Source organism: Pseudomonas sp. GM80, assembly GCF_000282515.1.
Classification (GTDB): domain Bacteria; phylum Pseudomonadota; class Gammaproteobacteria; order Pseudomonadales; family Pseudomonadaceae; genus Aquipseudomonas.
In genome coordinates, this window is record NZ_AKJD01000063.1 from 113119 (window position 1) to 170537 (window position 57419).

Genomic DNA, 57419 nt, shown 5'->3' on the forward strand with positions numbered 1-57419 from the left:
GCGTGGTTCTGGTTGGCCAATGGCATCAGCGATGGCAACGCCGAACCGTTGCCGTATGTGCCGCTGCTTAACCCGCTGGAGTTGGGCCTGCTGTTCGCGTTGTTCGGCGATTACGTGTGGTCGCGCAGTGCGATTTCGCAATTGTCGATTCGTCAGGACTATGCCGATTACGCCACGCAACTGATCGCCGGGGTTTCGCTGTTCGCTTTCTGCACCGCGTTGGTCACTCGCGCCGCGCACCATTGGGCGGGGATTCCGTTCGAGCTGGATACGCTGCTCGCGTCGATGCTGGTGCAGGCCGGATTATCGATTGTCTGGACGCTGATGGCGCTCGGTTTGATGATCGGCGGGCATCTGCGCCATCGCCGCGAAGTGTGGCTGATTGGCGCAGCGCTGATTGCGCTGGTGGTGGCCAAACTGATTTTTGTCGAACTGAGCAACCGTGGCGGCCTTGCCCGGATCGTCTCGTTTATCGGCGTCGGCGTGTTGCTGCTGGTGGTCGGCTATTTCGCGCCGCTGCCACCCAAACGCGTCGAGGCGGAACCGGCGGCGGACACACCGGCCGCAGACACCGAAGGAGTTTCATCTTGAGTCGCATGCGAAATCTGGGTTGGTTGGTGTTGGGCGTGGTGATGGTGGCCGGCGCCCAGGAAAAGCCGGCGGACTTCGCCACGCAGGTGCCGCTGGCGGTCAGCGGCAACGGCCCGTGGTATCGCCTCGAACTGCCGCTGAGCGTGCAATTGCAGGCACGCCAGACCGATCTCAGCGACCTGCGCGTGTTCAACGCCGCCGGTGAACCACAGGCTTACGCCTTGGCGCGCGAGTCGGCGCAGACCCGCGACGACGGTAAGTTGCACGAGGTGAAATGGTTCCCGCTGTACACCGCCGCTGACGCCAGCGAACGCGCGCCGAACGTGCGCGTGCAATCGACCACCAACGGCACGCTGGTCGAAGTGCAACCGTCCAGCCAGTTGGAGGCGGGTGAAGAAGTGCTGCGCGGCTGGCTGCTCGATGCCAGCGCGATCAAGGCGCCGTTGCAGCAATTGATCCTCGACTGGACCAGCGAACGCGACGGCTTTCAGCGTTTCAGCATCGAAGCCAGCGACGACTTGCAGCACTGGCAGCCGTGGGGCGAAGGGCAGGTGGCGCGGCTGACCTTTTCCGATGAGCGCATCGAGCAGCACGAAGTGACGTTGCCGGGGCAATCGGCGCGTTATGTGCGGTTGCTGTGGGAGTCGCCGAATTCGGCACCGATCCTGACAGCGGCACAGCTGAAAAGCAGTGATCCACGCGATCTACCGCTGCCATTGGTCTGGTCGCAGGCATTGGCCGGCAGCAGCACCAAGGCCGGGGAATACACCTGGCAGTTGCCGATGGGGCTGAACGTTGAGCGTGTGCAGGTGGAACTGAAGCAGCCAAACAGTCTGGCGCCGGTGATATTGGCGGGGCGACGTGAAAGCAGTCTGCCGTGGCAGGAACTGAGCAACGGCTTGCTCTATCGCCTGACGCAGAACGGCCAGGACGTGGTGCAGAACGAATTGCAGCTCTACGGGCAGACCGTGCAGCAGTTGAAGCTGACGGTCGATGAACGCGGCGGTGGTCTGGGCGCGCAGGCGCCGAGCGTGAAATATGCGGTGCGCGCAACGCAGGTGATTTTCCTCGCGCGGGGCGAGGGGCCGTACAGTCTGGCGTTGGGCAATGCGACGGTGAAGACAGCGAATCTGCCGTTGGCGACGCTGATTCCGGATTTCAAGCCGCAGAAGCTGGCGTCGTTGGGCAAGGCGTCGGTGCAGGGTGAAGCGGTTGGTACGCAGACATCGACGGCGACCACAGCGGCGGTGGCGCAGACCAATTGGAAGAAGATCGGGCTGTGGGCAGTGTTGTTGTTGAGTGTGGTGTTTTTGGGGGCTATGGCGTTTAGCTTGTTGCGCAAGCCTCCAACCAACACCTGAGAATGGCTGGCGCTGCGCGCCAATCGCTGGCAAGCCAGCTCCCACAGGTTATTTGGTGTACACAAAATAGATGAACGACCGAAGTCTTTGTGGGAGCTGGCTTGCCAGCGATGACGGCCGATCAATCAACAAAAATCCTCAAACCGCCGCTATCACTCAACCACCATCCGTCCCGAACCGGTCTACGCTAAACCCGCTACCTGAACTCTCCACCGACAATCACGTCTCATGCAGGCAATTACACCCCAACGCACGTTACCGGGCGTCTTCGCTCGCTACGTTTTCAGACTCCCTGTAAACTGCGCGGGTTTTTAGCCCCCCATTCCACCGGAGCCGTCCATGTCCCGCGTTACCCTGAGTCGCTATTTGATTGAGCAGACCCGCAGCAATAACACTCCTGCCGATCTGCGTTTCCTGATCGAAGTGGTGGCGCGTGCCTGCAAGGAGATCAACCACGCCGTGTCCAAAGGCGCCCTGGGTGGTGTTCTGGGCAGCATGGGCACCGAAAACGTGCAAGGCGAAGTGCAGAAGAAGCTCGACGTGATCTCCAACGAGATCCTGCTCGAAGCCAACGAATGGGGCGGTCACCTGGCCGGCATGGCGTCCGAAGAAATGGACAATGCCTACCAGATCCCGGGCAAATACCCGAAAGGCGCGTACCTGCTGGTATTCGACCCACTGGACGGTTCGTCGAACATCGACATCAACGCTCCGGTCGGCACCATCTTCTCGGTACTGCGTTGCCCGAACGAATACCTGAGCCAGAACGAGCCGCTGAACGAGAAAGCGTTCCTGCAGCCAGGCACCCAGCAAGTAGCCGCCGGTTACGCGATCTACGGCCCGCAAACCATGCTGATCCTGACCTTGGGCGACGGCGTCAAAGGTTTCACCCTGGACCGTGAAATGGGCAGCTTCGTGCTGACCCACGAAAACATCACCATTCCTGAATCGACCCAGGAATTCGCCATCAACATGTCCAACCAGCGTCACTGGGAAGCCCCGGTACAGCGCTACGTCGGCGAGTTGCTGGCCGGTGAAGAAGGTCCGCTGAAAAAGAACTACAACATGCGTTGGGTCGCGGCGATGGTTGCCGACGTACACCGCATCCTGACCCGTGGCGGTCTGTTCATGTACCCGCGCGACAGCCGTGAGCCATCCAAGCCAGGCAAACTGCGTCTGATGTACGAAGCCAACCCGATGTCGTTCCTCGTGGAACAGGCGGGCGGCGCGTCCACCGACGGTCATCAGCGCATTCTCGACATCCAGCCGGAAGGCCTGCACCAGCGCGTAGCGGTGTTCCTCGGCTCGAAAGAAGAAGTCGCACGCGCGACGGCCTACCACAAGGAATAAACCATGACCGCGCCCTGGCAGCCGTTGCTCGATTGGTGGTTCGGACATGCCGAATCACCGGACGAGATATCGGCTGACAAGGGCAAGTTGTGGTTCGGTAAGCGAGACAGCCAAGACCTCGAAGCGCAGACGCGTTTCGGGGTCTTTGTCGATCAGGCCCTGGCCGGCGAATTGACCGAGTGGACGCAACGTCCCGAAGGTTGGCTGGCGCTGGTGTTACTGCTCGATCAACTGCCGCGAATGATCTATCGCGACACCCCCAAAGCATTTTCCGGTGATCTGCGCGCGCAGAAACTCGTCGCCCAAGGCATTGCCGCAGATTTTGATCGGCAGTTGAAACCGATCCAGCGAGTGTTCATTTATCTGGTGTTCGAACACTGCGAAAACCTCGCGGTGCAGAATGAGGCGGTTTCCCGGTTTATCGAACTGGTGGCTGAACAGCCGGAAGCGCAGCGGGCGGTGTTTGCCGATAATCTGGATTATGCCGAGCGGCATCAGAAAGTGATTGCGCGGTTTGGCCGGTTTCCGCATCGCAATGCGGTGTTGGGGCGGGAGTCTACGGCGGAGGAGTTGGTGTTTCTTTCCGAACCGGGTTCGCGGTTCTGATCCCAAAAAAGATCGCAGCCTACGGCAGCTCCTACAGTGAACTCGATCTATGTAGGAGCTGCCGCAGGCTGCGATCTTTTGATCCTTAAATGCGGAAACTACCGACCAATTGCTTCAGACGCGCCGCCTGCTGCTCCAGATCCGAGCATGCGCGCAACGTTGCCTGCAAGTTCTCCACACCTTCCTGATTCAGCGTGTTGATCTCGTTGATATCGACATTGATCGACTCGACCACTGCCGTCTGCTCTTCAGTCGCAGTTGCCACCGACTGGTTCATCCCGTCAATCTCGCCGATACGCTGAGTCACGCTGCCCAGACGCTCGCCGGCCTGGTTGGCGATGCCGACGCTGCTTTCGCTCTCGCGTTGGCTCTCGGTCATGATGCTGACCGCCTGACGCGCGCCGACTTGCAGCTCTTCGATCATCTTCTGCACTTGCTGCGCCGAATCCTGGGTGCGGTGCGCCAGATTACGCACTTCATCGGCAACCACGGCAAAACCACGACCGGCCTCACCGGCACGCGCCGCTTCGATCGCGGCGTTGAGCGCGAGCAAATTGGTCTGCTGGGAAATGCTGGTGATCACTTCGAGAATCTGGCCGATGTTCACCGTGTTGGCGTTCAGGGTTTCGATGTTGCCGCACGAATCGCTGATCTTCGCCGACAGCTGCTGCATGGCCTGAATGGTTTTATCCACTACTTGCTGACCGTCGACCGCGAGGCTGCGCGCATCGCTCGAATGCTGCGAGGCGAGTGCGGCGTTCTGGGCGATTTCCTGCGCGGCGGCGCCGAGCTGGTTGATCGCGGCAGCGACGCTGTTGGTACGGCTGGATTGCTGGTCGGAGTTGTACATCGACGAGTTCGATGCCGCGACCACGCGCAGGGCGACTTCGTTGACCTGGCCGGTGGCCGAGGACACTTCGCGAATCGAGGTGTGAATACGTTCGACGAAACGGTTGAACGAGGTGCCCAGCGCGCCGAATTCATCGTTGCCGTGAATCACCAGGCGTTTGGTCAGGTCGCCTTCACCTTCGGCGATGTCGTGCATGGCGCGGCCCATGGTCAGCAGCGGTTGCATCAACACGCGGATGAGCATGCCGAGCAGGGCGATGATGATCACCACCGCGATGATCATCGCGATCAGCGCCGAGGTGCGGAATTCGCTGAGCATGGCGAACGCGGTGTCTTTGTCCAGCACCAGCGCCACGTACCAGTCGGCCGACGGCACGCCGTTGACGCGGGTGAAGGAGATCAACTGAGTCTTGCCGTCGAACTCGACTTCTTTCAGGCCCGGGCTGACTTTCGGCGCACCGTTCGGGTAGGCCTCGGCGAGGGTTTTGAGTACCAGTTTGCTGTCCGGGTGGATCAGGATCTTGCCATCGGCACTGACGATGAAGGCATGGCCATGGCCGCCGAAGTTCAGCGAGTTGATGATCGCGCTGACGCTGGTCAGGTCGATGTCGGCACCGGCGACGCCGAGCATCTGGCCCTGACGTTGTACCGGAGTGGCGACGGTGATCACCAGTTTGCCCGAGGAGGCGGCGATGTACGGTTCGGTGACGATGGTCTGTTGCGCGCTGTTGGCGGCTTTGTACCAGCCGCGTGCGCGTGGATCGTAATCCGGTGCGCGGTTGCCGGCCGGTACCGAGAACATCACGCCGTCGGCACCGCCGAAATAGCTGAGCTGGAAATTGCCGGTGTAGGCGGGCAGGTCGATGATGCGCTTCAGGCTGGCCGGGGCATTGCCGTCGACAGCCACTTGCTGCGACAGCGATTGCAGCAATTGAATGCGGCTTTCCAGCCAGGTCTGGATGTTGCTGGTGGTCAGGCTGCCCAGTTCCTGCATCGACGCTTCGGTGCTGCTGCTCAGGGCTTCGCGCTGCCGATAGTCGTTGAAGAAAATGAAACAGGCGAACGCAACGGCCACCACAAGTGCGGCCGCCAACAAGATCTTGTGGCTGAATTTCATGTTTCTGGTCATCGAATGAGCTACCGCGAAGGGGCTGGTCAAGAAAGGGCGGCAATTTGCCACACTCGGGGGCTTTGCGCTGCTCTTATTTCGACCGCGGCGCGCCAAAGATTAGGCGTCTTTTGCGAAATGCGACGAAATGCTCAATAGCCCTACAAAGTGTCTGATTTATCGGCAAAAGCCGGACGGGCGGGCTAATAAATAGCCGTCCGGCCACGGAACCAGATGAGGGTTTTCTCTTCTAAGCTTCTGGTTGGCACCATGCCATCCCCCCTCGTTCCAGGAGTTACACCATGTCGTTGCGATCTATCGCCCTTCTGACGTTTTGCGTGCTGTTGGCCGCATGCAGCAAGGTCAATCAGGAAAACTACTCGAAGCTCTCGGCCGGCATGGCCAAGGCCGAAGTCGAGACACTGCTCGGCAAACCGACTGATTGCTCGGGCGCGCTCGGCATGTCCAGTTGCACCTGGGGCGACAAGAACAGCTTTATCAGCGTGCAGTACGCCGGTGACAAAGTGCTGATGTTTTCCGGCCAAGGCCTGAAGTAAACCGGGGCTTCGCGCCCACGGAGAAGAAAAATGAAGCGGTTATTGCTGATCCTTTTTGCCGGCCTGGTACTGGCCGGCTGCGCCACTTCCGGCGTCGACCCGTTGGCGCCGAAAACCGTCAACAGCGTCAATCTCAAGCGCTATCAGGGCACATGGTACGAGCTGGCGCGTTTGCCGATGTACTTCCAGCGCAATTGCGCGCAATCCGAAGCCCATTACACCCTCAAGCCTGACGGCAATGTCGCGGTGCTCAATCGCTGCCTGACCCCGCAATGGCAGTGGGAAGAAGTGAAGGGCACGGCGTCTCCACAGGTGCCGGGCAAGACCGACAAGCTCTGGGTCGAATTCGATACCTGGTTCTCACGCCTGATTCCGGGTGTGGCGAAAGGCGAATACTGGGTGCTGTACGTCAGCGATGACTACAAGACCGCCATCGTCGGCGACCCGAGTCGCAAGTACATGTGGCTGTTGTCGCGCACGCCGACCGTCAACGGTGTGGTGCGCGAGGAGCTGCTGAGCAAGGCGCGTCAGCAGGGCTATGACACCACGCGACTGATCTGGCGAGCGTCGGATCGGCAGATGGCCAAGACTTCGAATTAAGAGCGAAAAGATCGCAGCCTCCGGCAGCTCCTACATGGGAAAGTGTTCACCCTGTAGGAGCTGCCGAAGGCTGCGATCTTTTGCTTTTCTAGCCCAGGAGGTCGCGCAGAACCTGGGTGAAGGCGCGTGCACTTTCTTCTTCGCCAGCATGGCGACCATCGTGCACCACCCACTGGCCATTGACCAGCACATCGCGCACCTGCCGATCGCCACCGGCAAACAACCAGCGATTCAAAATCCCGTCGCCATCGGCCGTCGCCAGATACGGATCGTTACCATCGAGCACAATCCAGTCGGCACGTTTGCCAACCTCCAGCGCACCAATCGGCTGCCCCAACGCCTGCGCACCACCATCCAGCGCCGCGTCATACAACGTGCGCCCGACCATCGGCTGATCCGCGCCATACAAACGGTTACGCCGCTGATCACGCAGACGCTGGCCGTATTCCAGCCAACGCAATTCTTCCACCACACTCAGCGAGACATGGCTGTCGGAACCGATGCCCATGCGCCCGCCCTGCGCGAGGAAATCCACCGCCGGGAAAATTCCGTCGCCCAGGTTGGCTTCAGTGGTCAGGCACAGCCCGGCGATGGCGCGACTCTTGGCCATCAGCGTGACCTCTTCCGGATTGGCGTGAGTGGCATGCACCAGACACCAGCGCTGATCAACTTCGGCATTCTCGTACAGCCATTGCAGCGGACGCCGACCGCTCCAGCTCAGGCAGTCGTCGACTTCTTTCTGCTGTTCGGCGATGTGGATATGAATCGGGCATTGCTTGTCGCTGGCCGCCAGCACTTCGCTGATCTGCTGCGGCGTCACCGCGCGCAACGAGTGGAAGCACAGACCCAGCGATTGCGCCTTTTGCTGCGCCAACATTGGCTGCAAACGTGACTGCAGATTCAGGTAGTTTTCGGTGCTGTTGATGAAGCGGCGCTGACCATCGTTAGGCGTCTGGCCGCCAAATCCGGAGTGGCTGTAAAGCACCGGCAACAGGGTCAAACCGATGCCGCTTTCGCTTGCGGCCTGACTGATGCGCAACGCCAGCTCAGCCGGATCGGCATAAGGCTGGCCATTGCTGTCGTGGTGCACGTAATGAAATTCGGCGACAGAGGTGTAACCGGCCTTGAGCATTTCGATGTACAGCTGACGGGCGATCACGCCGAGCTGATCCGGGCTGATTTTTCCGACGAGCCGATACATCAGATCGCGCCAGGTCCAGAAACTGTCATTCGGATTGCCGGCCACTTCAGCCAGCCCCGCCATCGCCCGCTGGAAAGCATGCGAGTGCAGATTGGGCATCCCCGGCAACAACGGCCCGCTTAGTCGCTCGGCGCCATCTGCGGTGGAATCGGCCTGGATTTGGGTCAGCAGGCCCTCGGCGCTGACCTCAAGACGTACATTGTTGGCCCATCCGTTAGGCAGCAGCGCGCGTTCGGCAAAGAAGGCGGACATGGTTCAGCACCCCATCGTGTGTTATTTGTATATACATATACAGACGTTTGCCTGCCCGGTAAACTCCGGCAAGCTAGCCACTTTCATCCAAAGAACAGGGATCAACCGTGCCGACTCCGCCTCCAGTCTCCCCGTTGGCCGCGAACATGGGCGACAGTCCGGCGCCCTTGTACGCCCGCGTCAAACAGATGATCACCCAGCAGATCGACAGCGGAAACTGGCCGCCGCACTACCGCGTGCCGTCCGAAAGCGAGTTGGTCAATCAACTCGGTTTCAGCCGCATGACCATCAACCGCGCGCTGCGCGAGATGACCGCCGACGGTCTGTTGGTGCGCATGCAAGGCGTCGGCACGTTTGTCGCCGAACCGAAGAGCCAGTCCGCGTTGTTCGAAGTGCACAACATCGCCGACGAAATCGCTTCCCGTGGCCATCGCCACACCTGCCAGGTGATCACCCTCGAAGAAGAGGCCGCCGGTTCCGAGCGCGCGCTGGCGCTGGACATGCGTGAAGGGCAGAAAGTCTTCCACTCGCTGATCGTGCATTACGAAAACGACATTCCGGTGCAAATCGAAGACCGTTTCGTCAACGCGCTGGTCGCCCCGGAATACCTCAAGCAGGACTTCACCCTGCAAACGCCTTACGCCTATCTGAACCAAGTGGCTCCGCTGACCGAGGGCGAGCATGTGGTTGAAGCGATCCTCGCCGAATCCTCCGAGTGCAAGTTGTTGCAGATCGAGAAGGGCGAGCCGTGCTTGTTGATTCGTCGCCGCACGTGGTCGGGGCGGCAGCCGGTGACCGCTGCACGTTTGATTCACCCGGGTTCTCGTCATCGTCTGGAAGGTCGCTTTCATAAATGAGTGAAGTGAAGGTTTTACGCGCTGAGGGTTACCCGCGCATGCCGTGGAAAAACGGCGGCGGCAGCACTGAAGAAATTACCCGTGATGCGGGCGCTGGTCTTGATGGGTTCGGCTGGCGCCTGTCGATTGCCGACATCGCCGAGTCCGGCGGGTTTTCGACGTTCGCCGGTTATCAGCGGGTGATCACCGTATTGCAGGGTGACGGCATGACCCTGTGCGTCGACGGCGACGATACGCGGCCGCTGTTACCGCTCGACCCGTTTGCCTTCAGCGGTGAAAGCCAGGTGTCGTGCACGCTGCTCGGTGGCGCGATTCGCGACTTCAACCTGATCTATGCGCCGCAGCGTTACAGCGCGCGGTTGCAGTGGTTGGACGGTGAGCAGCGATTCTTCAGCTCGGCGGGGACGGTATTGGTGTTCAGTGTCAGTGAGTTGCTGGAAGTGCAGGTCGGTGACACTGCGTCGCAACTCGGTCGCCATGATTGCCTGCAACTGGACGGTAACAGTGGCCTGATCGAAATAGCCACCAATGCCCCTTGCTGCGTAATCGAACTCCTCCAAAACTGACCAAAACCCCCTGTGGCGAGGGGATTTATCCCCGATGGGCTGCGCAGCAGCCCCGCTTCTTCTAATCGAAAAATGGGGCCGCTTCGCGACCCAACGGGGATAAATCCCCTCGCCACAAATGCATTCACACTTCCTGTTTCCATCCTCGCACCAACTTGTTACCGAACGCCCCAGCGTGGCGCAAAACCTCGCTTTCGAAACAATCTCCAACCCCCTCCATCAATACCCTCGAAATATTTCATCCACGCCTGAACCCTTGATTCAGGCGCCCTCCAGCCGCGTCCGCATTTTTTCTTGAACACCCCTCCAAAAAGTTGGCCGCTTGATTGCATATGCTTGTATGTACAAGTAAAGACGTATGCGTATGAGTCGTTCGAGACTCTCCGCAGCGTCCACTGATTCGCTTGTCGCGCAGCGAAGCGCGCAGGCTGCTTGCCCACTGCCAGGGTTGGTTTGAATTGATCGCTGAGGAGTCTCTTTCGTGACTGATAACAAAATGACTAAGTTTCGCGACGTCGAAATCCGTGCCGCCCGCGGCAACAAGCTGACCGCCAAGAGCTGGCTGACCGAAGCGCCGCTGCGCATGCTGATGAACAACCTCGACCCGGAAGTCGCCGAGAACCCGAAAGAACTGGTGGTTTACGGTGGTATCGGTCGCGCCGCGCGTAACTGGGAGTGCTACGACAAAATCGTCGAAAGCCTGACCAACCTGAATGACGACGAGACCCTGCTGGTGCAATCCGGCAAGCCGGTCGGCGTGTTCAAGACCCACAGCAACGCCCCGCGCGTGCTGATCGCCAACTCCAACCTCGTCCCGCACTGGGCGAGCTGGGAGCACTTCAACGAACTCGACGCCAAAGGCCTGGCCATGTACGGCCAGATGACCGCCGGCAGCTGGATCTACATCGGCAGCCAAGGCATCGTTCAAGGCACCTACGAAACCTTCGTTGAAGCCGGTCGCCAGCACTACAACGACAACCTCACCGGCAAGTGGGTATTGACCGCTGGCCTCGGTGGCATGGGCGGCGCGCAACCTCTGGCCGCAACCCTGGCTGGCGCGTGCTCGCTGAACATCGAATGCCAACAAGTGAGCATCGATTTCCGCCTGAAAAGCCGCTACGTCGACGAGCAAGCCAAAGACCTCGACGACGCCCTCGCGCGCATCGACAAATACACCAAAGAAGGCAAAGCGATCTCCATCGCGCTGCTGGGTAACGCCGCAGAAATTCTGCCGGAACTGGTCAAGCGCGGCGTGCGCCCGGACATGGTCACCGACCAGACCAGCGCCCACGACCCGCTCAACGGTTACCTGCCTGCCGGCTGGACTTGGGACGAATACCGCGCCCGCGCCAAGACCGAGCCCGCCGCTGTGATCAAAGCCGCCAAGCAGTCGATGGCCGTGCACGTCAAAGCCATGCTGGAATTCCAGAAACAAGGCATTCCGACCTTCGACTACGGCAACAACATCCGTCAGATGGCACAGGAAGAGGGCGTCGAAAACGCGTTCGACTTCCCGGGTTTCGTACCGGCTTACATCCGTCCGCTGTTCTGCCGTGGCATCGGCCCGTTCCGTTGGGCGGCGCTGTCCGGCGATCCGCAAGACATCTACAAAACCGACGCCAAGGTCAAAGAGCTCATTCCGGACGACGCGCACCTGCACAACTGGCTGGACATGGCCCGCGAGCGCATCAGCTTCCAGGGTCTGCCGGCACGTATCTGCTGGGTCGGCCTGGGCCTGCGCGCCAAGCTCGGTCTGGCCTTCAACGAGATGGTGCGCAGCGGTGAGCTGTCGGCGCCGATCGTCATCGGTCGCGACCACCTCGACTCCGGCTCGGTGGCTAGCCCCAACCGTGAAACCGAATCGATGCAGGACGGCTCCGACGCCGTTTCCGACTGGCCCCTGCTCAACGCTCTGCTCAATACCGCGAGCGGCGCGACCTGGGTTTCCCTGCACCACGGCGGCGGCGTCGGCATGGGCTTTTCGCAGCACTCGGGCATGGTGATTGTCTGCGACGGTACGGACGAAGCGGCCGAGCGCATTGCCCGTGTACTGCACAACGACCCGGCCACTGGCGTTATGCGCCACGCCGATGCCGGTTACCAGATCGCCATCGACTGCGCCAAGGAACAGGGCCTGAACCTGCCGATGATTACCGGCAAATAAATGCAAAAGCCCTGTAGGAGCTGCCGCAGGCTGCGATCTTTTGATGTTGGTTTTTCAAGATCAAAAGATCGCAGCCTGCGGCAGCTCCTACAGAGAATCTAACAATCCACAGAGGTTGAATCATGGCTGTCAACACCGATCGTGCAAGCAACAAACCGTTGATCGAAAGGCGTTCGATCGACTACATCCCGGAAGCGGAAAGACACGGTCGTCTGTTCAGCCAATTCACCCTGTGGATGGGCGCCAACCTGCAAATCACTGCGATTGTCACCGGGGCTTTGGCCGTGGTGCTCGGGGGTGATGTGTTCTGGTCGCTGATCGGTCTGTTGATCGGTCAATTGCTCGGCGGCGGCGTGATGGCGCTGCACGCCGCGCAAGGGCCGAAACTCGGCCTGCCGCAGATGATCTCCAGCCGCGTGCAGTTCGGCGTGTATGGCGCGGCGATTCCCATCGTGTTGGTGTGCCTGATGTACCTGGGTTTCACCGCGACCGGTACCGTGCTTTCCGGCCAGGCGTTGGGCCAACTGTTTAGCGTCAGCGACAGCGTCGGCATCCTGATTTTCGCCAGCGTGATCGTGGTAGTCACGGTGCTCGGTTATCGGGTGATCCACTGGATCGGCCGTGTCGCCAGCGTCATTGGCGTGATCGCTTTCGTCTTCCTGTTCTGGCGTCTGATGAGCCAGACCGACGTCGGCGCACTCCTGCAAATCCGTCATTTCAGTTGGAGCAGCTTCCTGCTCGCGGTGTCGCTCGCGGCCTCCTGGCAGATCGCGTTTGGCCCTTACGTGGCTGACTATTCCCGTTACCTGCCGAGCAATACCTCGGCGGTGAAAACCTTCTTCGCCGCCGGTGCCGGTTCAGTGGTCGGCGCGCAGGTGGCGATGATCCTCGGCGTGTTCGCGGCGGCTTCGGCCAACGGCCAGTTCGCCGGTCACGAAGTTGCCTACATCGTCGGTCTGGGTGGCACCGGTGCCACCGCTGCGCTGCTGTACTTCAGCATCGCATTCGGCAAGGTGACCATCTCGACGCTGAACTCCTACGGCAGCTTCATGTGCATCGCGACCATCATCAGTGGTTTCAAAGGTCACCTGACCGTTACGCGTATGCAGCGTCTGGTGTTCGTGCTGGTGATCGTTGGCGCGGCGACCCTGATCGCGCTGCTCGGTCAGCACTCGTTCCTCGGTGCCTTCAAGTCTTTCATCCTGTTCCTGCTCGCGTTCTTCACCCCGTGGAGCGCGATCAATCTGGTCGACTACTACTGCATCACCCGTGAGCGTTACGACGTACCGGCGCTGGCCGATCCGAACGGTCGCTACGGTCGCTGGAACTTGCTCGGCATCAGCGTCTACGTGTTCGGTGTGCTGGTGCAGTTGCCGTTCATCTCCACCAAGTTCTACACCGGCCCGCTGGTGGCGGCCCTCGGTGATGTGGATATCTCCTGGATCATCGGCCTGGTGCTGCCGGCCGTCGTTTACTACGTGTGCGCAAAAAAATGGCACAGCGCGGTGCCCGATCAACTGATTCTGCCGGTCGAGCAGAACAGCGTTGTACAACCTAAAACAAGCGGGGCCGGTCGCGCTGCGGCGCAGGCCTGATTGGACGTGGACAGGGCTGGATGCCTCTTGACTGCCGTAAGCCAATTCATGATTAGGAGCGTCACAACAATGAAATCGAACAAGACCCTGCTGACCACATTGCTGTCCATGGGCCTGCTGGCCAGTGCCGGCGCGACGCAAGCCGCCGGCTGGTGCGAATCGGGCAAACCGGTGAAATTCGCCGGGCTGAACTGGGAAAGCGGCATGCTCCTGACCGACGTCCTGCAAGTGTTGCTGGAGAAAGGCTACGACTGCAAGACCGACAGTTTGCCGGGCAACTCCATCACCATGGAAAACGCCCTGAGCAGCAACGATATTCAAGTGTTCGCCGAAGAGTGGGTCGGCCGCAGCGAGGTCTGGAACAAGGCCGAGAAGGCCGGCAAGGTCGTCGGTGTCGGCGCACCTGTGGTGGGCGCTGTCGAAGGCTGGTACGTGCCGCGCTACGTGATCGAAGGCGATGCCAAACGCAAGCTGGAACCGAAAGCCCCGGACTTGAAAAACATCGCTGACCTGGGCAAATACGCCGCCGTGTTCAAAGACGCCGAAGAGCCTTCCAAGGGCCGTTTCTACAACTGCCCGGCCGGCTGGACCTGCGAGCTGGATAACAGCGAAATGCTCAAAAGCTACGGCCTCGAAAGCAGCTATACCAACTTCCGTCCAGGCACCGGCCCGGCGCTGGATGCGGCGGTGCTGTCGAGCTACAAGCGTGGCGAGCCGATCCTGTTCTACTACTGGTCGCCAACCCCGCTGATGGGCCAGGTTGACCTGGTCAAACTCGAAGAAAAACCCGGCGTCGACAAGTCCGTGAGCATCAAGGTCGGCCTGTCCAAGACCTTCCACGACGAAGCCCCGGAACTGGTCGCCGTGCTGGAAAAGGTCAACCTGCCGATCGACCTGCTGAACCAGAACCTGGGACGCATGGCCAAGGAACGTATCGAGTCGCCGAAACTGGCGAAAATCTTCCTCAAGGAACATCCTGAGGTCTGGCATGCGTGGGTCAGTGACGACGCTGCCAAGAAAATCGACGCGGCGCTGTAGGTCGATACCTCCCGGCCAACCGAGAGGCAGGCCGGGAGATATGCCGTAAACGCTTGATTTGAGATTTCTGATTGAGAGCCGCTTATGTTTCCCGAGAGCTTTACCTTTTCCATCGCCGACTGGGTCAACGGTTGGGTCGATTCGCTGGTCACCAATTACGGTGATGTGTTCCGCCACATCTCCGACACCCTGCTGTGGGCCATCGTCAACCTTGAAGGCATGCTGCGCGCAGCGCCGTGGTGGCTGATGCTGGCGATCGTCGGTGTGATCGCCTGGCACGCCACGCGCAAAGTGGTGACCACTGCGGTCATCGTCGGTTTGTTGTTCCTCGTCGGCGCGGTCGGCCTGTGGGACAAACTCATGCAGACACTGGCGCTGATGATGGTCGCGACGATCATTTCGGTGCTGATCGGCATCCCGCTGGGGATTCTTTCGGCACGCAGCAATCGCCTGCGTTCGGTGCTGATGCCGCTGCTCGACATCATGCAAACCATGCCAAGTTTCGTGTACCTGATCCCGGTGCTGATGTTGTTCGGTCTGGGCAAGGTCCCGGCGATTTTCGCCACGGTGATCTACGCCGCGCCGCCGTTGATTCGCCTGACTGATCTGGGCATCCGCCAAGTTGACGGCGAAGTGATGGAAGCGATCAACGCGTTCGGCGCCAACCGCTGGCAGCAACTGTTCGGTGTGCAATTGCCACTGGCCCTGCCGAGCATCATGGCCGGGATCAACCAGACCACCATGATGGCCTTGTCGATGGTGGTGATCGCCTCGATGATCGGCGCCCGAGGCCTGGGTGAAGATGTGCTGGTGGGGATTCAGACCCTCAACGTTGGACGTGGCCTTGAGGCCGGTCTGGCGATCGTGATTCTCGCAGTGGTCATCGACCGCATTACTCAGGCGTACGGTCGGCCACGGCATGAGGTGAGCAAATGAGCAACGCAACCGTGAGCAAGATCGAAGTCAAAAACGTCTTCAAGATTTTCGGCAACCGCGCCAAGGACGCACTGGCGATGGTCGGCCAGGGCAAGACCAAGGATCAGGTGCTGAGCGAGACCGGTTGCGTGGTCGGCGTGAACGACCTGTCGCTGAGCATCGGCACCGGCGAAATCTTCGTGATCATGGGCCTGTCCGGCTCCGGCAAATCGACGCTGGTGCGTCACTTCAATCGGCTGATCGACCCGACCAGCGGCGCGATCCTCGTCGACGGTGTGGACATCCTGCAATACGACATGGACGCCCTGCGCGAGTTTCGCCGGCACAAGATCAGCATGGTGTTCCAGAGCTTCGGCCTGTTGCCGCACAAGAGCGTACTCGACAACGTCGCCTACGGCCTGAAGGTGCGCGGCGAGAGCAAGCAAATGTGCGCGGAACGTGCGCTGCACTGGATCAACACCGTGGGCCTGAAGGGCTACGAAAACAAATACCCGCACCAGCTCTCCGGCGGCATGCGCCAGCGTGTTGGTCTGGCCCGCGCCTTGGCGGCAGACACCGACATCATCCTGATGGACGAAGCGTTCAGTGCGCTGGATCCGCTGATCCGCGCCGAGATGCAGGATCAGTTGCTGGAGCTGCAAAAGACTTTGCACAAGACCATCGTCTTCATCACTCACGACCTCGATGAGGCGGTGCGTATCGGCAACCGCATTGCGATTCTCAAGGATGGGAAGTTGATTCAGGTCGGCACGCCGAGAGAGATCCTGCATTCGCCGGCGGATGAGTACGTTGACCGATTCGTTCAGCGGCGTGCTGCGGTGGTTTGATCTGAATTATGCAGTGCACTGACTGGCCCTATCGCTGGCAAGCCAGCTCCCACAGGGGTTGTGTGAACAATGAGGGCTGGCAGGCCCAGTTCCTACAGAGATTGTGTGAACACTGAAGATCCTGTGGGAGCTGGCTTGCCAGCGATGAGGCCGGTGAAGCTGCATCAATATTAAGGTTGAGGTTTTAGATGTCCCAGGCTGAAAAAATCGTTATCACCGGCAGCCCCTTGCGTTGGCAGGACGTGGTCGCCGTCGCCCGTCACGGCGCGCATCTCGAATTGTCGAGCGACACCTGGGCGCGCATCGAAAACGCCCAGGCCATCGTCCAGCGCATCGTCGCCAGCGGTGAGCGCGCTTATGGCGTCAACACCGGCCTGGGTGGTTTGTCCAATGTTTCGCTTAAAGACCAACAACTCAGCCAGCTCTCGCGCAACACCTTGCTCAGCCATGCCTGCGGCGTCGGCCCGGTACTCGCCGACGAGCAGACCCGCGCGATCATCTGCGCCGCCATTCACAACTACAGCCACGGCAAATCCGGGCTGCATCGCCGGGTCGTCGAAGGGCTGCTGGCGCTGCTCAATCGTGGCATCACCCCGCAAGTGCCGTCGCAAGGCTCGGTCGGTTACCTGACGCACATGGCGCACATTGGCATCACGCTGCTCGGCGTCGGCAATGTCAGCTATCGCGGGCAGATTATTTGCGCACAACAAGCGTTGGCCGAGGAAGGCCTGCAACCGGTGCAGCTCGGCGCAAAAGACGGCTTGTGCCTGGTCAACGGCACGCCGTGCATGACCGGCCTCAGCTGTCTGGCGATTGCCGATGCCACGCGTCTGGTGCAATGGGCCGACGTCATCGGCGCAATGAGTTTTGAAGCCCAGCGCGGCCAGATCGACGCGTTCGACGCTGAGATCATCGCGTTGAAACCGCACCCGGGCATGCAACAGGTCGGCATCAATCTGCGTGCGTTGCTCGACGGCAGTGAAGTGATTGCGTCGAGCAAAGGCATTCGTACGCAGGATGCGCTGAGTATCCGCTCGATCCCGCAGGTACACGGTGCCGCGCGCGATCAACTCGATCATGCGATCAAACAGGTCGAAGCCGAACTCAATGGCTGCACCGATAACCCGCTGTTGCTGGGTACGCCGGACAATTTCCGGGTGATGTCGCAAGCCAACCCGCACGGCCAATCGGTGGCGATGGCGGCCGATTTGCTGGCGATTGCCATGGCCGAAATCGGCTCGATTGCCGAGCGTCGACTCGATCGTCTGGTCAACCCGCACGTCAGCGGTCTGCCGGCGTTTCTGGTGGCCAATCCGGGAGTGAACTCGGGGATGATGATCGTCCAGTACGTCGCCGCGTCGCTGTGTGCGGAAAACCGTCAATTGGCGCAACCGGCGGTGCTCGACAACTACATCACTTCGGGTCTGCAGGAAGACCACTTGAGCATGGGCACCAACGCCGCGCTGAAGCTGCATCGCGCGCTGGAAAACTGCACGCAGATCCTCGCCATCGAATATCTGCTGGCGGCGCAGGCGTTTGAATTCCTCAAGGAACAACGCTTCGGCGCGGGCACCGATATCGCTTGGCGACTGCTACGCGAAAAAGTCCCGGCCTACGATCAGGATCGCTGGCTGGCGCCGGATATCGCTGCCGCTGCGAGCGTGTTGAAAGCCCCGAATCTGCTGCACAACGTTTTACCGAATTTGCACTGAAAAATACCCACGCCAGCGTGCCAAGGCGCGACTCCCCAAAAGGCGAGACGCGACGGACAACGGACATCTCCGGAGCGTCTGGCGAGTTAATAACAAACTCTCAAAAGGAGCACAAAATGACTGCGCTGAACCTGATTCCCGGCCAACTGAGCCTGGCCCAACTGCGTGACGTCTACCAGAACCCGGTCAAGCTGACTCTCGACAACAGCGCATCGCAGCAGATCGAAGCCAGCGTCGCTTGCGTTGAACAGATCCTCGCCGAGAACCGCACCGCCTACGGCATCAACACCGGTTTCGGCCTGCTGGCCTCGACGCGCATTGCCAGCGAAGACCTGGAAAACCTGCAGCGCTCGCTGGTGTTGTCCCACGCTGCCGGTGTTGGCGTGCCGATCAGCGATGAGCTGGTGCGTTTGATCATGGTGCTCAAGGTCAACAGCCTCAGCCGTGGCTTTTCCGGCATTCGCCGTGTGGTGATCGATGCGCTGATCGCGCTGATCAATGCCGAGGTCTATCCGCACATTCCGCTGAAAGGTTCGGTGGGCGCGTCGGGTGACCTGGCGCCGTTGGCGCATATGTCGCTGGTGCTGCTGGGCGAGGGCAAGGCGCGCTACAAGGGTGAGTGGATGGAGGCTGTTGAAGCGCTGAAAGTCGCCGGCCTGACGCCGCTGACTTTAGCGGCTAAAGAAGGTCTGGCGCTGCTCAACGGCACGCAGGTTTCCACCGCGTTTGCATTGCGTGGTCTGTTTGAAGGTGAAGACCTTTTTGCCGGTGCTTTGGCGCTGGGCGGCCTTACCGTTGAAGCTGTACTGGGTTCGCGCTCGCCGTTCGACGCACGCATTCACGCCGCGCGTGGCCAGAAAGGTCAGATCGACGCCGCTGCGGCTTACCGTGATCTGCTCGGTGAGCGCAGCGAAGTGTCCGACTCGCACCAGAACTGCGAGAAGGTTCAGGACCCGTACTCGCTGCGCTGCCAGCCGCAAGTCATGGGCGCTTGCCTGACCCAGTTCCGTCAGGCTGCTGAAGTGCTCGCGGTTGAAGCCAACGCCGTTTCTGATAACCCGCTGGTCTTCGCCGCTGAGGGCGACGTGATTTCCGGCGGTAACTTCCACGCCGAACCGGTGGCCATGGCTGCTGACAACATGGCGTTGGCCATCGCCGAAATCGGCTCCCTGAGTGAGCGTCGCATCTCGCTGATGATGGACAAGCACATGTCGCAGCTGCCGCCGTTCCTGGTGGCCAATGGCGGGGTGAACTCCGGGTTCATGATTGCGCAGGTGACGGCAGCGGCGTTGGCCAGCGAGAACAAAGCGCTGTCCCATCCGCATTCGGTGGACAGTCTGCCGACTTCGGCCAACCAGGAAGACCACGTTTCCATGGCGCCTGCGGCCGGCAAACGTCTGTGGGAAATGGCCGAAAACACCCGCGGGATTCTCGCGGTGGAATGGCTGGCGGCGGTGCAGGGGCTGGATTTGCGTAACGGCCTGAAGACTTCGGCGAAGCTGGAGCAGGCGCGGGCGATTTTGCGCAAGGAAGTGCCGTTTTACGAGAAGGACCGCTTCTTTGCGCCGGACATCAATGCGGCGACTGAGCTGTTGGCTTCGCGCTGCCTGACGGATCTGGTTCCGGCGAAGTTGCTGCCTAGTTTGTAACCCACCCACTGATCGTTCCCACGCTCCGCGTGGGAATGCCTCAAGGGACGCTCCGCGTCCAGTGACGCGGAGCGTCACGGGCTGCATTCCCACGCAGAGCGTGGGAACGATCACAAGACGAGGATTTGGGATGAAAACCCTCTGGCAACACTGCCACGTCGCAACCATGGCGCAAGGCGTCTACTCGATCATCGAGGATGCGGCCATCGTGACGTCCGGTGCGCTCATCGAATGGATCGGCCCGCGCAATCAATTGCCGTCCGGCGAATACCCGGCGGTCAATGACCTGCAAGGCGCGTGGGTCACTCCCGGCCTGATCGACTGCCACACCCACACGGTGTTCGGTGGCAACCGCAGCGGCGAATTCGAAAAACGCCTGCAAGGCGTCAGCTATGCGGAGATCGCAGCGTCCGGCGGCGGCATCGCCAGCACCGTGCGCGCGACGCGCGAAGCCACTGAAGACGAGCTGTTCGCCAGCGCCGCCAAACGCCTGAAAAGCCTGATGCGCGACGGCGTGACCACGGTTGAAATGAAATCCGGCTACGGTCTCGATCTGGTCAACGAGCGCAAGATCCTCCGGGTCATCCGTCGTCTGCAGAAAGAGCTGCCGATCAGCGTACGCAGCACCTGTCTGGCCGCCCACGCGTTGCCGCCGGAATACAAGGATCGCGCCGACGAATACATCGAGCTGATCTGCAAGGAAATGCTGCCCGCACTGGCTGCCGAAGGCCTGGTCGATGCCGTGGATGCCTTCTGTGAATACCTGGCGTTCTCGCCGGAGCAAGTCGAGCGCGTGTTCATCGCCGCACAAAAACTCGGTTTGCCGGTGAAGCTGCACGCCGAGCAATTGTCGTCGCTGCACGGCTCCAGTCTTGCTGCGCGCTATAAGGCGTTGTCCGCCGATCATCTGGAGTTCATGGACGAGGCCGACGCCATCGCCATGGCTGCAGCCGACACCGTCGCAGTGCTGCTGCCGGGCGCGTTCTACTTTCTGCGCGAAACCCAGTTGCCGCCGATGGACGCCCTGCGCAAACACAAAGTGAAGATCGCCATCGCCAGCGACCTCAACCCCGGCACCTCGCCGGCGCTGTCGTTGCGGCTGATGTTGAACATGGCTTGCACCTGTTTCCGCATGACCCCGGAAGAAGCCTTGGCCGGCGCCACCATTCACGCCGCGCAAGCACTGGGCATGGCCGACACCCATGGTTCGCTGGAAGTCGGCAAGGTTGCGGATTTCGTCGCCTGGCACATCGATCGTCCGGCGGACCTGGCCTATTGGCTGGGTGGTGATCTGGACAAACGCGTCGTGCGTCACGGCGTCGAATCAAATCTGTAGGAGAGCGGTTGTGGATAAGGTTCTGAATTTCCAACAAGGCCGCGTGCCGTTGCTGATCAGCATGCCGCATGCGGGCCTGCGCTTGACCCCGGTGGTCGAGGCCGGATTGATCGCGGACGCGAAAAGCCTGCCGGACACCGACTGGCACATTCCGCAGCTGTACGATTTCGCTGAAGAACTGGGCGCCAGTACTTTGGCTGCCGAGTACTCGCGCTTCGTCATCGACCTCAATCGACCGTCCGACGATAAACCGCTGTACACCGGCGCCACTACCGGGCTGTACCCGGCGACGCTGTTCGATGGCATTGCGTTGTTCCGCGAAGGGCACGAACCTTCGAACGAAGAGCGTGCGACATATCTGGAGCAAATCTGGACGCCCTATCACCGCACCCTTCAGCAAGAGCTGGCACGGATGAAGGCCGAGTTCGGTTATGCGCTGCTGTTCGATGCGCACTCGATCCGTTCGATCATCCCGCACCTGTTCGACGGCAAACTGCCGGATTTCAACCTCGGCACGTTCAACGGCGCCAGTTGCGATCCGCAGCTCGCTACGCAACTGGAAGCGATCTGCGCGCGCCATGACGATTACAGCCACGTGCTCAACGGCCGCTTCAAGGGCGGCCACATCACCCGCCAATACGGCAACCCGGCCGAGAACATCCACGCGGTGCAGCTGGAGTTGTGCCAGAGCACCTACATGGAAGAGTTCGAACCGTTCCGCTATCGCCCCGACCTGGCCGAGCCAACGCGGGTGGTACTCAAGGAATTGCTGCAGCACTATCTGGCCTGGGGCGAAAAACACTACCGCGGCTAACTCACCCTGTAGGAGCTGCCGAAGGCTGCGATCTTTTGATCTTCTTGATCGTTCCCACGCTCTGCGTGGGAATGCCTCTTGGGACGCTCCGCGTCCAGTGATGCGGAGCATCACGGGCTGCATTCCCACGCGGAGCGTGGGAACGATCAAGATCGCAGCCTTCGGCAGCTCCTACAAAGGAGCAAGTTTTGATTCATGTCCTGAGCATGCTCATTGACGTAAATCGGGTTTATGATGCCCAACGGCAGAATAATAGATGTCCCCCCAGGGATGACCTCGATCCTTTACGGAGCGCGCAATGCAGACTTTGTTTCCGCAGATCAAACCTCACGCCCGGCACGATCTGGCTGTCGATGACACCCATACGCTGTATGTCGACGAAAGCGGTTCACCGGAGGGTTTGCCGGTTGTGTTCATCCACGGCGGCCCCGGCGCCGGTTGCGACGCACAAAGCCGTCGCTATTTCGATCCGAACCTCTATCGCATTGTCACCTTCGACCAGCGCGGTTGCGGGCGCTCCACGCCGCACGCCAGCCTGGAAAACAACACCACCTGGGATCTGGTCGCCGACCTTGAGCGCATCCGCAAACATTTGGGCATCGACAAATGGGTGCTGTTCGGCGGTTCGTGGGGTTCGACCCTGGCGCTGGCCTACGCGCAAACCCACCCTGAGCGTGTCCACGGTCTGATTCTGCGTGGGATCTTTCTCTGCCGTCCGCAGGAAATCGAGTGGTTCTATCAGGCCGGTGCCAGCCGTCTGTTCCCCGATTACTGGCAGGACTACATCGCACCGATTCCGCTGGACGAGCGCGACGACCTGCTCAGCGCTTTCCACAAACGCCTGACCGGCAACGACCAGATCGCGCAGATGCACGCGGCCAAAGCCTGGTCGACGTGGGAAGGGCGCACCGCAACACTGCGACCGAACCCGCTGGTGGTCGATCGCTTCTCCGAGCCGCAACGCGCGCTGTCGATTGCGCGGATCGAGTGCCACTACTTCACCAATAATGCTTTCCTGGAGCCGAACCAGCTGATTCGTGACATGGGCAAGATCGCCCATCTGCCGGGCGTGATCATTCACGGTCGTTATGACGTGATCTGCCCGCTCGACAATGCCTGGGAATTGCATCAAGCCTGGCCGAACAGCGAACTGCAGGTGATCCGCGATGCCGGCCACGCCGCTTCCGAACCGGGCATCACCGATGCACTGGTGCGTGCGGCGGGCAACATGGCCCGGCGTCTGCTCGACCTGCCGCCCGAAGAAGCATGAAGGGGCTTTTACAGCGCGTTCGCGGTGCGCGTGTCGAAGTCGCGGGTGAGGTAGTCGGGGCGGTCGATCAAGGTTTGCTGGTGCTGGTGGCGGTAGAACCCGACGACACGCGTGCCAGCGCCGACAAACTTCTGCATAAGCTGCTTAACTATCGGGTGTTCAGCGACGCCGAGGGCAAGATGAATCTGTCCCTCGCCGATGTCGGTGGCGGGTTGCTGCTGGTCTCTCAGTTCACCCTGGCTGCCGACACCAAAAGCGGGCTGCGACCGAGTTTCTCGAGCGCCGCCCCTCCGGCGCTGGGCGAGGAATTATTCGACTATCTATTAAGCCAAGCGAAACAGGTGCATGGCACTGTGGCATCAGGTAGATTCGGCGCGGATATGCAGGTGCACCTGGTCAATGATGGACCGGTAACCTTCCTGTTACAGACTTGAAAGCGCTTGAAACATCTTTTTAAGGGCATTTCGACTGAAAACAGGCATTTTTCGCGATAAATACTTTGTTACCCCTGATGCGTTGTCATGCGGGCTACTAGATAATCGCGCGCTACGGGGATCAGCGTTCGTTGGTCCATTTTGACTTAGGTAGAGACTTGTCCGGATCCGATTGGGGAATCATTTTGCCCCAGCGGAGTCGGAACAATGCTCGCCAACCTGGTATGAGCGGTCTGTACGGCCATTTTTGCCAGCATTATTTCGAGGGCCAGGGAGTCAGAGACAAGGCGCTGCGACGACTCATAGCTTGCTATGGGGAGGAGCAGCAACGCAGTATCTGACTCCCTGGAACCGAAATAAGCTGACAAAAATGGCCACACAGACGGCTTGCTGGCCGTTGGTTTTTTGATCTGTTTTCGGCGAGGGTTGCTCGTGATTGTTAGTCCCTGTAATGCAGCAAAATTGTCTGCCAAACGCGTGCGAAGTGCTCTGGTAGCGGGCTCGGCGCTCCTGTGCCTGCTCAGCGCCGGCCAGCTTTGGGCGTTCAATCTTGACGATGTATCGGCGAAAGCTAAAGAACTGGCCGGGCAGAAGTTCGAAGCCCCGCGCAGCAATCTGCCGAACGAGTTCCGCGACATGAAGTTCGCGGACTATCAGAAAATCCGCTTCCTCACCGAAAAGGCTGAGTGGGCTGATCAGAAGACCCCGTTCAAACTTTCCTTCTATCACCAGGGTATGCACTTCGATACGCCGGTGAAAATCAACGAAATCACCGCGAACACCGTCGAAGAGATCAAATACGATCCGACACGCTTCGATTTCGGCGACCTGAAATTCGATCCGAAAGCCACCGAACAACTGGGTTATGCCGGTTTCCGTGTGCTGTACCCGATCAACAAGGCCGACAAGCAAGACGAAATCATGACCATGCTCGGCGCGAGTTACTTCCGCGTTGTCGGCAAGGGTCACACCTACGGCCTCTCGGCGCGTGGTCTGGCGATTGATACCGCGCTGCCGTCGGGCGAAGAATTCCCGCGTTTCCGCGAGTTCTGGATTCAACAGCCGAAGCCGGGCGACAAGCATCTGGTGATCTTCGCGCTGCTCGATTCGCCGCGCGCCACCGGTGCCTACCGCCTGATCCTGCGTCCGGGCAGCGACACCATTGTCGACGTCAAGGCGCAGATGTTCCTGCGTGACAAGGTTGGCAAACTGGGCATCGCGCCGCTGACCAGCATGTTCCTGTTCGGCGCCAACCAGCCGTCGAAAGTCCTCAACTACCGTCGTGAACTGCACGACTCCAGCGGTCTGTCGATCCATGCCGGCAATGGCGAGTGGATCTGGCGCCCGTTGAACAACCCGAAACACCTGGCCGTGAGCAACTTCAGCATCGAGAACCCGCGTGGTTTCGGTCTGCTGCAACGTGGCCGCGACTTCAGCCACTACGAAGACCTCGACGACCGCTACGACAAGCGCCCAAGCGCCTGGATCGAGCCGAAGGGCGAGTGGGGCAAGGGCACCGTTGATCTGGTAGAGATTCCGACCGCTGACGAAACCAACGACAACATCGTTGCGTTCTGGAGCCCGGAAAAAATGCCGGAGCCGGGTCAGCCACTGGACTTCGCTTACCGCATGCACTGGACCATGGACGAAGCGGCGATTCATGCGCCGGACAGCGCCTGGGTTTCGCAGACTCTGCGTTCGACCGGTGACGTCAAGCAATCGAACCTGATCCGTCAGCCGGACGGCAGCGTTGCGTATCTGGTCGACTTCGAAGGTCCATCGCTGGCCGCGCTGACCCCGGATGCCGACGTGCGCAGTCAGGTCAGCGTCGGCGACAACGCCGAGCTGGTCGAAAACAGCGTGCGCTACAACCCGGAAACCAAAGGCTGGCGCTTGACCCTGCGGATGAAAATCAAGGACGCGAGCAAGTCGACCGAGATGCGTGCCGCCCTGGTTCAGCCAGTCGTGACTGCTGATCTGGCGAAATCGGTGCCGGCGTCCAACTCGTCCGTCGCCAAGGCCGACAAGGTTGCCGCCAAGCAACAAGAGAAACTCGACAAGGAAGCCAAGGCTGCCGAGGCCAAACAGGCCGACGCCAAGCCAGCTGCAGATGCCAAGGACAAGGCCAACAAAGACGCCAAGCAGCCAGTTGCTGCCGACGCGGCCCCAGCCACACCGGAATCGGCACCGACTGAAGAAGTCCTGACCGAGACCTGGAGCTATCAGTTGCCTGCCGATGAGTAACTCTCAAGTACAGCCAGAGACTCTTTCCGAGTATCTGGCGCATCTGCCGATGACCGACGAGCAGCGCGCGGAACTCGCGGGCTGCCAGTCGTTCAGCGAGCTGCATGAACGCCTGTCGTCTTCAACCTTCGACGCACCTGTCGAGGCCGCCCAGGCTTCGGTGGGCAAGCGCCTGGTCCTGAGCACTGCCGAACAGCTGGAAGAAGCGGAGATGCTGGTGCTCGACGCCAGCGGTCGCGTCAGCCTGAAGGCGACGCCGCCGATCCGCCGCACCAAGGTCGTACCGGAACCGTGGCGCACCAATATTCTGGTGCGTGGCTGGCGCCGCATGACCGGTCGCACCAACCCGCCACAGCCGCCGAAGGACGAAAACGTTCTGCCGGCCGCGCGCTGGCGTACCGTCGGTTCGATTCGCCGCTACATTCTGCTGGTGCTGATGCTCGGCCAGACCATCGTCGCTGGCTGGTACATGAAAGGCATCATGCCGTACCAGGGCTGGTCGTTCGTCGACCTTGATGAAGTTCTGCACCAGCCGCTGCTGCAAACCGCCACGCAAGTGCTGCCGTATGCGCTGCAAACCAGTATTCTGATTCTGTTCGGGATTCTGTTCTGCTGGGTATCGGCCGGTTTCTGGACGGCGCTGATGGGCTTCCTTGAGTTGCTCACCGGTCACGATAAATACCGTATCTCCGGCAAAAGTGCGGGCAACGAGCCGATTGCCAAAGATGCGCGTACCGCGTTGGTGATGCCGATCTGCAACGAAGACGTACCGCGCGTATTCGCCGGTCTGCGCGCAACGTTCGAATCGGTCGCCGCCACCGGTGATCTGGATCGTTTCGACTTCTTCGTTCTCAGCGACAGTAACGACACCGATATCTGTGTCGCCGAGCAACAGGCCTGGCTGGACGTCTGCCGCGAAGCCAAAGGTTTCGGCAAGATCTTCTATCGCCGCCGCCGCCGTCGGGTAAAACGCAAGAGCGGTAACCTCGACGACTTCTGCCGTCGTTGGGGCGGTGACTATAAGTACATGGTCGTGCTCGACGCTGACTCGGTCATGAGCGGTGAGTGCCTGACCAGTCTGGTGCGCTTGATGGAAGCCACGCCGGACGCCGGGATCATCCAGACCGCGCCGCGTGCGTCGGGCATGGACACTCTCTATGCGCGCATGCAGCAGTTTGCGACCCGCGTGTACGGTCCGTTGTTTACCGCCGGTCTGCACTTCTGGCAGTTGGGTGAATCCCACTACTGGGGTCACAACGCGATCATCCGCATGAAGCCGTTTATCGACCACTGCGCCTTGGCGCCGTTGCCGGGTAAAGGTGCCTTCTCCGGTGCGATTCTGTCTCACGACTTCGTTGAAGCCGCGCTGATGCGCCGTGCCGGTTGGGGCGTGTGGATTGCCTACGACTTGCCGGGCAGCTACGAAGAACTGCCGCCGAACCTGCTCGACGAACTCAAGCGTGACCGTCGCTGGTGCCACGGCAACCTGATGAACTTCCGTCTGTTCCTGGTCAAAGGCATGCACCCGGTGCACCGCGCGGTGTTCCTGACCGGCGTGATGTCGTACCTGTCGGCGCCGTTGTGGTTCTTCTTCCTGGTGTTGTCGACTGCGCTGCTGGCGGTGAACACGCTGATGGAGCCGCAGTACTTCCTCGAACCGCGTCAGCTCTATCCGCTGTGGCCACAATGGCACCCGGACAAGGCGATCGCGCTGTTCTCGACGACCATCGTGCTGCTGTTCCTGCCGAAACTGTTGAGCATCATCCTGATCTGGGCCAAGGGCGCGAAAGAGTTCGGCGGCAAGTTCAAGGTGACCCTGTCGATGCTGCTGGAGATGTTGTTCTCCATGCTGCTGGCGCCGGTGCGGATGATTTTCCACACGCGTTTCGTGTTGGCTGCGTTCCTCGGCTGGGCCGCGACCTGGAACTCGCCGCAACGTGACGACGACTCGACGCCTTGGAGCGAAGCGGTCAAACGCCACGGCCCGCAAACTTTGCTGGGTTTCTGCTGGGCGCTACTGGTGATCTGGCTGAACCCGAGCTTCCTCTGGTGGCTGGTGCCAATCGTCGGTTCGCTGATGCTGTCGATCCCGGTGTCGGTGATCTCCAGCCGTGTCGGCCTGGGCCTGAAGTCCCGTGACGAGAGCCTGTTCCTCATCCCTGAGGAATACAATCCGCCACAGGCGCTGCTGGCTACCGATCAGTACACCCATGAAAATCGTTACCACGCTCTAAACGACGGCTTCGTCCGCGCGGTGGTCGATCCTCAGCAGAACGCTTTGGCGTGCTCGCTGGCGACCTCGCGTCACGGTCAGGCTGAACCGATCGAGTGGCTGCGTCAGGAGCGTGTACGTCACGCGATCAAGGTCGGCCCGGCCGGGCTGAACAACCATGATCGTCTGCAACTGCTGAGCGACCCTGTTGCCCTGGCACGTTTGCATGAGCAGGTCTGGGCGGAAGGTCACGCCGAGTGGCTGGATGCCTGGCGCGCTTCGGTGAAAGCCGATCCGCATGCGCCGTTGTTGCCGTTGCAACCGGTGAACATGCAGGTTCAGCCAGCCTGATAAAAAGATCGCAGCCTTCGGCAGCTCCTACAGGATTATGTGAACACCTGTAGGAGCTGCCGGAGGCTGCGATCTTTTGCTTTTCAATCCCTCCCCGTAACAACAATTCCCGGCAAAAAACCTTGTGCAAACGGACGAGTGCGTTAGCATCCTTCCCCGAATTGGCGCACCCGGGCTTTTTTGCCCGTCTCTGTTGGTTTTCGCGCCGCAAACGCAATGGTTTTGGGGACTTGAAGATGAAGAAGTATCTGTCGATGCTGCTGGTCGGCGTCACGGCACTGGTTGCAGTCAATGCGGCCCAGGCTGGCGCAATCGATGACGCGGTCAAGCGTGGCACGTTGAAAGTCGGTATGGATCCGACCTATATGCCGTTCGAAATGACCAACAAGCGCGGCGAAATCATCGGCTTCGAAGTCGACATCCTCAAAGCCATGTCCAAGGCCATGGGCGTCAAACTGGAGCTGGTTTCCACCGGTTACGACGGCATCATCCCGGCGCTGATGACTGACAAATTCGACATGATCGGCAGCGGCATGACCCTGACTCAGGAGCGCAACCTGCGCCTGAATTTCAGCGAACCATTCATCGTTGTCGGCCAGACCCTGCTGATCCGCAAAGAGCTGGAAGGCACCATCAAGTCCTACAAAGACCTGAACACCGCGGACTACCGCATCACCTCCAAGCTCGGTACCACCGGTGAAATGGTTGCCAAGAAGCTGATCTCCAAAGCCAAGTACCACGGCTACGACAACGAGCAGGAAGCCGTGCTCGACGTGGTCAACGGCAAGGCTGACGCCTTTATCTACGACGCCCCGTACAACGTTGTTGCGGTGACCAAGGTCGGCGCCGGCAAACTGGTGTTCCTCGACAAGCCGTTCACCTACGAGCCATTGGCGTTTGGTCTGAAGAAGGGCGATTACGACAGCATCAACTTCATCAACAACTTCCTGCACCAGATCCACGAAGACGGCACCTACGATCGCATCCATGACAAGTGGTTCAAGAGCACCGAGTGGCTCAAGGACATGGAATAACGTGCATCTGCTGATCGTTCCCACGCTCTGCGTGGGAACGCATCCTGTGACGCTCCGCGTCACGATCAGGCAGGGACGCAGAGCGTCCCGAGCGGCATTCCCACGCAGAGCGTGGGAACGATCATCCGAGAACCTGCAATGAAACAGAAAAAAGCCCAATGGCCCTGGCACGTCCTCACCGTGCTGGTGCTGGTCGGCCTCGCCGTCGCGTTGTATTACGCGACGTCGCTGATGTCCTACGAATGGCGCTGGAACCGCGTGCCGCAGTACTTCGCCTATCAGGCTGAAGAAACCCAGCGTGCCACGGACATTTCCACCGTCACTGAACTCGTGCGCAAGGGCAGCAGCGCGCAAGTCACCCTGCGCAACGACGCCGGTGACGAGCAGCACCTGACTGTCGACGAGAACAGCCTGCAATTCGCTCAGGGCGACGATGTGGCCGAAGGCGACGTCGTGGGTGTCACTCGCCATTGGGCGGCAGGGCCGCTGTTGTGGGGCCTGTGGACGACGCTTTGGTTGTCGGTGGTGTCGGGGATTCTGGGATTGCTGATCGGCCTGGTCACCGGCCTGTGCCGTCTGTCCAACAACCCGACCTTGCGCGACCTCTCGACCATCTACGTCGAACTGGTACGCGGCACGCCGTTGTTGGTGCAGATTTTCATTTTCTACTTCTTCATCGGCACGGTGATGAACCTGTCCCGCGAATTCGCCGGGATCGCTGCGCTGTCGCTGTTCACCGGCGCCTACGTGGCCGAGATCATTCGTTCTGGCGTGCAATCGATCGCCCGTGGCCAGAACGAAGCGGCGCGCTCCCTCGGCCTGAGTGCCGGTCAGTCGATGCGCCACGTGGTGCTGCCGCAAGCGCTGAAACGCGTGCTGCCACCGCTGGCGGGGCAGTTCATCAGTCTGGTCAAGGACACCTCGCTGGTGTCGGTGATCGCCATCACCGAACTGCTGAAAAGTGGCCGTGAAGTCATCACCACCTCGTTCTCGCCGTTCGAAATCCTGTTCTGCGTCGCCGGCCTGTACCTGTTGATCAACCTGCCGCTGTCGAAAATCGCCAGCCGGCTTGAGCGGAGGCTCGCGCAAAGTGATTGAAGTCCGCGATCTGGTAAAAGTCTTCGACACCCGTGGGCAAGTGGTGCGCGCGGTGGATAACGTCAGTACCACGGTGGCCAAGGGCGAAGTGCTGGTAGTGATCGGCCCGTCCGGTTCCGGCAAGTCGACCTTCCTGCGTTGCCTCAATGGCCTGGAAGAATTCGATTCCGGTTCGGTGAGCATCGACGGCCTGCAACTGGCCGACGCGAAAACCGACGTCAACGCCTACCGCCGCGAAGTCGGCATGGTCTTTCAGCATTTCAACCTGTTCCCGCACATGACCGTGCTGGAAAATCTCTGTCTGGCGCAGAAAGTCGTGCGCAAGCGCGGCAAGAAAGAGCGCGAGGCGAAGGCGATGGAGTTGCTGCAGAAAGTCGGTATTGCACAGAAGGCCAACGAGTTTCCGTCACGCCTGTCCGGCGGTCAGCAACAGCGCGTGGCAATTGCCCGGGCGCTGGCGATGGAGCCGAAGGTGATGTTGTTTGACGAGCCGACCTCGGCGCTCGACCCGGAAATGGTCGGTGAGGTGCTGGACGTGATGAAGAACCTGGCCGTGGAAGGCATGACCATGGTTTGCGTCACGCACGAGATGGGTTTTGCTCGGGAAGTGGCGGATCGGGTGTTGTTTTTCGATCACGGCAAATTGCTCGAAGATGCCGCGCCAGCGGAATTCTTCGATGCACCGAAGGATCCGAGGGCTCAGGCCTTCCTGCGCCAGGTTCTGTAACTGCGGCGTCCTCTCGGACGCCATCGCTGGCAAGCCAGCTCCCACAGGGTTTGTAGTCGATCACAAAGTTTGTGTTCAGCTAATTCACTGTGGGAGCTGGCTTGCCAGCGATAGCATCACCCCGGTTCCAAGCGAACCGAGGTGGATGAATCACCTCAAACCTTGAATCGCCCCACCAGCATCTGTAAATGCGTCCCCAACCGCGCCAGCTCAACGCTGGACGCCGCCGTCTCTTCACTCGCCGCCGACGTCTGATCCGACACGTCCCGCACATTCAGCACGCTACGGTTGATCTCTTCCGCCACCGCGCTCTGCTGCTCGGCCGCCGCGGCAATCTGCTGGTTCATCGCCTGAATCGCCGACACGGTGCGCGTGATGCTCTCCAGCGAACCACCGGCGCGACGGGTCAGCTCGACGCTGCTGTCGGTCAGGGTGCGGCTGTTGTCCATGATCGTTGCGACCTGCTGGGTACCGTTCTGCAGGCCAACGATCAGCTCTTCGATCTCTTCGGTGGACTTCTGTGTGCGCTGGGCGAGGCTGCGCACTTCGTCGGCGACCACGGCGAAACCACGCCCGGCTTCACCGGCACGCGCCGCTTCGATGGCCGCGTTGAGGGCCAGCAGGTTGGTTTGCTGGGCCACGGATTTGATCACGTCGAGGACGCTGCCGATCTTGTCGCTTTCGCGCTTGAGCTCGCCCATGGCTTCGGTGGAGTGACCGACTTCAACGGCCAGACGCTCGATCTGCGCGATGGCTTCGCCGACGACTTTGTCGCCTTCGCGGGCCTGTTGGTCAGCAGCCACGGCCGCTTCGGAGGCTTCCTCGGCGTTGCGCGCGACTTCCTGCACGGTGGCGGCCATTTCGTTCATGGCGGTGGCGACCTGGTCAGTCTCGATCTTCTGATTGTTGACCCCGGCGCTGGTCTGCTCGGTCACGGCCGAGAGTTCCTCAGCAGCGCTGGCGATCTGGGTGACGCCATCGCTGATGCCGCCGATCAACTCGCGCAGGCCTTGGGTCATGCTCTGCATCGAGCGTTGCAACTGCCCGAGTTCGTCGCGGCGCAGGGAGATAAGGTTGTGGGTCAGGTCGCCAGCGGCCACGCGCTCGGCGACTTTCAGAGTCTGGTGCAGCGGAATGATGATCTGGCGAGTGATTGCCCACGCAGCGAGCAGGCCGAACGCCAGGGCTAGCGCAGTGGCAATCAGCAGCATGTTTTTGGCGTGGGCGGCGTCGGTGTCGCGCACGATGGTCTGCGAGGCGGTGAGCTTCTTGCTGAGGTCGATCAGAATGTCGCCTTGCGCTGACATTCGCGCGAGGGACTTGGCGTTGGTGACCTGGGAGTCGCGGAACTGAGCGACCGCCGCGCGATAGGCCTTGATCGAGTCAGTGGCCTGTTGCAGGTTGGCGATGTGCTGTTCCGGCAGTTTCGCCGGCAGGCTCTCAAGGTTTTTCAGAGCGCTGTCGATGGCGTCCAGCGCCGGTTGCTCGGCTTCAGCCTTGCCGCTGTAGGTGTAGCCGCGAACCTGATAACGCGCCTGTTGCAGCAGTTTGCTCAGCTCGATCACGCTGTTGAATTGCGCGACGCTGTCGCCCTGCAGCAGGGATTTTTCCACTTCGGCAACCTTGGCCACGGCGTTGTCGGCACTGGCGCCGAGCTTGCTGCGCGCGTCTTCACGTTGCACGGTGGCCTGGGCCATGTCGGCAAAAGCGCGTTTGTACTCGGCGACGGCGGCCAGTTGCTGATCAACCATGGCGGCATCGGACGGTTGTTCGATCAGGCTGCGGGCGGTTTGCAGACCGCTGTCGAGTTTGCCGAGCAACTCGTTCACCGCGCCAGGGCCCTGTTCGCCACGGCGCGCTTCATAGTCCAGGCGCGCCAGACGCAAGTCCTTGGTCAGCTCATTGAGGCTGGAGATGAACCCCAGTTTGTCACCGCGGCTGATGATGCCGTTCATGCCGGTCCAGCCGGTGAAGGTGATCAACAGCGTCAGCAACAGCACCAGGCCGAAACCGATACCCAACTTGCGTTTGACGCTGACGTTTCCAAGATTCTCGGCTAACCAACGGTACATGCGACCACTCCCCGACCCACTAATTGGACTTATGGGGAGGGTATCGGCCGAGTGATGGCAATCTGTAACACCATTTATCCGCCGGCCCCGCCATCCTGTAGGAGCTGTCGAGTGAAACGAGGCTGCGATCTTTTGATCTTGCTTCTAAAAAACAACATCAAAAGATCGCAGCCTGCGGCAGCTCCTACCGGGGATTGGGCGACGCTTAAAAAAGGCGGGCGAGGAGGGCGGTGACGGCGGTTTCGACGCGCAGGATGCGCTCGCCGAGTTGCACCGGTTGCAGGCCGGACTTGCCCAGCAGGTCGATCTCGTAGGGAATCCAGCCACCTTCGGGGCCGATCGCCAGGGTGACCGGTTCGCTGAGGGCGCGCGGGCACGGCGGATAGTTACCGGGATGGCCGACAAGACCGAGAGTGCCTTCGGTAATCGCCGGCAGGCGGTCTTCAACGAAAGGCTTGAAGCGCTTTTCGATGATGATTTCCGGTAGCACCGTGTCGCGGGCCTGTTCGAGGCCGAGGATCAAGTTTTCGCGAATCGCCTCAGGCTCCAGAAACGGTGTCTGCCAGAAGCTTTTTTCGACCCGATAGCTGTTGACCAGAATCACCTTCGACACGCCCATGGTCGCCACGGTCTGAAACACCCGGCGGAGCATTTTCGGACGCGGCAGCGCCAGCACGAGAGTCAGCGGCAGTTTGGCCGGTGGCGGCTGATCGAGGGTCACGCGCAGTTCGGCTTCACCCGCTTCCAGGCGCAGCAACTCGGCCGAACCCATCAGCCCGTTGATGCGCCCGACGCGCAGGCTGTCACCGACTTCCGAGCGGTGAACTTCCTGCATATGGGTCAGGCGACGATCACGCAGCACCACGCGGTCGGCCGCAATGAAATCGGCCTCTTCGAGCAACAGCAGGTTCATGCCTGGGTCGCTGGCGGCTGGTCGTTGTGGTCGTCGGCCGGGGTTTCTTCCGGCCGTTCGCGCTTGCTGATCAAACCACCGAACAGAATGCCGATTTCAAACAGCATCCACATCGGTACGGCCAGCAGCGTCTGCGAGAAGATGTCCGGCGGCGTCAGGATCATGCCGACCACGAAGCAGCCGATGATCACGTACGGGCGGATTTTCTTCAGGTATTTGACGTCGACCACGCCGATCCAAACCAGCAGCACCACGGCCACCGGGATCTCGAACGCTACGCCGAAGGCGAAGAACAGCGTCATGACGAAATCGAGGTAACTGGCGATGTCGGTCATCATTTCCACGCCGGCCGGGGTGGCAGCGGCGAAGAATTTGAAGATCAGCGGGAACACGAAGTAATAGGCGAACGCCATGCCGGTGTAGAACAGCAGAATGCTCGACACCAGCAACGGCACCGCGATGCGCTTCTCATGCTTGTACAGGCCCGGCGCGATAAAGCCCCAGATCTGATGCAGGATCACCGGGATCGCAAGGAACAGCGAAACCATCATCGTCAGCTTCAGTGGCGTCAGGAACGGCGACGACACATCCGTGGCAATCATCGTCGCGCCGACCGGCAGGTACTGGCGCAGCGGCGTCGAGACGAAGGTGTAGATCTGCTGGGTGAAGGCGAACAACCCGGCGAAGATAATGAAGATCGCCGCCACACAACGCAGCAGGCGGGTGCGCAACTCGGTGAGGTGCGAAACCAGCGGCATGTGCTGGTCGTTTTCGGGGAGATCGCTCATGGGGCTCGCGGCGGCAGAGTGGAGTCTTGAGGCGCTGGGGTGATCGGCGCGGCGTTTGGCGCAACGTGTTCAACAGACTGTTCCGCGACAACGACTGGCGCCGGTTCTGTCGGGGCTACAACGGCAGCAGGTGCAGGTGTCGGAGCAGGCGCAACAGGTGCGGCTGGCGCATGAATCGTCTGCTGACCTACATGCTCAACCGGCGTCGGCTCTTGCTGAACCGGGCTGAAAATCTTCCGCGCTTCCTGCTCCAGCGACAGAATGTGCTCGTTGTGCAGTTGCCGACGAATCTCGTCGGCACCGATTTCACGTTCAACTTCCTGTTTGATCGCGTTGAAGCTGCGCTTCAGTCGTCCGACCCACAGGCCAGCGGTGCGCGCAGCGCCCGGCAGACGCTCGGGGCCCAGCACCAGCAGGGCAACGAGGCCGACGAGCAGCAGTTCAGAGAAGCTGATACCAAACATTAGTCAGTGCTCACACGTCTTTGCGGATCGGCTCTTCGACTTTCTGCGCCTGCACATCGATGGTGTGCGGCGGGTTGGCCTGAGCGGTGGCTTGCGGCTGCACCGGTGGCACTGGCTGCGCAGGCGTCACGGTTGGATCAGCGGCGGGTTTTTCATCGTCGTTCATGGCTTTGCGAAAGCCCTTGATCGACTCGCCAACGTCAGTGCCGAGGTTTTTCAGTTTCTTGGTGCCGAACACCAACACCACGACTACCAGAATGACGATCCAGTGTTTCCAGTCAAAAATGCCCATGTTGCTGTTCCTCTCTAAAAATTGTTCAGGCGGACGGACGCGAGGCTTTCTCGACGTGTCCGGACAGGCCGAAGCGGCGATCCAGTTCATCGAGCACAGCCTGCGGATGCTGCCCCAGTTGGGCGAGCATGACCATGCTGTGGAACCACAGGTCGGCGGTCTCGTAGATCACATCGCTGCAGTCGCCACTGATCGCGGCATCCTTGGCGGCAATAATGGTTTCGACCGACTCTTCGCCGACTTTCTCCAGAATCTTGTTCAAACCCTTGTGATACAGACTAGCCACATACGAGCTGTCGGCGGCTGCGCCTTTGCGCTCTTCGAGCACTTCGGCCAGGCGGGTCAGGGTGTCACTCATGTTTGTGTCCTGCGGAATAGATAGCGTGCGGGTCTTTCAGAACCGGATCGACGGTTTTCCAGTCGCCGTTTTCGAAGACGCGGTAAAAGCAGCTTTGACGGCCGGTATGGCAAGCGATGTCGCCGATCTGTTCAACCATCAGGATGATCACGTCGGCGTCACAGTCCAGACGCATCTCATGCAAGGTCTGCACATGGCCGGACTCTTCGCCCTTGCGCCACAGCTTGCCACGCGAACGTGACCAGTAGATTGCACGGTTTTCCGCGGCGGTCAGTTCGAGCGCTTCGCGGTTCATCCAGGCCATCATCAGCACGCGTCCGGTCTTGTGATCCTGGGCAATCGCCGGCACCAGGCCATCAGCGTCCCACTTGATCTCGTCCAGCCAGTTTTTCATCTTCAATTCCCGAAACGCAGCTACAAGCTTTGAGCTTCAAGCTGCAAGTAAAAGCAGATTGCGGTGTTCCAGTATCGTCAGGCTTGCAGCTCGCAGCTTATAACTTGCAGCTGATTCGTGCTATCGGCGAACGACCAGATACAAGCCCACGGCCACCATGATTCCGGCTGGCCAATGTCCCAATTCGTTTAGCGGGCCACCGATGGCGAGGATCACCCCGCCGGCCAGATGCGCGCAACCGAGCAGGCGCAGGAACCAGTCGTCCTTGCGTTTGTGCCATGGCGGCGGCGGGTCGTAGGCATGCGGCTGGGACATGCGTTCGAGCAGATCGCGGGCCATATTCGCCAGATGCGGCAACTGTTCAAACTGGCTCTGCACGTTGCCGAGCAAGGCTTTCGGGCTGACACGCTCGCGCATCCAGCGCTCCAGAAACGGCTGCGCGGTGTTCCACAGATCCAGATCCGGATACAGCTGACGGCCAAGACCTTCGATGTTCAGCAGGGTCTTTTGCAGCAGCACCAGTTGCGGCTGCACTTCCATGTTGAAGCGGCGTGCGGTCTGGAACAGGCGCATCAGCACTTGGCCAAATGAAATATCTTTTAACGGTTTTTCGAAGATCGGTTCGCACACCGTACGGATTGCCGCTTCGAATTCGTTGAGTTTGGTTTCTGCCGGCACCCAGCCCGAATCGATGTGCAACTGCGCCACGCGACGGTAGTCACGCTTGAAGAAGGCGAACAGGTTGCGCGCCAGATAATCCTGGTCTTCCGGGGTCAGGCTGCCGACGATGCCGCAGTCGATCGCGATGTATTGCGGGCTCCACGGGTTGACGGTGCTGACGAAGATGTTGCCCGGGTGCATGTCGGCGTGGAAGAAACTGTCGCGGAACACTTGGGTGAAGAAGATCTCCACGCCACGCTCGGCGAGCATTTTCATGTCGGTGCGCTGATCGGCGAGGGTCGCCAGATCGGTGACCTGAATGCCGTAGATGCGCTCCATCACCAGCACTTTCGGCCGGCACCAGTCCCAATAGACTTGCGGCACGTACAGCAGCGGCGAACCTTCGAAGTTGCGCTTCAACTGGCTGGCGTTGGCCGCCTCGCGCAGCAGATCGAGTTCGTCGTAGATGGTTTTTTCGTAGTCCTGCACCACGTCGACCGGGTGCAGCAGACGCGCGTCGGCCGACAGTTTTTCAGCCGCGCGGGCGAGGATGAACAGCCACGCCAGATCCTGCGCGATGATCGGCTTCAGACCCGGGCGGATCACCTTGACCACGACTTCTTCGCCGGTTTTCAGCTGCGCGGCATGCACCTGCGCCACCGAGGCCGAGGCCAGCGGTTCGACGTCGAAACGGCTGAACACGTCGCTGATTTTCTTGCCCAGCTGTTCTTCGATCAGCTTGATCGACAACTGCGAATCGAACGGCGGCACGCGATCCTGCAAGCGCATCAGCTCATCGGCGATGTCTTCCGGCAGCAAATCGCGGCGGGTCGAGAGAATCTGCCCGAACTTGATGAAAATCGGCCCGAGATCCTGCAACGCCAGACGCAGACGCGCGCCCCGGCTCAGGTCCAGCGGCTTGCGCGGGAACCAGCGCCACGGCAACACATAGCGCAGCGCCAAGAGGAACCACGGCAACGGCAGATCGAACAGCAGGTCATCGAGGCGGTAGCGGATCACGACGCGCTGGATGCGCAACAGACGGCGGACGGCAAGCAGCTTCATGCGTTATCGCTTGGGTCGAGGGATCGGGAAAGGCGCTCGAAACGCGCCTCGAGACGTTCCAGATCAAGTTTGATCCGGTCCAGTTCGCTGAACCGTGCTTCGGCTTCGCGCTGCCCGACGAGGGTGCGCGATTCTTCGGCGAGGTATTCGGCGAGATTCTGGTTGAGGCTGGCAAATCCTTGTTGATACCAGCGTGCGCGACTGCGCAGATGGCCACCGACCAGTTGCGTGGCGACCGGGCCGAGCCAGCGTGAGAGTTCGTACTCCCAGTCCAGCTCAAGATCCTGCAACACGCCGGCCAGCTCCAGCAGCACGCCGCTGTCGCCATCGAGCTCGACTTCCGGGGCGTGCAGCACCGCGGTCTTGTCTTTGCTCACGGCCAGTTTGATCAGGCTCGAAGCCGGCGCACGCAGGGTGCAGTCGACACCGGTTTCCCAGTGCGAGGCCAGCATCAGACCTTCGTCGCTCGGCAGGATGAACAGTTGCAGCGCCGGGGTGCGGCAGTCGACGGCAATCACCTTGCCAGTCAAATGCGCCAGCCGCGGCAGCGCCGTGCTGTCGAGACGCAGCACCCGGTTGAGGCCGAGTTCAACGCTGGCGAGCAGCCCGGTGAGCAACATCAGGGCTTAATGCCGCGGTGCAGGGCGACGATGCCTGCGGTCATGTTGTGATAGGTCACGCGGTCGAAACCGGCGTCGACCATCATCGACTTCAGGGTTTCCTGATTCGGGTGCATGCGGATCGATTCGGCCAGATAGCGATAGCTTTCCGAGTCGTTGGTGATCAGCTTGCCCATCAGCGGCATGAAGGCGAACGAGTAGGCGTCGTAGGCTTTCGACATCAATGCGTTGGTCGGCTTGGAGAATTCCAGCACCAGCAAACGACCGCCGGGCTTGAGCACGCGCAGCATCGAGCGCAGGGCGTCTTCTTTATGCGTCACGTTGCGCAGGCCGAAGGCGATGGTCACGCAGTCGAAATGGTTGTCCGGGAACGGCAGTTTTTCCGCGTCCGCCTGAACGAATTCGACGTTGCCGGCGACACCCAGGTCGAGCAGGCGGTCACGACCGACCTTGAGCATGGATTCGTTGATGTCAGCCAGGACCACCTGACCGGTCGGGCCGACCAGGTGCGAGAATTTTTTGGTCAGGTCACCGGTACCGCCGGCGATGTCCAGCACGCGGTTACCGCTGCGCACGCCAGACAGTTCGATCGCGAAACGCTTCCACAAACGGTGCATGCCGCCCGACAGAAGGTCGTTCATCAGGTCGTACTTGGCGGCTACCGAGTGGAAAACCTCAGCGACTTTTTCCGCTTTCTGGCTTTCCGGAACGTTTTTGAAGCCGAAGTGAGTGGTGGGTTCGGCATCGCTGCCTTTGCGCTGATCAGTCATATCGCTGTCACCAAAAGAGAATGCGCGACATTCTAATCCCCAAGCCATGCTTTGTCTTGGAATGGCTAAAGGTAAGATGGGCAACCTTCGGGACGATTTGCCGCAGCGGCGGTCAAGATTTACCGACACATCTTTTTCGCCCCATTCAAAAAGCAGGAGTCAATCAATGGCCAAAATCACTGTTGAACGTGCCCACAGCCTGGGCAAGGAAGCCGCCCGCGAGAAGGCCGACAAGCTGGCGCAAAAACTCTCCGAGCAATATGGCCTGGAGCCGCAATGGTCGGGCGACACCCTGAACCTCAAACGTTCGGGCGTGAAAGGCGCGGTGCATGTGGCGGACGATTCGATCAAGGTCGACGTTGAACTGGGCATCATGATGTCGGCCATGAGCGGCATGATCAAAGCCGAAATCGAAAAAGCCCTCGACAAAGCGTTGGTCTGAACATCAAAAGATCGCAGCCTTCGGCAGCTCCTACAGAGGTACACATTCCCCTGTAGGAGCTGCCGAAGGCTGCGATCTTTTCATTCAGGCACCACCGATTCATGTCAGTTGTTAGGGTGCCGTTTCTAATTTTTCTGCCTACTTTGTGCCTGAGCCCGACACTTGTCCGGGCAGTTCCTCAAACCTTCTGCGCGTGAGGTGCACCATGGCCAAAGTTATTTTGAAGAAAAAAATCGACGCTTCGACAACTGCTCTGAGCGACGTCAAATCCTATGCCCGCAAGATCTGGCTGGCAGGCCTGGGTGCCTACGCCAAGGTCGGCCAAGAGGGCAGCGACTACTTTCAAGAGCTGATCAAAGCTGGTCAAACTGTTGAAAAGAAAGGCAAAAAAGCCGTCACCGAAAAGCTCGAAGCGGCCAACGCCGAGATCGATGAAGCCAAGGGTGAAGTGAGTTCTTTCAAAGGTCGCGTCGAAGTTCAACTCGACAAGGTCGAGAAGGCGTTCGACTCCCGTGTAGCAAGCGCCTTGAATCGTATCGGCATTCCGTCTAAACATGACGTTGAGACACTCTCTGCTAAGCTCGATGAGCTGACGGCATTGCTCGAACGCGTCGCGCGTAAATCTTAAGGAGAACGGGATGGCTGGTAAAAAGAACACCGATAAAGAAGGCAGCTCGTGGATCGGGAAAGTCGAAGACTACTCCCGCAAAATCTGGCTTGCTGGTTTAGGCGTGTACTCGAAGATCGACACTGACGGCAGCAAGCTCTTCGATACATTGGTCAAAGACGGCGAGAAAGCCGAGAAGCTCACCAAGTCTGCAGTCGGCAAAAAAGTCGATGCCGCCAAGGATTCCGCTTCGTCGGCCAAGTCGCGCATCAGCGGCGTGAAAGATCGCGCACTGGGCAAGTGGGACGAGCTGGAAGGGGCTTTCGACAAGCGCCTGAACAGCGCGATTTCGCGCCTCGGTGTACCGAGCCGCAATGAAGTCAAAGCGCTCAACAGCAAGGTCGACACACTGACCAAACAGATCGAAAAACTGACCGGTCTGAAAGCTCAGCCTGTGGCGGCGAAAACCGCAGCAGCAAAACCGGCAGCCAAAACCGCAGCGGCCAAACCAGCGGCAAAATCCGCTGCCAAGCCTCTGGCCAAAGCGGCGGCTAAACCCGCAGCAAAAGCAGCGGCCAAGCCTGCTGCGAAAACGGCCGCCGCCAAGCCAGCAGCAAAAGCCGCAGCCAAACCGGTTGCCGCCAAAGCCGCTGCCAAGCCGGCCGCTAAACCTGCAGCTAAAACTGCAGCGAAACCAGCGGCCAAGCCAGCAGCGAAAACCGCTGCCGCCAAACCGGCTGCCAAGCCTGCGGCCAAACCCGCAGCAGCGAAAAAACCCGCAGTGAAAAAACCGGCCGCCCCGAAAGCCGCAGCGCCGAAGCCAGCAGCACCTGCTGCAGCCAAACCTGCCACGCCGGCAGCTCCGGTAAGCGCGTCGAACTCCGCCGCCGCACCGACTCCAGTCGCAACCCCGACTGTTGCATCGACCCCGTCGACGCCAACCAGTCAGTCCTGATTCATCAGGGCAAAATAAAGCGCCCGGCCTGTGAAGGTCGGGCGTTTTTGTTTGAAGATCAAAAGATCGCAGCCTTCGGCAGCTCCTACAGAGGTACACATTCCCCCTGTAGGAGCTGCCGAAGGCTGCGATCTTTTGATTCCGGGTTACTCGTGGTCTTCGAGGTATTGCAGGGCCATACGTTCGGTGGCGACTTTTACCGGCGGCAGCAGGTGCGGTGCCACCAACATCATGATCTGGTACACGACCAAACGAACTTCGCCCTCACGATCCAGAATCCGCTGATAATCCAGCGAAAACAGCAACGTCATGGTGATCTGCTCCACCAGTTGCCCCAACGCCTGGGTATCGCTGACCAACTGCCCCGCCGCCTTCAACCGCGCGAGCAACGACGCCAGCGTGCGCTTCAGTGCATTGAGCAGATGACGAATGCCCTTGGCCAGTTTCGGCAGCCGCCCGGCCAGGTTCGACAGGTCCTGAAACAGAAAGCGGTACTGCGCCAGCCGCTCGACGATCAAATGCAAAAACAGCCAGTAATCCTCCGGCGCCAACTCCACGTCGGACGGCGGATCCAGCAGCGGCGCCAGTTCATTCTGGAAGCGTTCGAACAACCCGAGAATCAACGGTTCCTTGCCATGAAAGTGGTAGTAGAGGTTGCCGGGGCTGATGCCCATTTCGTTGGCAACTTCCATGGTGGAGACGTTCGGCTCACCCTTTTCGTTGAACAGTTGCAAAGCACATTCGAGAATCCGGTCGCGGGTTTTCATCCAGTCTTCTTAGAAAAGTTCGGTTAAGCGTCAGCGCACGCGCACGTAGGTACCGGGCGCTGCCTCCATCGGTGGATAGTTCGGGTTGCCGAGGGTGAATGAAGTTTCGTGCTGGGCGCCGGATCGCTGTTGAATCCATTCCAGCCACTGTGGCCACCAGCTGCCGTCGACGTGTTTGGCGTCGTAGTACCAGGCGCGCGGGTCGCTGCTCATCTTGCCGTTTTCGACGTACGCGGCTTTCGGGTTGCTCGGCGGGTTGAGAATGCTCTGCACATGGCCACTGTTGGACAGCACGAAACGTCGCTCGCCACCGAGCAGCAAGGTCGAGCGATACACCGCGTCCCACGGGGTAATGTGGTCGTTCATGCCGGCGACGCTGAAGCTGTCGACGGTGACTTTCTGCAGGTCGATCGGCGTGCCGCACACTTCCAGCCCGCCCGGATGGGTCAGCGGGTTGTGCTTGAAGAAGTCCAGCAAGTCGCCGTGAAACGCGGCGGGCAGGCGGGTGTTGTCGTTGTTCCAGTAGAGGATGTCGAAGGCCGGCGGCTCTTTGCCCAACAGGTAGTTGTTGACGAAGTAGCTCCAGATCAAATCGTTGGGGCGCATCCATGCGAAGACCTTGGCCATGTCGCGACCGTCGAGCACGCCTTTTTGATACGAGCGGCGCTTGGCCGCTTCGAGGGTTTGCTCATCGGCGAACAGCGTGGCCGAGGTTTCGATTTCGCTGTCGAGCAGACTGACCAGATAGGTCGCGCTGGAGACCCGCCGCAGTTGCCGCTTGGCCTGCAGATGCCCTTGCAGGGCGGCGATGGTCAGCCCGCCGGCGCAAGCGCCCATCAGATTGACCTCGCGGGCGCCAGTGATCGTCCGGCAGATGTTCATCGCCTCTTCCACCGCCTCGACATACGTCGACAGGCCCCATTCACGATGGCGTACATCCGGATTGCGCCAACTGATCATGAACGTCTGCAAGCCGTTTTTCAGCGCGTACTGGACGAAGCTGTTGTGCGGGCTGAGGTCGAAGATGTAGTACTTGTTGATTTGCGGCGGCACCACCAGCAGTGGCTTGGCGTACTGTTTTTCGCTCATCGGCTTGTACTGGATCAGCTCCAGCATCTCGTTGCGAAACACCACCGAGCCGGTAGTAGTCGCCACGGTTTTACCGACTTCAAAAGCCTGCTTGGTTACTTGCCGGGGCAAGCCATCGTTGTGCAGCAAGTCATCGAACAAATGGCTGAGGCCGCGCACCAGGCTGTGGCCGCCGGAGTTGAACAGCTCTTTGATCGCCAGCGGATTGAGCAACGTATTGGACGGCGCCACGGCGTCATTGAGCAAGGTGAAGGCGAAGTGCGCGCGGGCGCGGTCTTGCGGGTTCATGTCGCTGTCGTCGATCCAGCTTTTGACCTGCTTCTGCCAGGCCAGATACGCCTGCAAGCTGCGCCGGTAAAACGGATTGAGGCTCCATGCCGGATCGGCAAAACGGCTGTCGTTCGGATTGGTCGGGTGCAGGGTGTCGCCGAGCAAGACGCGGCCCAGTTGGCCGCCGAGTTTCAAGGCGTGCTTCGCGCTGTGAATCGGGTTGCGCAGGCCATGGGCGGCGACGCTGCGCAAGGTCGAGATCAGGTCCCGGCCGCGCAGGCCGGTGATCGCACTTTGTGCATTGATGAACACGGCGGGGCTGGGCACTACGCCCGTCGCTGGTTTTTCGCGCATGACTCAACACTCCTTCGTCTTCAGGTCAAAAACACATTCACCGAACCAGAACACCATAGACGCTGTTACGGGTTACTGCCTGCGCGGCGTCCTGCCGCGCACTCTTTGCTCAAGCCCTGCATAAAGCCTGCCGCCGGGGTCAACCGCCGAGCGGTGTCGGATGCGGGTGCATCACCGCGCGCTGCCGTTCCTCCTGGAGGAATTTCATGATGATCGGCGCCACGGCTTCGGCGCGGGTGATCAGGAACAGATGGCCGTCATCGATGATGTGCAACTGCGCGTTGGGAATGCGCCAGGCGAGCATGCGCATGTTGATCAGCGGGATCAGCGGATCGTCGTCACCGGCCAGCACCAGCGTCGGCTGATGGATCTTGTGCAGCCAGTGAATGCTCGTCCAGCCCAAGCCTGCGAACAGCTGCCAGTAATAACCGAGCTTGCCGGCCGAACGCACTTTCGCCGCGTGGCTGGCCGCCAGCGTCGGGTCGCGGCGGAACGAGCCGCCGTAGATCAGCGGCGCGATCCGAATCACGTGCGAAGGCTGAATGTAGCGCCGCGGGCTGGCCATCATCCACAGCACTTTCGGTTTGCCCGGCACCATCACCGCACCGGCCGCAGTCGCCGCCAGCACCAGTTTCTTGCAGCGCTCGGGGTAGTCGTAGGCGAACTGCTGCGCGAGCGCACCACCCCACGACACGCCGATGACGTTGACCTGACCGTAGTCGAGGTAATCGAGCATCCGCGCGGTCAGCTTGGCCAGGCCGGGAAAGCGGTACGGCCGATTAGGCGTGGAAGAGCCGCCGACACCGGGGACGTCGAAGGCGATCACTTCCAGATCCGGATCCAGCGCCGCGACAAACGGAAACACCAGCTCCAGGTTGGCACCGATGCCGTTGAAAATCAGCAAGGGCGTCAAGTGAGGCTTGCCGGGGCGCACCGCCGTGCGGATGGTTTGACCATCCAGATCGACGGTACGGAATATGAACGGTTGCGGCATGCGTCAGGCCCTGTGGATTTAAATTCACCACCCCCATGTAGGAGCTGCCGAAGGCTGCGATCTTTTGATCTTGTTGTTTAAAAATCAAAAGTCAAAAGATCGCAGCCTTCGGCAGCTCCTACAGGGAGGGGTGGTGTCAGTTACCGCTCGTGTACGTATGTGCCCGGCGAGGCTTCGCCCGCCGGGTGTGCCTTGTTGCCCAGTTTCAACGGGGCCTTTTTCAGGTTGCCCGAGCGCTCGGCCTGCCACGCCTGCCAGTGCAGCCACCAGGAATCGGTGTGCTTGGTCGAGTTTTCCTGCCAGTCATCGGCATTCGCGGCCATCTCTTCGCCGGTCATGTAACGCGATTTCGGGTTGCCCGGCGGATTGAGGATGCTCTGGATATGCCCGCTGCTCGACAGCACGAACTCCACCTTGCCACCGAACAATTGCGCCGACTTGTAGCAGGACTTCCACGGCGTGATGTGGTCGTTGGTGCCAGCCAGCGAGAAGATGTCGGCGGTGACCTGCTTGAGGTCGATCGGCGTGCCGCACACTTCCAGTGCATTCGGGCGGATCAGTGGGTTGTTTTTGAACATCTCGATCAGGTCGCCGTGGAACGCCGCCGGCAACCGGGTGGTGTCGTTGTTCCAGAACAGGATGTCGAACACCGGCGGCTCGTTGCCGAGCAGGTAGTTGTTGACCCAGTAGTTCCAGATCAGGTCATTGGGGCGCATCCAGGCGAAGACCTTGGCCATGTCTTTGCCTTCGAGCACGCCGGCCTGATACGAATGGCGTTTGGCGGTCTCCAGGGTCTGCTCGTCGACAAACAGGGCGACGTCGCTGTCCAGCGTCGTGTCGAGCACACTCACCAGCAGCGTGAGGGCATTGACCTTCTTCTCGCCGATCGCCGCGTAGTGGCCGAGCAGGGCGGTGCAGGTGATGCCGCCAGAGCAGGCGCCGAGCATGTTGATGTCTTTGCTGCCGGTGATCGCGGTGACCACGTCAACCGCTTCTTTCAGCGCATCGATATACGTCGACAGGCCCCACTCGCGCTGCGCCTTGGTCGGGTTGCGCCAGCTGACGATGAACGTCTGCACGTTATTGCGCAGGCAGAAGCGCGCCAGGCTCTTGTCCGGGCTCAAATCGAATACGTAGAACTTGTTGATCTGCGGCGGCACCACCAGCAATGGACGCTCGTGTACTTGCTCGGTGATCGGCCTGTACTGGATCAGCTCCAGCACGTCGTTGCGAAACACCACCGCGCCTTCGGTCACGCCGAGGCTCTTGCCGACCTCGAATGCGCCCATGTTGACCTGGCTCGGCATGCCGCCGTTGTGGACCAGATCCTTGGCCAGATGCGAGAGGCCGTCGAGCAGGCTCTTGCCACCGGTTTCGAAGAAGCGTTTGACCGCAGCCGGGTTGGCGGCGGTGTTGGTCGGGGCCATGGCTTCGGTCATCAGGTTGATGACGAAGTGACCGCGCGCGATGTCTTTGGGGGAGAGGCTGCTGTCATCAATCCAGGAGTGGAGTTCCTTGCGCCACGCCAGGTAGGTTTGCAGATAACGTTTGTAGAGCGGGTTCTGGCTCCACGCAGGATCAGCGAAGCGACGGTCATCGCCAGCCGGTTGCAGTTCGGATTTGCCGAACAGCACGTTCTTCAGTTCGAGGCCGAAATGGGTGACGTGCTTGACGCTATGGATCGGTTGTTTGATGGCCTGTTTGAGCACCATACGAGCAGAGGCCAGCAGATCCTTTCCGCGCAGCCCAACGACGGGATTAAGCCCCAAGGTGTTTTCCGAGGCTTGGTACTTCAGGTCATCGTTATTCTTGTTACTCATCTACGACGCTCCATTGTCCTGAGACGAGTACCCGGTTTTCTGCTGTGCAGTTCCACAGCCAATGCCAGGTACTACTGCTCGGGTGACCGTTAATTCTGCATAGCTGCTTTACAGTCGTAGAGCACTGCAGGGAACTTGCCAGCTCCATTGGTTACCCGAGTTTAATTTTTTTCGCAAGCGGGCCGATCCTCGGCCACACAGCGGAGCATTCAAACAGATGAATTTAGAAAATGCCCTCTAATGAGCGCAAGGCACGGGCTAGAGCATCAGCTTGACGACTGACTCGTTCGGATCGCGGGTCTTGCCGGCCGCTTTCAGCTCGGCCAGATAATCGGCCCAGAGTGCGTCATGACGTCGCCCCAGCTCGTAGAGATATTCCCAAGTGAACAAGCCGCTGTCGTGACCGTCGTCGAAGGTCAGTTTCAGTGCGTAGTGACCGGCCGGTTCCAGCTTGCTCAGACCGACGTTGAGCTTGCCGAATTGCAGGATCGGTTTGCCGTGGCCCTGGACCTCGGCGGAGGGCGAATGCACACGCAGGAATTCGGCGGGCAGGGTGTATTCCTCGCCGGACGCGTAGGTGAGCGTCAGGGTTTTCGAGGCTTTGTGCAGTTTGATGTCGGTAGGAATAGTAGTCATTGCAGGTCATCCGACTAGAGGAACACCCCGTAGGAGCTGCCGAAGGCTGCGATCTTTTGATCTTGCTTTTTAAAAACTCAAGTCAAAAGATCGCAGCCTGCGGCAGCTCCTACAGGGACGGTGACCTACAGGATATAACGGGACAGGTCTTCGTTCTGCGCCAATTCGCCGAGGTGGCTGTTGACGTACGCCGCGTCGATCAGGATCGGCTGCTCATCGTGGGTGCTGGCCAGATCACCGGCGCTGAACGATACCTCTTCCAGCAAGCGCTCAAGCAGGGTGTGCAGGCGACGGGCACCGATGTTCTCGGTCTTCTCGTTGACCTGCCAGGCGATCTCGGCGATGCGCTTGATGCCTTCCGGCTGGAACTGAATGTTCAGGCCTTCGGTTTTCAGCAGCGCGCAATATTGCTCGGTGAGCGAGGCGTGCGGTTCGCTGAGGATGCGCTCGAAATCTTCCGGGCTCAGGGCCTTGAGTTCGACGCGAATCGGCAGACGACCTTGCAGCTCCGGCACCAGATCGCTCGGCTTGCTCAGGTGGAACGCACCGGAGGCGATGAACAGGATATGGTCGGTTTTGACCATGCCCAGCTTGGTGTTGACGGTGCAGCCTTCGATCAGCGGCAGCAGGTCGCGCTGTACGCCTTCACGGGAAACATCGGCACCGCCGACATTGCCACGCTTGGCGACTTTGTCGATCTCGTCGATGAACACGATGCCGTGCTGCTCGACGGCTTCCAGCGCTTTGGCCTTCAGCTCTTCTTCGTTGACCAGACGCCCGGCTTCCTCATCACGCACCAGCTTCAACGCTTCTTTGACCTTGAGCTTGCGCGACTTCTTCTTGCCCTTGCCCATGTTGGCGAACAGCGACTGCAACTGGTTGGTCATCTCTTCCATGCCGGGTGGCGTGGCGATTTCGATGCCGGCAACCTCGGCGACTTCGATCTCGATTTCCTTGTCATCCAGCTGACCTTCGCGCAGGCGCTTGCGGAACAGCTGACGGGTGTTGGAATCGGAGCTCGGCGCTTCTTCGTTGCTGAAGCCCATGCGGGCCGGCGGCAGCAGCGCGTCGAGGATGCGATCCTCGGCAGCGTCTTCGGCGCGGTGGCGCACGCGGGTCATTTCCTGCTCGCGGAGCATCTTGATCGCGGCGTCGGCCAGATCACGGATGATCGATTCGACGTCACGGCCAACATAACCAACTTCGGTGAACTTGGTCGCTTCGACTTTGATGAACGGCGCGTTGGCCAGTTTCGCCAGACGACGGGCGATCTCGGTTTTACCGACACCGGTCGGGCCGATCATCAGGATGTTCTTCGGGGTCACTTCAACGCGCAGCTCTTCAGGCAGCTGCATGCGGCGCCAGCGGTTGCGCAGGGCAATCGCGACGGCGCGCTTGGCATCGTCCTGGCCGATGATGTGGCGGTTGAGTTCGTGGACGATTTCGCGGGGAGTCATGGACATAATAATTGGCGGTCCTCAAGCAGAAACAAGCCGTGGCACAGGGGCCTTATCAGGCTTCTTCAGCGAGATCCTGCTCCTCAATGGTCTGAGTGTGGTTGGTGAATACGCAGATGTCGGCAGCGATGCCCAGTGCGGTTTCGACGATTTCCCGGGCCGACAGGTCGGTCTTTTTCAGCAGGGCGCTGGCTGCCGCTTGCGCGTAGCCGCCGCCGGAACCCATGGCGATCAGGCCGTCCTCGGGTTCGACCACGTCACCGTTGCCGGTGATGATCAGCGAGGCGTCCTTGTTGGCGACCGCGAGCATGGCTTCGAGGCGGCTCAGGGAGCGGTCGGTGCGCCATTCTTTGGCGAGTTCGACAGCGGCGCGGATCAGGTGGCCCTGATGTTTTTCAAGCTGGCCTTCGAAACGTTCGAAGAGGGTAAAGGCGTCAGCGGTGGCACCGGCAAAACCGGCGATGACCTGGCCGTGGTACAGGCGACGAACTTTTTTCGCGTTGCCTTTCATCACGGTATTGCCGAGAGAAACCTGGCCGTCGCCGCCCATGACGACTTTGCCGTGACGGCGGACTGAAACGATGGTGGTCAAGGGAAGAGTCTCCACACAGCGGGGCGAAAGTGCCTTATGCCCATTCATATGGGGGTGCTGGAGAGGATTTCAACCGTAGCGCGGGAGAGGAGACGAGCGGTGATCAACTGTAGGAGCTGCCGAAGGCTGCGATCTTTTGATCCTGATCTGAAAGCAAAATCAAAAGATCGCAGCCTGCGGCAGCTCCTACAGGGGATTTGCGTCGCCTGTGGGAACGGTTTTCTACGTAAAGTCAGCGGCTCTGGCGTTGTTGTAACAACAGGTTGCTGAAGCCGGCGCCGGCCAGTTGTTTCTGGGCCGTGGTCAGTTGTTCACGGTTGCTGAACGGGCCGACCAACACGCGATACCAGGTTTCATCCTTCACCGTGCCGGATTCAACCGCCACCGCCTGACCAAGCAGAATGATCTGCGCGCGGACCTTGTCGGCATCGGTTTCCTTGCGGAACGAACCCGCCTGCAGGAAGAACTTGGTCACCGGCGCCGCTTTGCTCACCGGTGGCGCTGGCGGCGGGGTAATCCCGGCCAAGGCTGCCTGAGCGCGCGCGGTGTCGATCTTCGCCGCTTCCGCCGGGGTCACCGGCGTGGTCGGGATGGCCGGCACTTGTGGCGTCGGCAAGGTCTTCTCCGGCACGGCGTCCGGCGGCACGATCACTTCCGATTCCGGCAGCAAGGTGTAGAAGTCGTATTTCGGCTTCACCGGTTGCGTCGGGCTCGGCGGGGTCTTGTTGGCCTCGGCGATCTTCGACGCTTTCTGCTGTTGCGCTTGTTCGACCTTCTCACGCTTGACCGTGTCGCTGCCCTTGCCCGGCTCCAGCTTCATCAGAAACACGATGAACGCGCCGACCGTCAGGCCGATGGCCATCCACAGCCAACCCGGAATCGGTTGCTTCGCAGGAGCTTGGTAACGGCTGGCGCCACGCTTGGGTGCAGGTTTTTTCTTGGCAGCCAACTTACATACGCTCCAGAGTTTCCAGACCCAACAGCTCCAGGCCTTGCTTGAGGGTGCGACCGGTCAGCGCGGCCAGGCGCAGACGGCTCTGCATCTGGGCTGGCGTTTCGGCGGCGAGGATCGGGCAGTTCTCGTAGAAGCTGGAGAACAGACCGGCAACGTCGTACAGGTAAGTGCAGAGAATGTGCGGCGTGCCTTTGTCAGACACGTTGTTCAGCACTTCGCCGAACTGCGCCAGTTTCGCCGCCAGCTCTTGTTCATGCACCGCTTCCAGCACGATCTGACCGTCGACTTCGCTGAAGTCCTTGCCCAGTTTGCGGAACACACCGGCGACGCGGGTGTAAGCGTAAAGCAGGTATGGCGCGGTGTTGCCTTCGAAATTCAGCATCAGATCGAAGTTGAAGCTGTAGTCGCTGGTGCGGTGTTTCGACAGGTCGGCATATTTCACCGCGCCGATGCCGACGACTTTGGCGATGTTGCGCAGTTCGTCTTCGGCCAGCGTCGGGTTCTTTTCTTTGACCAGGTTGTAGGCACGTTCCTGCGCTTCGGTCAGCAGGTCGATCAGCTTCACGGTGCCGCCGTCACGGGTCTTGAACGGACGGCCATCAGCGCCGTTCATGGTGCCGAAGCCCATGTGTTCCATCTCCATCGGATGGGTCACAAAACCGGCCTTGCGCGCCACGGCGAACACTTGCTGGAAGTGCAGGGCCTGACGCTGGTCGACGAAGTACAGCGCGCGATCGGCTTGCAGTTTGCCGCTGCGATAGCGCACGGCCGCGAGGTCAGTGGTGGCGTACAGGTAACCGCCGTCAGCCTTGACGATGATCACCGGCAGCGGGTCGCCGTCGGCATTTTTGAATTCGTCGAGGAATACGCACTGGGCGCCGTTGCTCTCGACCAGCATGCCGGCCGCTTTCAGGTCGTTGACCACGTTGATCAGGTCGTCGTTGTAGGCGCTTTCGCCCATCACGTCGGCCATGGTCAGTTTGACGTTGAGCAGTTCGTAGATCTTCTGGCAGTGCGACAGAGAGATGTCCTTGAACTTGCTCCACAGCGCCAGGCACTCGGCATCGCCGGCCTGCAGCTTGACCACCAGACCACGGGCGCGGTCGGCAAACTCTGCGGATTCATCGAAACGCTGTTTGGCGGCGCGGTAGAAGTTTTCCAGGTCAGACAGCTCGTCGCTGGTGATCGGGTTTTCCTGCAAATAAGCCATCAGCATGCCGAACTGGGTACCCCAGTCGCCGACGTGGTTCTGACGGATCACTTCGTCGCCGAGGAATTCGAGGACGCGGGCCACGCCGTCGCCGATGATGGTCGAGCGCAAATGGCCGACGTGCATCTCTTTGGCCAGATTCGGTGCCGACAGGTCGACCACGGTGCGTTGCGCCGGGCCAGCCTTGCGCACGCCAACATGGGCATCAGCCAAGGCAGCGTCGAGGCGCGAGGCCAAAGCCTGGGTGTTCTGGAAGAAGTTGATGAAGCCCGGGCCAGCGATTTCGGCTTTGGTGACGTTCTCGTCAGCCGGCAGCGCGGCGATGATTTTTTCCGCCAGATCGCGCGGCTTCATCCCCGCAGGCTTGGCCAGCATCATCGCGATGTTGCTGGCGAAGTCGCCGTGGGTCTTGTCGCGGGCGTTCTCCACCTGGATCGCCGGCGTCAGGCCTTCAGGCAACACACCTTCGTTGACGAGTTGGGTGATGGCTTGTTGGATCAGCTGGCGAATGGTGTCTTTCATGGTCTTCTCTTTCGACCGCAAGCGCGGCGGGCGCATCGATGCGCGGGTGGAAAAACTGGGCATTATCCGTTGCGAAGACGGGCTTGCCAACCTTAGCAGGCAGGTTATGGATATGTGGTGACATCAAGATCAAAAGATCGCAGGGTAGGAGCTGCCGAAGGCTGCGATCTTTTGATCCTTAATACAAATCGACAGGATCGACATCCAGCGACCAACGCACCGCCCGCCCGCTCGGCATCTGCTCCAGCGCCAACAGCCAACTGGTCAGCAACCGATGCAGCGGCGCCCGCGCCGTCGCCTGCAACAACAGCTGCGCGCGATAGCGGCCAGCACGGCGCTCCATCGGCGCCGGCACCGGCCCGAGCAATTCGATCCCGCTCAGATTCTGCTCGGCCAGCAAACGCTCGGCCTCGCTGCACGCTTCATCGAGAAAGCCTTCTGCCTGCCCGGGCTTGTGCGCTTCGGCACGCAACAGCGCCAGATGCGCAAACGGTGGCAACCCGGCGGCCCTGCGCTCGCTCAAGGCCTGTTCGGCGAAGGCGAAGTAGCCTTGTTCGGTGAGCTGCACCAATAGAGGATGGTCGGCGAGGTGTGTCTGGATGATCACCTTGCCCGGCTCTTCCGCCCGGCCCGCACGTCCGGCGACCTGCACAATCAACTGCGCCATGCGCTCGCTGGCGCGGAAGTCACCAGAGAACAAACCGCCGTCGGCATCGAGGATCGACACCAGCGTCACCCGTGGAAAGTGGTGTCCCTTGGCGAGCATCTGCGTGCCGACCAGAATGCACGGCTGGCCCTTCTGAATCGTCGCGAACAGCTGATTCATCGCGTCTTTGCGCGACGTGCTGTCGCGGTCAACGCGCAGCACCGGATAGTCAGGGAACAGAATCGCCAGGCGTTCTTCAGCGCGCTCGGTGCCGGCACCCACCGGCCGCAGATCGACCTTGTGGCACTTCGGGCACTGGCGCGGCGTGCGCTCGACGTTACCGCAATGGTGGCAGCGCAGTTCGCCATAACGCTGGTGCACGGTCATCCGCGCATCGCAGCGCGAACACTCGGACATCCAGCCGCAATCGTGGCAGAGCAACGTCGGCGCGAAACCGCGACGGTTGAGGAACACCAGCACTTGTTGCCCATTCGCCAGCGTCTGACCGATGGCTTGCTGCATCGGCCCGGAAATCCCGCTGTCCAGTGGACGGCTTTTGACGTCCAGGCGCAGGAAGCGCGGTTGCTTGGCGCCACCGGCGCGCTCGTTCAGGCGCAGCAGGCCGTAACGACCGGTGTAGGCGTTGTGCAGGCTTTCCAGCGACGGCGTGGCGGAACCGAGGACGATCGGGATGTTTTCCTGCCGTGCGCGTACCAGCGCCAGGTCGCGAGCGTGGTAGCGCAGACCTTCCTGCTGCTTATAAGAACCGTCGTGCTCTTCATCGATGATGATCAGCCCGGGGTTTTTCATCGGCGTGAACAGCGCGGAGCGGGTGCCGATAATAATGTCGGCCTCGCCATCGCGCGCCGCGAGCCAGGCGTCGAGGCGCTCGCGATCATTGACTGCCGAGTGCAACAGGGCGATGCGCGCATTGAAGCGCTGTTCGAAACGCGCCAGCGTTTGCGGGCCGAGGTTGATCTCCGGGATCAGCACCAGTGCCTGCTTGCCGGCCTCCAGGGTTTCGCGGATCAGTTGCAGATAAACTTCGGTCTTGCCGCTGCCGGTAACCCCGGCCAGCAGGAACGCGTGATAACTGTCGAAACCGGCGCGTATCGCCTCATACGCGGCGCGTTGCTCGCTGTTCAGCGGCAACTCCGGCTGCGCCAGCCAATGTTCGTGGCGCGCGCCCGGTGCATGGCGGCGGATCTCGACCTGCACCAGCCCTTTGGCCAGCAGCAGATCGAGGCTGTCCTTGCTCAACATCAGTTTGCTCAGCAACTGATGGGCGACGCCGTGCGGGTGCTGGGCCAGCGTTGCCAGCGCTTCACGCTGGCGCGGCGCGCGGGCGATGCGCGGGTCATCCAGGCTGGCGCCGGGGGTGATCGACCAGAAGCGCTCTTGCCGGGCTTCGGCCAGCTCGCCCTGGCGCAACAGCACCGGCAGCGCCCAGCTCAGGGTGTCGCCGAGGCTGTGCTGATAATACTGCGACGTCCACAGGCACAGCTTGAACAGGGCGGGTGGCAACGGCGGCGTGGTATCGAGCAGGGCCAGCGCCGGTTTGAGTTTCTCCACCGGCACTTCGCTGGTGTCGGTGATCTCGACCAGAATCCCGATCATTTCGCGTCGACCGAACGGCACCCGCAGGCGCATGCCCGGCTGCAATTGCTCGCGCAGCACGCCGGCCGGCGCTCGATAGTCGAACAGGCGGCGCAGGGGCGAAGGCAAGGCAAGGCGCAGAATGGCGTCGGGCACGCGGGGGGATCTCTATAAGCAGAACAAGGGCATGGCACATACCTAATGTAGGAGTGAGCCTGCTCGCGATAGCGGTGTATCAGACGACATCAATGTTGAATGGCAGACCGCTATCGCGAGCAGGCTCGCTCCTACAGGGGATCGCGTATTGGGCCGGGAGCCTAGCAGACGGTCGGTCTCGGTGACAGCTTGCGTGATTGAAAAGGTCTGGTAGAATCCGCGGCCTAATTACGTGCGGTATTCAACAATAGTGTTGAGTGGCGGCACGCTAGCCTGAGGAATACACCATGAAAGCCGATATCCATCCAGCGTACGAAACCATCGAAGTAACTTGCAGCTGCGGCAACAAGTTCGAAACTCGTTCGAACCTGTGCAAGCCACTGGGTACTGACGTATGCAACGAGTGCCACCCGTTCTACACCGGTAAGCAGAAGACTCTGGATACTGGCGGTCGTGTACAGCGCTTCGCAGACCGTTTTGGCGCTTTCGGCAAGAAAGCTCCAGCTGCTGCAGAGTAAGGTTGAAGGGCCCGTTGGGCTTTTCCTTGCTGTTGAAAAAGGCGTCCCTTGCGGGCGCCTTTTTTGTGTCTGCGATTTGGCTTTCAGACGCACAAGCTTTCTGTCCGCTGCCTTCCGGGCTGACCAGTGTCGCCGTGCAGCGCGTGGTCGACGGCGACACCATGCGCCTGAGCGACGGGCGCAGCGTGCGGATGATCGGCCTCAACACGCCCGAGCTGGGCAAGCAGGGTCGCAGTGATGAGCCGTTCGCAGTGGCGTCGCGCCAACGCCTGCAAGCCCTGATCGACGCCAGTGGCGGACGTGTCGGTATACGCCTTGGCAAGCAGGGCAAAGACCATTACGGGCGTACGCTCGCGCATATTTACAGTGTCAGCGGTGTCAATCTCGAAGCGCAAATGCTCGCCGATGGCCTGGGTTTCCAGGTCGCGGTGGCACCGAATGTCGATCTTGTCGCCTGTCAGCAAGCCGCCGAACGCAGCGCTCGGCAGGCAGGTCGAGGTCTCTGGCGGCAAACACCTGTACTGAAAGCGCAGCAGATCCAGCGCTCGGGTTTCGCCGTGGTCAGTGGCCGTGTGAGCAAGGTTCAGCGCAATCGCGGGGGAATCTGGATCGAGTTGCAGGGCTCGCTTGTATTGCGCGTTGCACCCAATCTGGTCGGAAAATTCGACAATGCCCGCCTGCAAGCGCTGAAGGGCAAGCAGATCGAGGCGCGCGGCTGGATTGTCGATCGATCACGGCGCGGCGGCTTGAAACAGGGACAGCCGCGTTGGCTGCTTCCACTGACAGATTCGTCGATGTTGCAAAGCACTCGCTGAAATAAAATTGTAGACATTTTTTCTGTCGATTGTGAACAGTCCAGCCCTTGTGCGCCGTGGCTCTTGGCCCAAAGTCGTAGGGCAGGGCGCTTGACAGGGGTGACCGCTCAGTCTTGTGGGGACTTTGCGAGGCGCGTATCCTCGCTGACCAGTCTGTCCAACAGTAAAAAGCGGAATGCCAAAATGTCTGATCTGAAAACTGCCGCTCTCGAATATCATGCCAATCCTCGTCCAGGGAAGCTGAGTGTCGAGCTCACCAAGGCCACTGCTACCGCTCGCGACTTGTCGCTGGCCTACAGCCCCGGCGTAGCTGAACCAGTGCGTGAGATCGCTCGCGATCCTGAACTGGCCTACAAATACACCGGCAAGGGCAACCTGGTTGCAGTCATTTCCGATGGCACCGCGATTCTCGGCCTGGGTAACCTCGGCCCGTTGGCGTCCAAGCCAGTGATGGAAGGTAAAGGCGTGCTGTTCAAGCGCTTCGCCGGCATCGACGTTTTCGACATCGAAGTCGACTCGGAAAGCCCGCAAGCCTTCATCGACACCGTAAAACGCATCTCCATCACCTTCGGTGGCATCAACCTGGAAGACATCAAGGCACCTGAGTGCTTTGAGATCGAGCGCGCTCTGATCGAGCAGTGCGACATTCCGGTATTCCACGATGACCAGCACGGCACCGCGATCGTGACCGCTGCGGGCATGATCAACGCCCTGGAAATCGCCGGCAAAACCCTGCCAGACGCCAAGATCGTTTGCCTGGGTGCCGGCGCTGCCGCCATCTCCTGCATGAAACTGCTGGTGAGCATGGGCGCTCGCATCGAAAACATCTTCATGGTTGACCGTACCGGCGTGATCCACTCCGGCCGTGACGACCTGAACCAGTACAAAGCAGTATTCGCTCACGCCACCGACAAGCGCAGCCTGGCTGACGCTCTGCAAGGTGCTGACGTGTTCGTTGGCCTGTCCGGCCCGAACCTGCTGAGCGCTGAAGGCCTGCTGTCGATGGCGGCCAACCCGATCGTGTTCGCGTGCTCGAACCCGGATCCGGAAATCTCCCCGGAACTGGCGCACGCTACCCGTAGCGACGTGATCATGGCCACCGGCCGTTCGGACTACCCGAACCAGGTCAACAACGTACTGGGCTTCCCGTTCATCTTCCGTGGTGCCCTGGACGTTCGCGCCAAGCGCATCAACGAAGAAATGAAAGTGGCTGCCGCCAACGCCCTGCGTGAACTGGCCAAACTGCCTGTTCCACAAGACGTGTGCGACGCCTACGGCGGTGC

General features: G+C 60.3%; 53 protein-coding genes and 2 pseudogenes (2 of these 55 only partly in view). 31 read left to right on the forward strand and 24 right to left on the reverse strand.

What is annotated here, in order from left to right:
• From PMI37_RS10650 to PMI37_RS10665, 4 genes are all read left to right on the forward strand, one after another.
• On the forward strand, positions 1-591 hold the 3' end of the coding sequence (locus tag PMI37_RS10650) for a DUF2339 domain-containing protein (protein ID WP_008080576.1). 3000 nt of this gene lie to the left of the window's left edge; 591 of the gene's 3591 nt are visible here — the last part of the coding sequence; the start codon falls outside the window, past its left edge; its stop codon occupies positions 589-591.
• Positions 588-1952: a DUF3999 domain-containing protein gene (locus PMI37_RS10655; RefSeq protein WP_008080577.1), complete on the forward strand. Its 1365-nt coding sequence runs from the start codon at positions 588-590 to the stop codon at positions 1950-1952. The genes PMI37_RS10650 and PMI37_RS10655 overlap by 4 nt, the downstream gene beginning before the upstream one ends.
• Before the next feature lie 339 nt (positions 1953-2291).
• Positions 2292-3302 (forward strand): class 1 fructose-bisphosphatase, encoded by a 1011-nt coding sequence (locus tag PMI37_RS10660; RefSeq protein WP_008080580.1) that lies wholly within the window; start codon positions 2292-2294, stop codon positions 3300-3302.
• Positions 3303-3305: 3 nt separating this feature from the next.
• Positions 3306-3908, forward strand: coding sequence for a DUF924 family protein (locus PMI37_RS10665; protein WP_008080582.1), 603 nt, complete (start codon positions 3306-3308; stop codon positions 3906-3908).
• Positions 3909-3993: 85 nt separating this feature from the next.
• On the opposite strand, the gene PMI37_RS32460 is transcribed toward PMI37_RS10665, so the two are convergent.
• The gene (locus PMI37_RS32460; RefSeq protein ID WP_371924604.1) at positions 3994-4758 is read right to left on the reverse strand and encodes a methyl-accepting chemotaxis protein; all 765 of its coding nucleotides are present in this window, start codon (positions 4756-4758) and stop codon (positions 3994-3996) included.
• A 93-nt stretch (positions 4759-4851) separates the two neighbouring features.
• Positions 4852-5886 (reverse strand): annotated as a pseudogene (locus tag PMI37_RS32465) (HAMP domain-containing protein); the annotation flags it as partial.
• A 281-nt stretch (positions 5887-6167) separates the two neighbouring features.
• Between PMI37_RS32465 and PMI37_RS10675 the strand changes: the two are divergent.
• Both PMI37_RS10675 and PMI37_RS10680 read left to right on the forward strand, forming a co-directional pair.
• Positions 6168-6422 carry a hypothetical protein gene (locus tag PMI37_RS10675; RefSeq protein WP_003220802.1) on the forward strand — a complete coding sequence of 85 codons (255 nt, stop codon included), beginning with the start codon at positions 6168-6170 and terminating at the stop codon, positions 6420-6422.
• A gap of 30 nt (positions 6423-6452) precedes the next feature.
• Positions 6453-7022 (forward strand): lipocalin family protein, encoded by a 570-nt coding sequence (locus PMI37_RS10680; protein WP_008080588.1) that lies wholly within the window; start codon positions 6453-6455, stop codon positions 7020-7022.
• 88 nt (positions 7023-7110) lie between these two features.
• Here the strand turns inward: PMI37_RS10680 and PMI37_RS10685 are convergent, their stop codons facing one another.
• Entirely contained in the window at positions 7111-8475 is a 1365-nt protein-coding gene (locus tag PMI37_RS10685; RefSeq protein WP_008080589.1) for a formimidoylglutamate deiminase, read from the reverse strand.
• A 146-nt stretch (positions 8476-8621) separates the two neighbouring features.
• Between PMI37_RS10685 and hutC the strand changes: the two genes are divergently transcribed.
• The 18 genes from hutC (at position 8622) to PMI37_RS10775 (ending at position 31339) form a co-directional block, all read left to right on the forward strand.
• Positions 8622-9332 (forward strand): histidine utilization repressor, encoded by a 711-nt coding sequence (gene hutC, locus PMI37_RS10690; protein WP_162130175.1) that lies wholly within the window; start codon positions 8622-8624, stop codon positions 9330-9332.
• On the forward strand, positions 9329-9898 hold the full coding sequence (locus PMI37_RS10695; protein WP_008080590.1) for a HutD/Ves family protein: 570 nt from the start codon (positions 9329-9331) through the stop codon (positions 9896-9898). The genes hutC and PMI37_RS10695 overlap by 4 nt, the downstream gene beginning before the upstream one ends.
• A gap of 496 nt (positions 9899-10394) precedes the next feature.
• Positions 10395-12062, forward strand: coding sequence for a urocanate hydratase (hutU, locus tag PMI37_RS10700; protein ID WP_162130775.1), 1668 nt, complete (start codon positions 10395-10397; stop codon positions 12060-12062).
• 122 nt (positions 12063-12184) lie between these two features.
• Complete coding sequence (locus tag PMI37_RS10705) at positions 12185-13657, forward strand: purine-cytosine permease family protein (RefSeq protein ID WP_008080597.1); 1473 nt, start codon at positions 12185-12187, stop codon at positions 13655-13657.
• Between the two features lie 69 nt (positions 13658-13726).
• Complete coding sequence (locus PMI37_RS10710; protein WP_008080599.1) at positions 13727-14695, forward strand: ABC transporter substrate-binding protein; 969 nt, start codon at positions 13727-13729, stop codon at positions 14693-14695.
• An 84-nt stretch (positions 14696-14779) separates the two neighbouring features.
• The gene (locus tag PMI37_RS10715) at positions 14780-15631 is read left to right on the forward strand and encodes an ABC transporter permease (protein WP_008080600.1); all 852 of its coding nucleotides are present in this window, start codon (positions 14780-14782) and stop codon (positions 15629-15631) included.
• Positions 15628-16458, forward strand: coding sequence for a quaternary amine ABC transporter ATP-binding protein (locus tag PMI37_RS10720; protein ID WP_008080602.1), 831 nt, complete (start codon positions 15628-15630; stop codon positions 16456-16458). Before PMI37_RS10715 ends, PMI37_RS10720 begins: the two co-directional genes overlap by 4 nt.
• Positions 16459-16646: 188 nt before the next feature.
• Positions 16647-18170, forward strand: coding sequence for a histidine ammonia-lyase (gene hutH, locus PMI37_RS10725; RefSeq protein WP_008080603.1), 1524 nt, complete (start codon positions 16647-16649; stop codon positions 18168-18170).
• Between the two features lie 116 nt (positions 18171-18286).
• Complete coding sequence (gene hutH, locus PMI37_RS10730) at positions 18287-19819, forward strand: histidine ammonia-lyase (protein WP_008080605.1); 1533 nt, start codon at positions 18287-18289, stop codon at positions 19817-19819.
• A 130-nt stretch (positions 19820-19949) separates the two neighbouring features.
• The gene (hutI, locus tag PMI37_RS10735) at positions 19950-21155 is read left to right on the forward strand and encodes an imidazolonepropionase (RefSeq protein ID WP_008080609.1); all 1206 of its coding nucleotides are present in this window, start codon (positions 19950-19952) and stop codon (positions 21153-21155) included.
• Between the two features lie 10 nt (positions 21156-21165).
• Entirely contained in the window at positions 21166-21969 is an 804-nt protein-coding gene (hutG, locus tag PMI37_RS10740; RefSeq protein WP_008080610.1) for an N-formylglutamate deformylase, read from the forward strand.
• Between the two features lie 298 nt (positions 21970-22267).
• The gene (gene pip, locus PMI37_RS10745; RefSeq protein ID WP_008080611.1) at positions 22268-23239 is read left to right on the forward strand and encodes a prolyl aminopeptidase; all 972 of its coding nucleotides are present in this window, start codon (positions 22268-22270) and stop codon (positions 23237-23239) included.
• Positions 23236-23673, forward strand: coding sequence for a D-aminoacyl-tRNA deacylase (gene dtd, locus PMI37_RS10750; RefSeq protein WP_008080612.1), 438 nt, complete (start codon positions 23236-23238; stop codon positions 23671-23673). Before pip ends, dtd begins: the two co-directional genes overlap by 4 nt.
• A 432-nt stretch (positions 23674-24105) precedes the next feature.
• Positions 24106-25917 (forward strand): glucan biosynthesis protein G, encoded by a 1812-nt coding sequence (locus PMI37_RS10755; protein ID WP_008080613.1) that lies wholly within the window; start codon positions 24106-24108, stop codon positions 25915-25917.
• Positions 25910-28480, forward strand: coding sequence for a glucans biosynthesis glucosyltransferase MdoH (mdoH, locus tag PMI37_RS10760; RefSeq protein WP_008080614.1), 2571 nt, complete (start codon positions 25910-25912; stop codon positions 28478-28480). Before PMI37_RS10755 ends, mdoH begins: the two co-directional genes overlap by 8 nt.
• A gap of 236 nt (positions 28481-28716) precedes the next feature.
• Positions 28717-29514 carry a transporter substrate-binding domain-containing protein gene (locus PMI37_RS10765; RefSeq protein WP_007909335.1) on the forward strand — a complete coding sequence of 266 codons (798 nt, stop codon included), beginning with the start codon at positions 28717-28719 and terminating at the stop codon, positions 29512-29514.
• A gap of 138 nt (positions 29515-29652) precedes the next feature.
• Positions 29653-30612 (forward strand): amino acid ABC transporter permease, encoded by a 960-nt coding sequence (locus PMI37_RS10770; protein WP_008080618.1) that lies wholly within the window; start codon positions 29653-29655, stop codon positions 30610-30612.
• Positions 30605-31339 carry an amino acid ABC transporter ATP-binding protein gene (locus PMI37_RS10775; RefSeq protein WP_008080619.1) on the forward strand — a complete coding sequence of 245 codons (735 nt, stop codon included), beginning with the start codon at positions 30605-30607 and terminating at the stop codon, positions 31337-31339. Before PMI37_RS10770 ends, PMI37_RS10775 begins: the two co-directional genes overlap by 8 nt.
• Before the next feature lie 155 nt (positions 31340-31494).
• On the opposite strand, the gene PMI37_RS32470 is transcribed toward PMI37_RS10775, so the two are convergent.
• The 11 genes and pseudogenes from PMI37_RS32470 to ubiE form a co-directional block, all read right to left on the reverse strand.
• The gene (locus PMI37_RS32470) at positions 31495-32367 is read right to left on the reverse strand and encodes a methyl-accepting chemotaxis protein (protein WP_371262351.1); all 873 of its coding nucleotides are present in this window, start codon (positions 32365-32367) and stop codon (positions 31495-31497) included.
• A pseudogene (locus PMI37_RS32475) lies at positions 32350-33411 on the reverse strand (methyl-accepting chemotaxis protein); the annotation flags it as partial. The gene PMI37_RS32470 and the pseudogene PMI37_RS32475, both read right to left, overlap by 18 nt.
• A gap of 205 nt (positions 33412-33616) precedes the next feature.
• Positions 33617-34324, reverse strand: coding sequence for a 16S rRNA (uracil(1498)-N(3))-methyltransferase (locus tag PMI37_RS10785; protein ID WP_008080621.1), 708 nt, complete (start codon positions 34322-34324; stop codon positions 33617-33619).
• Positions 34321-35112, reverse strand: coding sequence for a twin-arginine translocase subunit TatC (gene tatC, locus PMI37_RS10790; RefSeq protein WP_008080622.1), 792 nt, complete (start codon positions 35110-35112; stop codon positions 34321-34323). Before tatC ends, PMI37_RS10785 begins: the two co-directional genes overlap by 4 nt.
• Positions 35109-35576, reverse strand: a complete 468-nt coding sequence (gene tatB, locus PMI37_RS10795; protein ID WP_008080623.1) for a Sec-independent protein translocase protein TatB — start codon at positions 35574-35576, stop codon at positions 35109-35111. The genes tatC and tatB overlap by 4 nt, the downstream gene beginning before the upstream one ends.
• A 10-nt stretch (positions 35577-35586) precedes the next feature.
• Positions 35587-35868, reverse strand: a complete 282-nt coding sequence (locus PMI37_RS10800; protein ID WP_003220847.1) for a twin-arginine translocase TatA/TatE family subunit — start codon at positions 35866-35868, stop codon at positions 35587-35589.
• A 25-nt stretch (positions 35869-35893) separates the two neighbouring features.
• On the reverse strand, positions 35894-36226 hold the full coding sequence (locus PMI37_RS10805) for a phosphoribosyl-ATP diphosphatase (RefSeq protein WP_007909355.1): 333 nt from the start codon (positions 36224-36226) through the stop codon (positions 35894-35896).
• Entirely contained in the window at positions 36219-36620 is a 402-nt protein-coding gene (gene hisI, locus PMI37_RS10810) for a phosphoribosyl-AMP cyclohydrolase (protein WP_007909357.1), read from the reverse strand. The genes PMI37_RS10805 and hisI overlap by 8 nt, the downstream gene beginning before the upstream one ends.
• Positions 36621-36740: 120 nt before the next feature.
• Entirely contained in the window at positions 36741-38345 is a 1605-nt protein-coding gene (gene ubiB, locus PMI37_RS10815) for a ubiquinone biosynthesis regulatory protein kinase UbiB (protein ID WP_008080624.1), read from the reverse strand.
• Positions 38342-38965, reverse strand: coding sequence for a ubiquinone biosynthesis accessory factor UbiJ (locus PMI37_RS10820; protein WP_008080625.1), 624 nt, complete (start codon positions 38963-38965; stop codon positions 38342-38344). Before PMI37_RS10820 ends, ubiB begins: the two co-directional genes overlap by 4 nt.
• Positions 38965-39735 (reverse strand): bifunctional demethylmenaquinone methyltransferase/2-methoxy-6-polyprenyl-1,4-benzoquinol methylase UbiE, encoded by a 771-nt coding sequence (gene ubiE, locus PMI37_RS10825; protein WP_008080626.1) that lies wholly within the window; start codon positions 39733-39735, stop codon positions 38965-38967. The genes PMI37_RS10820 and ubiE overlap by 1 nt, the downstream gene beginning before the upstream one ends.
• 166 nt (positions 39736-39901) lie before the next feature.
• Between ubiE and PMI37_RS10830 the strand changes: the two genes are divergently transcribed.
• The 3 genes from PMI37_RS10830 (at position 39902) to PMI37_RS10840 (ending at position 41739) form a co-directional block, all read left to right on the forward strand.
• On the forward strand, positions 39902-40177 hold the full coding sequence (locus PMI37_RS10830; protein WP_008080628.1) for a polyhydroxyalkanoic acid system family protein: 276 nt from the start codon (positions 39902-39904) through the stop codon (positions 40175-40177).
• A 205-nt stretch (positions 40178-40382) separates the two neighbouring features.
• The gene (locus PMI37_RS10835) at positions 40383-40805 is read left to right on the forward strand and encodes a phasin family protein (RefSeq protein WP_008080629.1); all 423 of its coding nucleotides are present in this window, start codon (positions 40383-40385) and stop codon (positions 40803-40805) included.
• 10 nt (positions 40806-40815) lie between these two features.
• Positions 40816-41739, forward strand: a complete 924-nt coding sequence (locus PMI37_RS10840) for a phasin family protein (protein ID WP_008080632.1) — start codon at positions 40816-40818, stop codon at positions 41737-41739.
• Between the two features lie 146 nt (positions 41740-41885).
• Here the strand turns inward: PMI37_RS10840 and PMI37_RS10845 are convergent, their stop codons facing one another.
• The 9 genes from PMI37_RS10845 to argS form a co-directional block, all read right to left on the reverse strand.
• Positions 41886-42506, reverse strand: coding sequence for a TetR/AcrR family transcriptional regulator (locus tag PMI37_RS10845; protein ID WP_008080633.1), 621 nt, complete (start codon positions 42504-42506; stop codon positions 41886-41888).
• A 30-nt stretch (positions 42507-42536) separates the two neighbouring features.
• Positions 42537-44219, reverse strand: coding sequence for a class II poly(R)-hydroxyalkanoic acid synthase (gene phaC / locus PMI37_RS10850; RefSeq protein ID WP_008080634.1), 1683 nt, complete (start codon positions 44217-44219; stop codon positions 42537-42539).
• 139 nt (positions 44220-44358) lie between these two features.
• Positions 44359-45213 (reverse strand): poly(3-hydroxyalkanoate) depolymerase, encoded by an 855-nt coding sequence (gene phaZ, locus PMI37_RS10855; protein ID WP_008080635.1) that lies wholly within the window; start codon positions 45211-45213, stop codon positions 44359-44361.
• A gap of 140 nt (positions 45214-45353) precedes the next feature.
• The gene (gene phaC / locus PMI37_RS10860) at positions 45354-47033 is read right to left on the reverse strand and encodes a class II poly(R)-hydroxyalkanoic acid synthase (protein ID WP_008080636.1); all 1680 of its coding nucleotides are present in this window, start codon (positions 47031-47033) and stop codon (positions 45354-45356) included.
• Between the two features lie 258 nt (positions 47034-47291).
• A complete protein-coding gene (locus tag PMI37_RS10865; protein WP_008080638.1) occupies positions 47292-47669 on the reverse strand; it encodes a gamma-butyrobetaine hydroxylase-like domain-containing protein in 378 nt (125 codons plus the stop codon).
• Between the two features lie 125 nt (positions 47670-47794).
• Entirely contained in the window at positions 47795-49132 is a 1338-nt protein-coding gene (gene hslU, locus PMI37_RS10870) for an ATP-dependent protease ATPase subunit HslU (protein ID WP_008080639.1), read from the reverse strand.
• Between the two features lie 49 nt (positions 49133-49181).
• Positions 49182-49718 carry an ATP-dependent protease subunit HslV gene (gene hslV / locus PMI37_RS10875; protein ID WP_008080642.1) on the reverse strand — a complete coding sequence of 179 codons (537 nt, stop codon included), beginning with the start codon at positions 49716-49718 and terminating at the stop codon, positions 49182-49184.
• 232 nt (positions 49719-49950) lie between these two features.
• Entirely contained in the window at positions 49951-50667 is a 717-nt protein-coding gene (locus PMI37_RS10880; protein ID WP_007909385.1) for an SPOR domain-containing protein, read from the reverse strand.
• Position 50668: 1 nt separating this feature from the next.
• The gene (gene argS, locus PMI37_RS10885) at positions 50669-52405 is read right to left on the reverse strand and encodes an arginine--tRNA ligase (protein ID WP_008080645.1); all 1737 of its coding nucleotides are present in this window, start codon (positions 52403-52405) and stop codon (positions 50669-50671) included.
• On the opposite strand from argS, the gene PMI37_RS32375 reads away from it, so the two are divergent.
• Entirely contained in the window at positions 52404-52526 is a 123-nt protein-coding gene (locus PMI37_RS32375; RefSeq protein WP_256677627.1) for a hypothetical protein, read from the forward strand. The two genes, argS and PMI37_RS32375, sit on opposite strands and share 2 nt — an antisense overlap.
• A 57-nt stretch (positions 52527-52583) precedes the next feature.
• On the opposite strand, the gene PMI37_RS10890 is transcribed toward PMI37_RS32375, so the two are convergent.
• Positions 52584-54803, reverse strand: coding sequence for a primosomal protein N' (locus PMI37_RS10890; protein WP_008080647.1), 2220 nt, complete (start codon positions 54801-54803; stop codon positions 52584-52586).
• Between the two features lie 287 nt (positions 54804-55090).
• Here PMI37_RS10890 and rpmE point away from each other — a divergent pair, with 287 nt between their 5' ends.
• The 3 genes from rpmE to PMI37_RS10905 all read left to right on the forward strand — a co-directional run.
• Positions 55091-55321 carry a 50S ribosomal protein L31 gene (rpmE, locus tag PMI37_RS10895; protein WP_008080648.1) on the forward strand — a complete coding sequence of 77 codons (231 nt, stop codon included), beginning with the start codon at positions 55091-55093 and terminating at the stop codon, positions 55319-55321.
• A gap of 14 nt (positions 55322-55335) precedes the next feature.
• A complete protein-coding gene (locus PMI37_RS10900) occupies positions 55336-56136 on the forward strand; it encodes a thermonuclease family protein (RefSeq protein ID WP_045123104.1) in 801 nt (266 codons plus the stop codon).
• A 183-nt stretch (positions 56137-56319) separates the two neighbouring features.
• A protein-coding gene (locus PMI37_RS10905; RefSeq protein WP_008080650.1) for a malic enzyme-like NAD(P)-binding protein crosses the window boundary here: on the forward strand, positions 56320-57419 show its 5' portion. 169 nt of this gene lie beyond the right edge of the window; 1100 of the gene's 1269 nt are visible here — the first part of the coding sequence; its start codon is at positions 56320-56322; its stop codon lies beyond the right edge, outside the window.

Coding starts and splice junctions, on each gene's coding strand:
- PMI37_RS10660 (WP_008080580.1), top strand. CDS start 2,292: ATGTCCCGCGTTACCCTGAGTCGCTATTTGATTGAGCAGACCCGCAGC.
- PMI37_RS10665 (WP_008080582.1), top strand. CDS start 3,306: ATGACCGCGCCCTGGCAGCCGTTGCTCGATTGGTGGTTCGGACATGCC.
- PMI37_RS32460 (WP_371924604.1), bottom strand. CDS start 4,758: ATGTACAACTCCGACCAGCAATCCAGCCGTACCAACAGCGTCGCTGCC.
- PMI37_RS10675 (WP_003220802.1), top strand. CDS start 6,168: ATGTCGTTGCGATCTATCGCCCTTCTGACGTTTTGCGTGCTGTTGGCC.
- PMI37_RS10680 (WP_008080588.1), top strand. CDS start 6,453: ATGAAGCGGTTATTGCTGATCCTTTTTGCCGGCCTGGTACTGGCCGGC.
- PMI37_RS10685 (WP_008080589.1), bottom strand. CDS start 8,475: ATGTCCGCCTTCTTTGCCGAACGCGCGCTGCTGCCTAACGGATGGGCC.
- hutC (WP_162130175.1), top strand. CDS start 8,622: ATGGGCGACAGTCCGGCGCCCTTGTACGCCCGCGTCAAACAGATGATC.
- PMI37_RS10695 (WP_008080590.1), top strand. CDS start 9,329: ATGAGTGAAGTGAAGGTTTTACGCGCTGAGGGTTACCCGCGCATGCCG.
- hutU (WP_162130775.1), top strand. CDS start 10,395: ATGACTAAGTTTCGCGACGTCGAAATCCGTGCCGCCCGCGGCAACAAG.
- PMI37_RS10705 (WP_008080597.1), top strand. CDS start 12,185: ATGGCTGTCAACACCGATCGTGCAAGCAACAAACCGTTGATCGAAAGG.
- PMI37_RS10710 (WP_008080599.1), top strand. CDS start 13,727: ATGAAATCGAACAAGACCCTGCTGACCACATTGCTGTCCATGGGCCTG.
- PMI37_RS10715 (WP_008080600.1), top strand. CDS start 14,780: ATGTTTCCCGAGAGCTTTACCTTTTCCATCGCCGACTGGGTCAACGGT.
- PMI37_RS10720 (WP_008080602.1), top strand. CDS start 15,628: ATGAGCAACGCAACCGTGAGCAAGATCGAAGTCAAAAACGTCTTCAAG.
- hutH (WP_008080603.1), top strand. CDS start 16,647: ATGTCCCAGGCTGAAAAAATCGTTATCACCGGCAGCCCCTTGCGTTGG.
- hutH (WP_008080605.1), top strand. CDS start 18,287: ATGACTGCGCTGAACCTGATTCCCGGCCAACTGAGCCTGGCCCAACTG.
- hutI (WP_008080609.1), top strand. CDS start 19,950: ATGAAAACCCTCTGGCAACACTGCCACGTCGCAACCATGGCGCAAGGC.
- pip (WP_008080611.1), top strand. CDS start 22,268: ATGCAGACTTTGTTTCCGCAGATCAAACCTCACGCCCGGCACGATCTG.
- dtd (WP_008080612.1), top strand. CDS start 23,236: ATGAAGGGGCTTTTACAGCGCGTTCGCGGTGCGCGTGTCGAAGTCGCG.
- mdoH (WP_008080614.1), top strand. CDS start 25,910: ATGAGTAACTCTCAAGTACAGCCAGAGACTCTTTCCGAGTATCTGGCG.
- PMI37_RS10765 (WP_007909335.1), top strand. CDS start 28,717: ATGAAGAAGTATCTGTCGATGCTGCTGGTCGGCGTCACGGCACTGGTT.
- PMI37_RS10770 (WP_008080618.1), top strand. CDS start 29,653: ATGAAACAGAAAAAAGCCCAATGGCCCTGGCACGTCCTCACCGTGCTG.
- PMI37_RS32470 (WP_371262351.1), bottom strand. CDS start 32,367: ATGCAGAGCATGACCCAAGGCCTGCGCGAGTTGATCGGCGGCATCAGC.
- PMI37_RS10785 (WP_008080621.1), bottom strand. CDS start 34,324: ATGAACCTGCTGTTGCTCGAAGAGGCCGATTTCATTGCGGCCGACCGC.
- tatC (WP_008080622.1), bottom strand. CDS start 35,112: ATGAGCGATCTCCCCGAAAACGACCAGCACATGCCGCTGGTTTCGCAC.
- tatB (WP_008080623.1), bottom strand. CDS start 35,576: ATGTTTGGTATCAGCTTCTCTGAACTGCTGCTCGTCGGCCTCGTTGCC.
- PMI37_RS10800 (WP_003220847.1), bottom strand. CDS start 35,868: ATGGGCATTTTTGACTGGAAACACTGGATCGTCATTCTGGTAGTCGTG.
- PMI37_RS10805 (WP_007909355.1), bottom strand. CDS start 36,226: ATGAGTGACACCCTGACCCGCCTGGCCGAAGTGCTCGAAGAGCGCAAA.
- hisI (WP_007909357.1), bottom strand. CDS start 36,620: ATGAAAAACTGGCTGGACGAGATCAAGTGGGACGCTGATGGCCTGGTG.
- ubiB (WP_008080624.1), bottom strand. CDS start 38,345: ATGAAGCTGCTTGCCGTCCGCCGTCTGTTGCGCATCCAGCGCGTCGTG.
- PMI37_RS10820 (WP_008080625.1), bottom strand. CDS start 38,965: ATGTTGCTCACCGGGCTGCTCGCCAGCGTTGAACTCGGCCTCAACCGG.
- ubiE (WP_008080626.1), bottom strand. CDS start 39,735: ATGACTGATCAGCGCAAAGGCAGCGATGCCGAACCCACCACTCACTTC.
- PMI37_RS10830 (WP_008080628.1), top strand. CDS start 39,902: ATGGCCAAAATCACTGTTGAACGTGCCCACAGCCTGGGCAAGGAAGCC.
- PMI37_RS10835 (WP_008080629.1), top strand. CDS start 40,383: ATGGCCAAAGTTATTTTGAAGAAAAAAATCGACGCTTCGACAACTGCT.
- PMI37_RS10840 (WP_008080632.1), top strand. CDS start 40,816: ATGGCTGGTAAAAAGAACACCGATAAAGAAGGCAGCTCGTGGATCGGG.
- PMI37_RS10845 (WP_008080633.1), bottom strand. CDS start 42,506: ATGAAAACCCGCGACCGGATTCTCGAATGTGCTTTGCAACTGTTCAAC.
- phaC (WP_008080634.1), bottom strand. CDS start 44,219: ATGCGCGAAAAACCAGCGACGGGCGTAGTGCCCAGCCCCGCCGTGTTC.
- phaZ (WP_008080635.1), bottom strand. CDS start 45,213: ATGCCGCAACCGTTCATATTCCGTACCGTCGATCTGGATGGTCAAACC.
- phaC (WP_008080636.1), bottom strand. CDS start 47,033: ATGAGTAACAAGAATAACGATGACCTGAAGTACCAAGCCTCGGAAAAC.
- PMI37_RS10865 (WP_008080638.1), bottom strand. CDS start 47,669: ATGACTACTATTCCTACCGACATCAAACTGCACAAAGCCTCGAAAACC.
- hslU (WP_008080639.1), bottom strand. CDS start 49,132: ATGTCCATGACTCCCCGCGAAATCGTCCACGAACTCAACCGCCACATC.
- PMI37_RS32375 (WP_256677627.1), top strand. CDS start 52,404: ATGGTCTTCTCTTTCGACCGCAAGCGCGGCGGGCGCATCGATGCGCGG.
- argS (WP_008080645.1), bottom strand. CDS start 52,405: ATGAAAGACACCATTCGCCAGCTGATCCAACAAGCCATCACCCAACTC.
- rpmE (WP_008080648.1), top strand. CDS start 55,091: ATGAAAGCCGATATCCATCCAGCGTACGAAACCATCGAAGTAACTTGC.